56 protein-coding genes and 2 tRNA genes (2 of these 58 running past the window's edge) are annotated in these 56470 nt (G+C 67.2%); 29 read left to right on the top strand and 29 right to left on the bottom strand.

Annotation, left to right across the window (positions count from 1 at the left end):
- Together QM714_RS16285 and QM714_RS16280 are read left to right on the top strand one after the other, a co-directional pair.
- Positions 1 to 533, top strand: the 3' portion of a protein-coding gene (locus tag QM714_RS16285) for an IclR family transcriptional regulator (protein ID WP_415102388.1). It extends 262 nt beyond the left edge of the window; only the last 533 of its 795 coding nucleotides appear in the window; the start codon falls outside the window, past its left edge; it ends in the stop codon at positions 531 to 533.
- A 267-nt stretch (positions 534 to 800) separates the two neighbouring features.
- Positions 801 to 1538: an alpha/beta fold hydrolase gene (locus QM714_RS16280; RefSeq protein ID WP_415102387.1), complete on the top strand. Its 738-nt coding sequence runs from the start codon at positions 801 to 803 to the stop codon at positions 1536 to 1538.
- A gap of 319 nt (positions 1539 to 1857) precedes the next feature.
- On the opposite strand, the gene QM714_RS16275 is transcribed toward QM714_RS16280, so the two are convergent.
- Together QM714_RS16275 and QM714_RS16270 are read right to left on the bottom strand one after the other, a co-directional pair.
- Complete coding sequence (locus tag QM714_RS16275) at positions 1858 to 2316, bottom strand: class I adenylate-forming enzyme family protein (RefSeq protein ID WP_415102386.1); 459 nt, start codon at positions 2314 to 2316, stop codon at positions 1858 to 1860.
- A complete protein-coding gene (locus QM714_RS16270) occupies positions 2291 to 3397 on the bottom strand; it encodes a class I adenylate-forming enzyme family protein (RefSeq protein WP_415102385.1) in 1107 nt (368 codons plus the stop codon). Before QM714_RS16270 ends, QM714_RS16275 begins: the two co-directional genes overlap by 26 nt.
- An 81-nt stretch (positions 3398 to 3478) precedes the next feature.
- Between QM714_RS16270 and QM714_RS16265 the strand changes: the two genes are divergently transcribed.
- Together QM714_RS16265 and QM714_RS16260 are read left to right on the top strand one after the other, a co-directional pair.
- Complete coding sequence (locus QM714_RS16265) at positions 3479 to 4390, top strand: CoA-transferase (protein ID WP_415102384.1); 912 nt, start codon at positions 3479 to 3481, stop codon at positions 4388 to 4390.
- Complete coding sequence (locus tag QM714_RS16260; protein ID WP_415102383.1) at positions 4387 to 5139, top strand: hypothetical protein; 753 nt, start codon at positions 4387 to 4389, stop codon at positions 5137 to 5139. Before QM714_RS16265 ends, QM714_RS16260 begins: the two co-directional genes overlap by 4 nt.
- On the opposite strand, the gene QM714_RS16255 is transcribed toward QM714_RS16260, so the two are convergent.
- The 8 genes from QM714_RS16255 to QM714_RS16220 all read right to left on the bottom strand — a co-directional run bounded on the left by QM714_RS16255 (position 5136) and on the right by QM714_RS16220 (position 13840).
- Positions 5136 to 6914 (bottom strand): flavin-containing monooxygenase, encoded by a 1779-nt coding sequence (locus QM714_RS16255; protein WP_415102382.1) that lies wholly within the window; start codon positions 6912 to 6914, stop codon positions 5136 to 5138. The two genes, QM714_RS16260 and QM714_RS16255, sit on opposite strands and share 4 nt — an antisense overlap.
- A gap of 23 nt (positions 6915 to 6937) precedes the next feature.
- A complete protein-coding gene (locus tag QM714_RS16250; RefSeq protein ID WP_415102381.1) occupies positions 6938 to 8107 on the bottom strand; it encodes a thiolase family protein in 1170 nt (389 codons plus the stop codon).
- Positions 8108 to 8126: 19 nt separating this feature from the next.
- A complete protein-coding gene (locus QM714_RS16245) occupies positions 8127 to 8876 on the bottom strand; it encodes an SDR family NAD(P)-dependent oxidoreductase (RefSeq protein WP_415102380.1) in 750 nt (249 codons plus the stop codon).
- Entirely contained in the window at positions 8873 to 9355 is a 483-nt protein-coding gene (locus QM714_RS16240; RefSeq protein WP_415102379.1) for a Zn-ribbon domain-containing OB-fold protein, read from the bottom strand. The genes QM714_RS16245 and QM714_RS16240 overlap by 4 nt, the downstream gene beginning before the upstream one ends.
- Before the next feature lie 20 nt (positions 9356 to 9375).
- Positions 9376 to 10416: a thiolase C-terminal domain-containing protein gene (locus tag QM714_RS16235; RefSeq protein ID WP_415102378.1), complete on the bottom strand. Its 1041-nt coding sequence runs from the start codon at positions 10414 to 10416 to the stop codon at positions 9376 to 9378.
- A gap of 3 nt (positions 10417 to 10419) precedes the next feature.
- Positions 10420 to 11157, bottom strand: a complete 738-nt coding sequence (locus tag QM714_RS16230) for an acyl-CoA dehydrogenase family protein (protein WP_415102377.1) — start codon at positions 11155 to 11157, stop codon at positions 10420 to 10422.
- Between the two features lie 305 nt (positions 11158 to 11462).
- Complete coding sequence (locus QM714_RS16225) at positions 11463 to 12593, bottom strand: acyl-CoA dehydrogenase family protein (protein ID WP_415102376.1); 1131 nt, start codon at positions 12591 to 12593, stop codon at positions 11463 to 11465.
- Positions 12590 to 13840, bottom strand: a complete 1251-nt coding sequence (locus tag QM714_RS16220; RefSeq protein ID WP_415102375.1) for a cytochrome P450 — start codon at positions 13838 to 13840, stop codon at positions 12590 to 12592. Before QM714_RS16220 ends, QM714_RS16225 begins: the two co-directional genes overlap by 4 nt.
- Positions 13841 to 14047: 207 nt before the next feature.
- On the opposite strand from QM714_RS16220, the gene QM714_RS16215 reads away from it, so the two are divergent.
- The 4 genes from QM714_RS16215 (at position 14048) to QM714_RS16200 (ending at position 17001) form a co-directional block, all read left to right on the top strand.
- Positions 14048 to 14911, top strand: coding sequence for a cyclase family protein (locus QM714_RS16215; protein ID WP_415102374.1), 864 nt, complete (start codon positions 14048 to 14050; stop codon positions 14909 to 14911).
- Positions 14911 to 15486, top strand: coding sequence for a DUF2889 domain-containing protein (locus QM714_RS16210; RefSeq protein WP_415102373.1), 576 nt, complete (start codon positions 14911 to 14913; stop codon positions 15484 to 15486). Before QM714_RS16215 ends, QM714_RS16210 begins: the two co-directional genes overlap by 1 nt.
- Before the next feature lie 15 nt (positions 15487 to 15501).
- On the top strand, positions 15502 to 16170 hold the full coding sequence (locus QM714_RS16205) for a TetR/AcrR family transcriptional regulator (RefSeq protein WP_415102372.1): 669 nt from the start codon (positions 15502 to 15504) through the stop codon (positions 16168 to 16170).
- Positions 16171 to 16248: 78 nt separating this feature from the next.
- The gene (locus QM714_RS16200; RefSeq protein WP_415102371.1) at positions 16249 to 17001 is read left to right on the top strand and encodes an enoyl-CoA hydratase/isomerase family protein; all 753 of its coding nucleotides are present in this window, start codon (positions 16249 to 16251) and stop codon (positions 16999 to 17001) included.
- A gap of 34 nt (positions 17002 to 17035) precedes the next feature.
- Here QM714_RS16200 and QM714_RS16195 read toward each other — a convergent pair whose 3' ends face one another.
- Positions 17036 to 18013 (bottom strand): PDR/VanB family oxidoreductase, encoded by a 978-nt coding sequence (locus tag QM714_RS16195; RefSeq protein WP_415102370.1) that lies wholly within the window; start codon positions 18011 to 18013, stop codon positions 17036 to 17038.
- A 323-nt stretch (positions 18014 to 18336) separates the two neighbouring features.
- On the opposite strand from QM714_RS16195, the gene QM714_RS16190 reads away from it, so the two are divergent.
- The 3 genes from QM714_RS16190 (at position 18337) to QM714_RS16180 (ending at position 20458) form a co-directional block, all read left to right on the top strand.
- On the top strand, positions 18337 to 18786 hold the full coding sequence (locus tag QM714_RS16190; protein ID WP_415102369.1) for an SRPBCC family protein: 450 nt from the start codon (positions 18337 to 18339) through the stop codon (positions 18784 to 18786).
- A 71-nt stretch (positions 18787 to 18857) separates the two neighbouring features.
- On the top strand, positions 18858 to 19208 hold the full coding sequence (locus QM714_RS16185) for a YciI family protein (protein ID WP_415102368.1): 351 nt from the start codon (positions 18858 to 18860) through the stop codon (positions 19206 to 19208).
- A gap of 8 nt (positions 19209 to 19216) precedes the next feature.
- The gene (locus tag QM714_RS16180; RefSeq protein WP_415102367.1) at positions 19217 to 20458 is read left to right on the top strand and encodes an RNA polymerase sigma factor; all 1242 of its coding nucleotides are present in this window, start codon (positions 19217 to 19219) and stop codon (positions 20456 to 20458) included.
- Positions 20459 to 20599: 141 nt separating this feature from the next.
- Here QM714_RS16180 and QM714_RS16175 read toward each other — a convergent pair.
- The 8 genes from QM714_RS16175 to QM714_RS16140 all read right to left on the bottom strand — a co-directional run bounded on the left by QM714_RS16175 (position 20600) and on the right by QM714_RS16140 (position 26666).
- Positions 20600 to 20672: transfer RNA gene (locus QM714_RS16175), tRNA-Ala, on the bottom strand.
- 89 nt (positions 20673 to 20761) lie between these two features.
- Complete coding sequence (locus QM714_RS16170; protein ID WP_415102366.1) at positions 20762 to 21232, bottom strand: SRPBCC family protein; 471 nt, start codon at positions 21230 to 21232, stop codon at positions 20762 to 20764.
- 70 nt (positions 21233 to 21302) lie between these two features.
- Complete coding sequence (locus QM714_RS16165) at positions 21303 to 22172, bottom strand: hypothetical protein (protein ID WP_415102365.1); 870 nt, start codon at positions 22170 to 22172, stop codon at positions 21303 to 21305.
- Between the two features lie 84 nt (positions 22173 to 22256).
- Positions 22257 to 22862, bottom strand: a complete 606-nt coding sequence (locus tag QM714_RS16160) for a GNAT family N-acetyltransferase (protein ID WP_415102364.1) — start codon at positions 22860 to 22862, stop codon at positions 22257 to 22259.
- Positions 22862 to 23386: a MogA/MoaB family molybdenum cofactor biosynthesis protein gene (locus QM714_RS16155; protein ID WP_415102363.1), complete on the bottom strand. Its 525-nt coding sequence runs from the start codon at positions 23384 to 23386 to the stop codon at positions 22862 to 22864. Before QM714_RS16155 ends, QM714_RS16160 begins: the two co-directional genes overlap by 1 nt.
- Entirely contained in the window at positions 23343 to 23771 is a 429-nt protein-coding gene (gene moaC / locus QM714_RS16150) for a cyclic pyranopterin monophosphate synthase MoaC (RefSeq protein ID WP_415103050.1), read from the bottom strand. Before moaC ends, QM714_RS16155 begins: the two co-directional genes overlap by 44 nt.
- A 233-nt stretch (positions 23772 to 24004) precedes the next feature.
- Entirely contained in the window at positions 24005 to 25291 is a 1287-nt protein-coding gene (gene glp / locus QM714_RS16145) for a gephyrin-like molybdotransferase Glp (RefSeq protein ID WP_415102362.1), read from the bottom strand.
- Complete coding sequence (locus QM714_RS16140) at positions 25284 to 26666, bottom strand: UTP--glucose-1-phosphate uridylyltransferase (protein ID WP_415102361.1); 1383 nt, start codon at positions 26664 to 26666, stop codon at positions 25284 to 25286. Before QM714_RS16140 ends, glp begins: the two co-directional genes overlap by 8 nt.
- A gap of 23 nt (positions 26667 to 26689) precedes the next feature.
- Between QM714_RS16140 and QM714_RS16135 the strand changes: the two genes are divergently transcribed.
- The 4 genes from QM714_RS16135 to QM714_RS16120 all read left to right on the top strand — a co-directional run bounded on the left by QM714_RS16135 (position 26690) and on the right by QM714_RS16120 (position 28906).
- Positions 26690 to 27328, top strand: coding sequence for a 5-formyltetrahydrofolate cyclo-ligase (locus tag QM714_RS16135; RefSeq protein ID WP_415102360.1), 639 nt, complete (start codon positions 26690 to 26692; stop codon positions 27326 to 27328).
- A gap of 116 nt (positions 27329 to 27444) precedes the next feature.
- Positions 27445 to 27798, top strand: a complete 354-nt coding sequence (locus tag QM714_RS16130) for an FmdB family zinc ribbon protein (RefSeq protein WP_415102359.1) — start codon at positions 27445 to 27447, stop codon at positions 27796 to 27798.
- Between the two features lie 66 nt (positions 27799 to 27864).
- Complete coding sequence (locus tag QM714_RS16125) at positions 27865 to 28494, top strand: SAF domain-containing protein (protein WP_415102358.1); 630 nt, start codon at positions 27865 to 27867, stop codon at positions 28492 to 28494.
- Between the two features lie 61 nt (positions 28495 to 28555).
- Positions 28556 to 28906 (top strand): MscL family protein, encoded by a 351-nt coding sequence (locus tag QM714_RS16120; protein ID WP_415102357.1) that lies wholly within the window; start codon positions 28556 to 28558, stop codon positions 28904 to 28906.
- Positions 28907 to 29259: 353 nt separating this feature from the next.
- Here QM714_RS16120 and QM714_RS16115 read toward each other — a convergent pair whose 3' ends face one another.
- From QM714_RS16115 to QM714_RS16100, 4 genes are all read right to left on the bottom strand, one after another.
- Positions 29260 to 30528, bottom strand: a complete 1269-nt coding sequence (locus QM714_RS16115; RefSeq protein WP_415102356.1) for an LCP family protein — start codon at positions 30526 to 30528, stop codon at positions 29260 to 29262.
- 173 nt (positions 30529 to 30701) lie between these two features.
- Positions 30702 to 31871 (bottom strand): ABC transporter permease, encoded by a 1170-nt coding sequence (locus QM714_RS16110; RefSeq protein ID WP_415102355.1) that lies wholly within the window; start codon positions 31869 to 31871, stop codon positions 30702 to 30704.
- Positions 31868 to 33007: an ABC transporter permease gene (locus tag QM714_RS16105; RefSeq protein WP_415102354.1), complete on the bottom strand. Its 1140-nt coding sequence runs from the start codon at positions 33005 to 33007 to the stop codon at positions 31868 to 31870. Before QM714_RS16105 ends, QM714_RS16110 begins: the two co-directional genes overlap by 4 nt.
- Positions 33007 to 33939 (bottom strand): ABC transporter ATP-binding protein, encoded by a 933-nt coding sequence (locus tag QM714_RS16100; protein WP_415102353.1) that lies wholly within the window; start codon positions 33937 to 33939, stop codon positions 33007 to 33009. The genes QM714_RS16105 and QM714_RS16100 overlap by 1 nt, the downstream gene beginning before the upstream one ends.
- Before the next feature lie 173 nt (positions 33940 to 34112).
- On the opposite strand from QM714_RS16100, the gene QM714_RS16095 reads away from it, so the two are divergent.
- Positions 34113 to 35276, top strand: coding sequence for a glycoside hydrolase family 32 protein (locus tag QM714_RS16095; protein WP_415102352.1), 1164 nt, complete (start codon positions 34113 to 34115; stop codon positions 35274 to 35276).
- 81 nt (positions 35277 to 35357) lie between these two features.
- On the opposite strand, the gene QM714_RS16090 is transcribed toward QM714_RS16095, so the two are convergent.
- Positions 35358 to 36011: a response regulator gene (locus QM714_RS16090; protein WP_415102351.1), complete on the bottom strand. Its 654-nt coding sequence runs from the start codon at positions 36009 to 36011 to the stop codon at positions 35358 to 35360.
- The gene (locus tag QM714_RS16085; RefSeq protein WP_415102350.1) at positions 36008 to 37147 is read right to left on the bottom strand and encodes a sensor histidine kinase; all 1140 of its coding nucleotides are present in this window, start codon (positions 37145 to 37147) and stop codon (positions 36008 to 36010) included. Before QM714_RS16085 ends, QM714_RS16090 begins: the two co-directional genes overlap by 4 nt.
- 181 nt (positions 37148 to 37328) lie before the next feature.
- Between QM714_RS16085 and QM714_RS16080 the strand changes: the two genes are divergently transcribed.
- Positions 37329 to 38054, top strand: coding sequence for a hypothetical protein (locus tag QM714_RS16080; RefSeq protein WP_415102349.1), 726 nt, complete (start codon positions 37329 to 37331; stop codon positions 38052 to 38054).
- Positions 38051 to 38209 carry a hypothetical protein gene (locus QM714_RS16075; RefSeq protein WP_415102347.1) on the top strand — a complete coding sequence of 53 codons (159 nt, stop codon included), beginning with the start codon at positions 38051 to 38053 and terminating at the stop codon, positions 38207 to 38209. Before QM714_RS16080 ends, QM714_RS16075 begins: the two co-directional genes overlap by 4 nt.
- A gap of 258 nt (positions 38210 to 38467) precedes the next feature.
- Here the strand turns inward: QM714_RS16075 and QM714_RS16070 are convergent, their stop codons facing one another.
- The 3 genes from QM714_RS16070 to QM714_RS16060 form a co-directional block, all read right to left on the bottom strand.
- Positions 38468 to 39034: a hypothetical protein gene (locus tag QM714_RS16070; RefSeq protein ID WP_415102345.1), complete on the bottom strand. Its 567-nt coding sequence runs from the start codon at positions 39032 to 39034 to the stop codon at positions 38468 to 38470.
- 109 nt (positions 39035 to 39143) lie between these two features.
- Positions 39144 to 39216, bottom strand: a tRNA-Arg gene (locus QM714_RS16065).
- Positions 39217 to 39251: 35 nt separating this feature from the next.
- The gene (locus QM714_RS16060) at positions 39252 to 40424 is read right to left on the bottom strand and encodes a saccharopine dehydrogenase family protein (RefSeq protein WP_415102343.1); all 1173 of its coding nucleotides are present in this window, start codon (positions 40422 to 40424) and stop codon (positions 39252 to 39254) included.
- Between the two features lie 135 nt (positions 40425 to 40559).
- On the opposite strand from QM714_RS16060, the gene QM714_RS16055 reads away from it, so the two are divergent.
- From QM714_RS16055 to QM714_RS16045, 3 genes are read left to right on the top strand one after another with little or no spacing between them, the layout of a single operon-like run.
- Positions 40560 to 42473 carry a beta-propeller domain-containing protein gene (locus QM714_RS16055; RefSeq protein ID WP_415102341.1) on the top strand — a complete coding sequence of 638 codons (1914 nt, stop codon included), beginning with the start codon at positions 40560 to 40562 and terminating at the stop codon, positions 42471 to 42473.
- A gap of 32 nt (positions 42474 to 42505) precedes the next feature.
- Positions 42506 to 42775, top strand: coding sequence for a DUF2277 domain-containing protein (locus tag QM714_RS16050; RefSeq protein WP_415102339.1), 270 nt, complete (start codon positions 42506 to 42508; stop codon positions 42773 to 42775).
- The gene (locus QM714_RS16045) at positions 42765 to 43631 is read left to right on the top strand and encodes a Sir2 family NAD-dependent protein deacetylase (protein WP_415102337.1); all 867 of its coding nucleotides are present in this window, start codon (positions 42765 to 42767) and stop codon (positions 43629 to 43631) included. Before QM714_RS16050 ends, QM714_RS16045 begins: the two co-directional genes overlap by 11 nt.
- A gap of 30 nt (positions 43632 to 43661) precedes the next feature.
- Here QM714_RS16045 and QM714_RS16040 read toward each other — a convergent pair whose 3' ends face one another.
- Positions 43662 to 44348 (bottom strand): metal-dependent transcriptional regulator, encoded by a 687-nt coding sequence (locus QM714_RS16040; RefSeq protein ID WP_415102335.1) that lies wholly within the window; start codon positions 44346 to 44348, stop codon positions 43662 to 43664.
- A 185-nt stretch (positions 44349 to 44533) separates the two neighbouring features.
- Between QM714_RS16040 and QM714_RS16035 the strand changes: the two genes are divergently transcribed.
- From QM714_RS16035 to QM714_RS16000, 8 genes are all read left to right on the top strand, one after another.
- Complete coding sequence (locus tag QM714_RS16035; protein WP_415102333.1) at positions 44534 to 45253, top strand: hypothetical protein; 720 nt, start codon at positions 44534 to 44536, stop codon at positions 45251 to 45253.
- The gene (locus QM714_RS16030) at positions 45250 to 46902 is read left to right on the top strand and encodes a glycoside hydrolase family 13 protein (protein WP_415102331.1); all 1653 of its coding nucleotides are present in this window, start codon (positions 45250 to 45252) and stop codon (positions 46900 to 46902) included. The genes QM714_RS16035 and QM714_RS16030 overlap by 4 nt, the downstream gene beginning before the upstream one ends.
- 1014 nt (positions 46903 to 47916) lie before the next feature.
- Positions 47917 to 53892: an RHS repeat-associated core domain-containing protein gene (locus QM714_RS16025; protein WP_415102329.1), complete on the top strand. Its 5976-nt coding sequence runs from the start codon at positions 47917 to 47919 to the stop codon at positions 53890 to 53892.
- Positions 53846 to 54397 (top strand): hypothetical protein, encoded by a 552-nt coding sequence (locus QM714_RS16020; RefSeq protein ID WP_415102327.1) that lies wholly within the window; start codon positions 53846 to 53848, stop codon positions 54395 to 54397. The genes QM714_RS16025 and QM714_RS16020 overlap by 47 nt, the downstream gene beginning before the upstream one ends.
- Positions 54397 to 54900 carry an immunity 26/phosphotriesterase HocA family protein gene (locus tag QM714_RS16015; protein ID WP_415102324.1) on the top strand — a complete coding sequence of 168 codons (504 nt, stop codon included), beginning with the start codon at positions 54397 to 54399 and terminating at the stop codon, positions 54898 to 54900. Before QM714_RS16020 ends, QM714_RS16015 begins: the two co-directional genes overlap by 1 nt.
- Positions 54900 to 55604 (top strand): hypothetical protein, encoded by a 705-nt coding sequence (locus QM714_RS16010; protein ID WP_415102325.1) that lies wholly within the window; start codon positions 54900 to 54902, stop codon positions 55602 to 55604. Before QM714_RS16015 ends, QM714_RS16010 begins: the two co-directional genes overlap by 1 nt.
- Positions 55604 to 56107 (top strand): immunity 26/phosphotriesterase HocA family protein, encoded by a 504-nt coding sequence (locus QM714_RS16005; protein WP_415102324.1) that lies wholly within the window; start codon positions 55604 to 55606, stop codon positions 56105 to 56107. Before QM714_RS16010 ends, QM714_RS16005 begins: the two co-directional genes overlap by 1 nt.
- Positions 56107 to 56470 carry the 5' portion of a hypothetical protein gene (locus QM714_RS16000; protein WP_415102323.1) on the top strand. Its footprint extends 329 nt past the window's final position, so 364 of the gene's 693 nt are visible here — the first part of the coding sequence; the start codon lies at positions 56107 to 56109; its stop codon lies off the right edge, out of view. The genes QM714_RS16005 and QM714_RS16000 overlap by 1 nt, the downstream gene beginning before the upstream one ends.

Raw genomic sequence — 56470 nt, 5'->3', positions numbered from 1 at the left:
TCGAACTAGGCAACCAGGTGGCCGACTGCCGTCCGCGGAGTCTTCGTTCGTCGGCAGCCCCGTTCTTGAGCAACCTCTACGAAGAGTCACACGCGACCGTCCATCTTGCCGTGCTCGACGGACTGGACGTCCTCTATGTCGACAAGATCTGGGGTCACCGAAGCGTTCACGTGCCTAGCCAGATCGGAGGGCGGACCCCGGCGCTGTGCACGGCGCTCGGCAAGGCGATCCTGGCGGTCTCTAAAGAAGAAACTCAGATACACGTCCTCTCGCAGCCAATCCCGAGGCTAACTCCGCGAACAGTCCTCAATCGCAACCTACTGATCGACTCGTTGAAGACCACACGGCAAACGGGAATCGCCCAGGATTTCGAGGGTGTTAAGTTGGGCGTTCGCTGCATCGCCGCCCCGATCGTACAACGAGGGACGCCCATCGGCGCAATATCCATGAGTCTTGATGCCACTGCACGCATTCCCAAGCGCGCCGAGGATCTACTGGTTCAGGCGGTACGCAAGATCGGCGCTATCCAGTGAGGGACGGGCGCGGCGGACCTCCAGCGCCATTGAACCGGCCTCGGCGTTTCACTCCACGGCGCTATTCAGATGAGGCAGGGCATCGAGTTGCGCGGAGATTTGTGAGGGAGAGTTATGAGTCAAGGCGGACGTGACGTCAAGATGTCCGCGAAAGGTTGACACTTGCACTGTCCGAGAACTGACCTTACGATTCGAGCATAAGAGGTAACGGTTTAGGGAGCCCGCTATACCGGCGGAATTCCTTCTCTCAGGAAAGGGGAAAGGCCTGTGCCCACTGCAGTTCTTGTTCATGGAGGATTTCACGGCGGATGGTGTTGGAAGAAGGTGTCAGATTTGCTCGCCCGAGATGGCTGGCAGGTCTACGCTCCCAGCCTGACCGGCATGGGCGATCGCGCCCACCTCCTTTCTCGAGACATTACTTTCGATACATGGGCACAAGATATCGCCTCATTGATCGAGACGCACGACCTGCGCGACTTCGTGCTGTGCGGTCACAGCGCGGCCGGGTGCGTCATCACCAAGGTTGCGGACCAGTTGCACGACAGGATCCGGCACCTTGTATATCTCGATTCCCAGGTGCTCTTCGATGGCGAGACGTTCTTCGACTCGATCAGCGATTCCACGCTTGGGCCCCCAGTCTTCCGGGAATTGGCAGCAACAGGGGGAGACGGATGGTTCATCCCGGCTTCCGCCCTGAACGCAGAGGCCTTCGGCGTTACCGATCCCGGAGATCAGGCATGGGTCGATGCCCGATTGACCCCCAACCCGATTCTTCCCTGGGAGAAGGCCGTCAACCTCAGCGGGAACATCGAGGAGGTGCCGCGCACGTACATCCGCTGCGAGCAGTGGGCCTTCGAGAGCTTCGATCGATGCATAACCATGGCTGAGGCAGACCCCGCCTGGCATGCGGAACGCTGGGATTGTGCGCACGACGTGATGATCACCGACCCGGAGAAGGTGCACAACCTCTTGGTGCGGGCGAATAGCGGCTACGCCGGCGAGTAGAGCCCGACCCACATACCTGGTGCCACCGACCGAGCGTGTCGGCGATCAGGTCTGGACGAAGGAGGGCCTGAACGATAGTTGGACCTACTGAGTCCGGACACTCACTGAGTGTCCGGACTCAGTAACTCCACGCCGCTCTGAAAGCGCGGAGTTCGTCGCTCTGCCGGAGTCACCTCAACGAGATACGCCGGGCCCGTTACCGCGTCGAACAGATCAACGAACACACGGCCGAGATCGGAACCCGCCCGTACGCGCAACTTGGACTGAATACCCAGTACCCCGCCACGCCACAGAATCCGGGCCATCGGGCCCGCCGCGGTCATGACCCGGCGACACGCCGCTCTTGGCCGGTCCAGTACGGTTCCCGAATCACCTTTCTCTGGATCTTTCCCACAGGACTGCGCGGCAGGGGCGCGGTTCGGAATTCGACGCTGCTTGGCTTCTTGTAGGACCCGAGGTGCGTGCGGCACTCCTCGATCACAGCTTCTTCGTCAAGTGCTCCGAGGTCATCGACAACGACCAGAGCCATTGGCGTCTCCCCCCATTTCTCGTGGGGCACTCCAAAGACTGCGACTTCGCGTACTGGACCCATCTTGGCAATGGTTTGCTCGAGTTCGGCTGGCCAGATGTTAAAGCCGCCCGACACGATCAAATCGTCCACTCGATCAACAACGTACAGGAACCCGTTCTCATCCAAGCGCCCGATGTCTCCGGTAAGTACCCAGCCGTCTCGAAGCCGGTAGTCAGTGAGCTCAGGGTCGTTCCAGATGCCTGTCATCTGGCCCTCGCAGCGAATGGCGATCTCGCCTTCCTCGCCTACCGGGAGAAGCTTCGTTGTCCTCACTACGGATCTCAAGTTCGGCGAACGGCATGACCTGCCCGGCAGCGCGGATCGGGTCCGAACCCGGGGTCTCGCTGAACCAGGTACGGGGACCCATGAACGAGACCGGAACGGCCTCCGTCTGCCCGTACATCTGGTAAAGGGTGTCGCCAAAGACTTCGTGAGCCGCTCGCGCAGTGCGCTCGCTAATCGGCGCACCGGAGATCATCACCGTCTTGAGTCGTGGGAGGTTCAGCGGCTTGCCCTCAGCAATGCGAACCAAGTCAGCAACCATCGTCGGCACGGCGAAGAAGTAGCTGATCGGCTCGTTGTGCAGCTGGTCCATCAGGTGGTCGGCATCAAATCTTTCGTTGAGGACGTTGCAGCCACCGCCTAGCCAAATCGGCAAGAACAGGTACCCAGAGCCGTGAGAGATCGGGCCCACATGCAGGCATCGGTCGCCGGGGTCGACAGGCGGCAGTTGATAGAACCAGTCGCGCGTCGCACTCATCCATGCGCGGTGCGTGTATGCGATTCCCTTAGCTCGGCCCGTGGTACCAGCAGAGTGTCGAATGATGAAGGCGTCATCGAGAGCGATCTCAGGATCAGGGTCGCGGTTGGACTGCTCTGCGAGCCAGCTCTCATAGTCGTCGCCGCGGACAAGCAACTGGAGGCCGGGGACTTTGTCCGTCAGACCTTCGAGCTCGTGGGCGTGCTCCTGGGAGACGACTACCACCTTGCAACCCGTGTGGTTCACCATGTGCTCGTGCGCCTCGGGGGCGTTGCGCCGGTATAGGGGCACTCGTACCACGCCGGCCGCCGCGGATCCCACGTAGAAGTCCGCGGCCTCGAGGCCGTTGTCCTCCAGGACTGCTACTCGATCGCCCGGCTTCAGGTCCATCTCAAGGAGCGCGTTGGCGAGGCGAAGCCCACGGTCCCAGGACTCACCAAAGGTGAGTTCCCGACCCTGGCTCTTTACCGCGACCCGATCTTTGTGGAATGCGGCAGCTCGCCGCATCGCGCTTCGCACGTCCAACATGGAAGGACTCCATTCTCCAAAGGCTTACCCAGCGGGCTCCCTTCGGAGTGTGGCATCGCCATGGCGTGCCTCTGCCGAGCGGTGTTCCGGCCCGCGAAACCGATGCATGATGCGGCCGTCCCTGCGCTTGGCAGAATGCCCACCGGGGGCCGTCGAACGGCGAACCCCGCGGGGACTCCGGAAAGGGGGTTGGCTTCGTTGCTGACGACACTGCGGGCAGCGGTGGCCAGTGTCGAGATCGGCGAGAAGATCTACCTCGGCAACTTCGGGTCCCAGCTGTTCAGTGTGGGCCATGAGATGCTCCGCCAACGCTGTTCCGGGCTGCACTTGATCATGGGATCCGGCAGCATCCTTCTCGACCAGCTCATTGCAGGCGGCGTGACCGACGAGATCACGATCTCGCACTGCTGGAATCCGATTGGCCCCGCGCCGGCTCACCACTTCGTCAGCGCTGTCCAGCGCGGCATAAGGATCAACGAGCTGAGTCTCGGTGCCTTCGCGGCGGGGCTTACAGCCGGCGCGTGGGACGTACCCTTTCTTCCGACCTCGGACTTGACGCGAACCGACTACGTGGCCGGCGACCGCTCCTCAGGCCTCCTTGGCGAGGTCAAGTCGCCTTGGGGTAGCTGTTCGGTTGTTGCGGCGATCCGACCAGACTTGGCGTTCGTGCACGTTGATCGAGCGACTACCGAAGGGAACGCGGTGCTCGCACAGCCGGCGTCCGACGCGCTCGCCGCCGCACAGGCTGCCCGTCGATTGGTCCTCGTTGCCGAGGAGATCGTCGATCGACTCCCCGGCCCGGCCGATGTCCCTGGAGCAATCGTCGACGCGGTCGTACACCATCCGCGCGCGGTACATCCGGACGGTTGCCCCGGCCGCTACCCACGCGATGTCTCGGCCTACCAGGAATATGCGCATGTGTGCACTGACTCGATCGCAGCCGCCGCTTGGCGTCCAGCGACGACACCTCCCGCGGCAGGCGCGACCGCATGACCGCCGAGACTCACAACGACGACGAGCACATCGCTCTGCTCACCTACGCGTCTCGGCAAATCCCCGAGCGCTCGTGGGTGTTCACGGGTTTCAACTGGCCGATGCTCGCGGCTCGAGCCGCGAGACGCATGGGACGCCGCTTCACCGAACTCTACGAGGCTGGCGCCGCTGTTGACCAAGCTTCCGAGCAACTGCCATCCAGCACAACCGACTACGCGAGCTACGCCGACGCTCTCGCCTGGCATGGCACGACGTTGGATGTATTCGGGCTTATCCCTCGCGTTTCAGCCGTGCTCCTCGACGCCTCGCGTGTGGACGTACACGGACGCCTCAGCACTTTCGGAGACGGCTTCTCGCCCGGACCTCGTGGCCGCTCAGCGGGTGGCGGCGGATCCGCAGACGCTGCTGCCCGCGCGGGCAATCTGATCCTGGTCCACGCGAGTGCACGTCCCGATGCCATCACGCTCGACTCCACGCACCCCACAGCGGTGCCGAACCCGTCAGCGACGGTGCATATCGTCACTCGTTGGGGCACGCTATTGGTACAGCCCGAGACTCAGTTGCTCGAGGTCACCGATACCCAACGCGGGCGAGCGTTCGCATCTCACCTCGCAACCCTCGGAGTCTCCGTTGAGGGCGCCACGATGACAGTTCCTCCCACGCAAGTCGAACAGGAGGCAGCGCAAGCTGTGCTTTCTGAAGCCAGATCTCGCGGCTACCGAGGTGCCGGCCACCGAGGTGCCCCCTAGCGAAGCTGCGACGGGAGAACACCCTCAAGGTCCGCCTTGATCTGCAGGGCCAAGAAGCGCGACCAGAGCCGACACTCCATCAGCGCTCCACCCATTAGCCACAGGCCCGGTTGCGCCAGCGGTCGCCACGTGCCGTTCATGAAGCCCTCGTCGTCGTGGCCCCAAACCGGCCCCACCTTCGCTGCGACGTCTTCGCCGAGGATCCGCGCGATGCCGGCCTGCTGCGTCTCGTAGCCCGTGGCCAAGACGATGAGATCGGCTTCAATCACTGTCCCGTCGTTCAACAGCATGCCCGCCTGCGTGTAGGTCTCGATGTCATCGTTCTGGACCAGCCCAATCGCCCCGTCGGCGATGAGGTCTGAGCACCCTACGTTGATGTAGTAGCCTCCACCTTCGCGCAGGTACTTCATATGGAATCCAGTTTCGTCCTCGCCCATGTCGACCTTGAAGCCAACCGCGGCGAGTCGGTCGACTAGGTCCTTGTCGAGCTCCCGGGTCTTCTTGGTCAACCACTGGTAGGCGTCCTTGAGAACTGGGTACGGAATCGCAGCTGTGATCAGGTCGATATCCTCCGCTGGCCCTTCCGAGTAGACCGAGTAGACCATTGTTCCGCTTGGCACCAGACTCACCACGCAGGTCGAGCCGCGCTGCACGATATGCACCTCCGCGCCGTTCTCGCACAGGTCCTGCGCAACGTCGTGGCCACTGTTACCGGTGCCGACAACGATGGCCTTCTTGCCTGTGAATCGCGTTCCACTGGAGAAGTCGGTGGAGTGCATGACCTGGCCCTGAAACGTGTCCAGTCCGGGAAGGGCAGGCATGAGAGGCAGGCTGCTCACCGCACCTGTCGCGAGCACGAGGTGCGCAACGATCAGGCCGCGTTCTGAGCCGTCGGACCGGCGCAGCCTCACCGTCCAGCGCTGCGCGTCCTCGTCCCAGGAGGCACCCACCAGGCGCGTGCCTGTCCATACGTTGAGTTCCATCGCTTCGGCGTAGTACTCAAGCCAGCCGGCGAGTTTGTCTTTCGGCACGAAGGTCGGCCAGGTGTCGGGAAAGGGCATGTATGGCAGGCTGTTGGCCCAGACCTCGTTGTGCAGCGTGAGGGAATGGTATCGGTTACGCCAGTTGTCGCCGACACGCGCGTTGGCCTCGACGACAAGGGTGTCCACACCGATGGCTGTGAGGCGTGCGGCCAGCGCCAGCCCCGCTTGGCCGGCGCCGACGACGAGGACGTCGGGATCAGTGTCGACATGCGCGACAGCCTTGATTCGTTCGTCGAGCCAGTTGTCACCGGCGAAGTTGTAACTCCACTGCACGCCCGACGGTCGATTGTCTCCGACGGTCTCGGGGAAGTCGGCAAGTTCCTGGAGTGCAGTCAGTCCGATCCAAATCTTGGGTGCGGCCGAGCCGTGCAATGCTAGGCGTACGAATCCTGTAGCCGTGCCGGCAGATACGTCGAAGTCGAAGTAGCCCTCTACCACGTCACGAGCGGAGCGGCGCACCTGCCGAGGGGCCATCCGCGACGGGGAGCGTCGCACATTGCGGGGAGCGCCTTCGGGGAGACGCCTTGTGAATCCCTCCTGGATCGCGTCTCGTCCCGAGAAGGTCCGGTAGCTCCAGGTGAAGGCAAGGATGTCACGCCAATAGCCGTCGACTTCGAAGTGCTCGGCGATGGCCCGAGCGTCACCGCTTTCGAGGGCGTCACCGAAGCTCTCCAGCCAGGCGTCGAAGATGTCTGAGGCGAATGCGGCAGGAGACACAGGCGTGATGGTCATGTCGGGTCCTTTGAGTGATGCGCTCAGCGCGAAGTGACGACGGTGCACGTCGAGAACTGATTGGCGCCTCCCTGGCCCGAGGCGATGGCCAGAGACGCGCCCTGGACCTGGCGATCGCCAGCCGTCCCCCGCACTTGGAGAGCGCACTCGGCGAGTCGAACGAGCGCTGTCGCACCGACTGGATTAGCTGCCTGTGGGCCGCCGGACGGATTGATGACGGTGCTGGAGCCCCAAGCGCCGAAGCCCTCGGCGACTAGGTCAGGACCATCTTCTGCCTTGCAGAACTGCAACGGTGCATAGGCCATGGTCTCGGCCGAGGTGAAGGGAGCATGGATCTCTACGACATCGGAGTCGAGGCCGCTGCTGACGCCTGCCGCGGCATAGGCGTGCTGTGCCGCTCTTTGCAGCGGTAGCAGCTCGACGAGGTCAGCCCGTCCAGGATCGAAACGGTCACCGAGGTTGTAGGTGTCCGTGACCGACGAGCGTCCTGACACCCACGCCGCCGTGTGTCCGGATGGAACGGCAGACTCGCGAGCGATAACGACCGCGCACACGCCCTCCGAGATCGGGCAGGCATCGAGTTGGCGCATTGGCCAAGTCAACATCTTCGAGGCGAGCACGTCGTCGGGCGTGTGCGCGACGCGAATCTGCGCAAGCGGGTTGCGCACCGCGTGTGAGAAGTTCCGAGCACCCACCTGCGCCCACAGCTCCTGCGTGTACCCCCAACGCATCATCATGCGCGTGGCTCGCATGGCGCACATCGAGAGAGTCGAGATCCCAATGTCGCGCTCGTAGATCGGGTCGAAGATCGAGTTGAAGACGGCTGGCACCGACTTGGCTTGTGCCATGCGCTCGACGGCCACGACAACGGCCACGTCGGCATACCCGGCCCCGAGCAGGTCCATGGCGGTGTACGCGGCCGCTATTCCCGTTGTCCCGCCTGTGTTGACACGCATGCTCCACTTGCCGACGCCGCCCGCTTCGGCCAGGAAGCTCTTGTCAGGACAGTTTTCGCCGGCCAGCCCGTCGGGCGCGAAGCCGGTGACAACGACGTCGACCTGATCCCGAGTCACGCCGGCGTCGTTGAGCGCCTCCCGAACAGCGCGGCCCACTAGATCGGCCGTCGTCTCTCGGTGGAGACGTCGGTACGGCGTCTGTCCAACTCCGATGATCGCAATGTCTTCGCGCGGCATGTTGGTACTCCTCGACCGATCAAAAGACGAACAGGCCGAGGCCGCCGTCGACGGTGATGAACTGCCCGGTGACGTAGGACGCTGCCTCCGAGGCGAAATACTGCACGGCGGACGCCACCTCATCCGGCTGTCCCGACCGCTTCATCGCGGTCGCGGCCTCAACACGAGCCCGTACGTCGGCGCGGATCCGGCCGCAGGCAGGCGTCTGAATCATGCCCGGCAGCACTGCGTTCGCTGTGATGCCGTACTTGGCGTTCTCAAGTGCCGTCGCCCGCGTCAGGCCCAACAGCGCCGCTTTCGCAGCGGAGTAGGCCGCGTGCGCCACGTCACCCATGCTCGCAGCGACCGAGGACACATTGACGATACGACCCCATCGCGCCGCTTGCATATCCGGAAGGCAGAGTTTGGTGAGGTGAAAGGACGCGGTCGCGTGGACGGCGTGCTCAAGTTCCCACACCTCATCATCAAGGTCCGTGAGGTACGCCGCTTGATCGATCAGCCCGGCGTTGTTGACCAGAACGAGAGGCTGTCCGAGCGTGAGCTGGGCGTGCTCGACCGCAGCAGTGAGCGCCACGAAGTCGGTCACATCGGTCGGGATGCACTCCAGGTTGGCCGTTGGGTACTCCTTGGCCAATTCCTCAAGGCCGTCGGCATCGATGTCAAGCGCGGCCACCCCTAGCCCGGTCTCAAGGAATCGGGCGACGACGGCCCGCCCGAGACCACCGGCGGCCCCAGTCACGATCGCGGACGTGCGGTCGGGACGACTCATGCCTGGCCACCTTCTTCAACCTCGAAGTGGAAGTCGGTGATCCGACCCTCCGGCTGGTCCTTGAAGACCACCCGAACCCGCGGCTGTGCCAAGAGGGCAGCGCCTGCGGCATCCAGGTCCCCGAGGTCGACACCTCGGACGAAGTTGAGAACGGCGGTGCTAGCTCCATCAAGCGTGACATATCCAATCACAACCGGTGGGTCCGGCAGCTCGTCGAACTTCGTGGCGAGGATCGTGAAGCTCTCGAGAGTTCCTTCGGTCGCAACCTCGCGCCAGCCCTCGGCCGAGACGTAGCAGACGTCGCAGTGTCCACGCGCTGGCACGAGCACCCGCTCGCAACTCGGGCAAACGGTGGCCATGATCCGGCCGTTGCGCAGTTCGGCAAAGAATCGGCTCGCGGTCTCGCCAGCGAAGTACTCGTACTTGAAGTTCCAGTGACCCTCAATGGTCAGCGGCTCGACATCGGGCGATGCACTCATTGCTCGGCTCCTTGGTGGTATCAGCCGCGCCGGAGCGCGACAGCTGTCTGGGACTGAGAGGCCACGGCTGAAGATCCAGTCGCAATTGCGGAACCCGCCCCATCACGGATAGCGGCTGCCGCTCCGGCGATGCGGACCAAGCCCATCGCCGGTGCGCAATAGCCAGCGACGTACCCGCCATCGCGGTTGATCACCACCCGGTCGGATCCCTCACCGGCGAGGGCCGGCATCCCTTCGCCCTCCGCGACGGCCCCCACAGCCTCGAGAGCAAGTGCCTCGTCGACCAGCGTCAGACCGTCCAATTCGAAGACCTCGATCTTGCCGACGTCGGTTCCCGCTCGCTCCAGCGCTTGCTGCGACGCCGACCGCAAGGCAGGGAGCCCGAGCAGGTCACGGTCTCCTATGCCGTAGGGCTCCGTGGACATCCCAACGCCGGACACCCTGACGCGAGACAGCTCACACGAGATGACGACAGCGGCCGCAACATCAGCCCAGACAGGCAGCTCCCCATCACGTAGCGGGTGTGCGCTGTCCGCAACCCTGCCCATAGCGAAGCGACTGACGGACCGCCTGGCGGCAGCTGCGTTTCGCGAAGCCTCGTAGCGACGGTGTTTCGCAAGGGCCGCGGCCGCTCGTAGCGAGGAAACACCAACTTCCGTCATACCCAGGGGGCGGGTGAAGAACGGGTCAAACAGGATGTTCGAGATAGCCTCGGGCTCCCCCTCGCTGGCACGACCCCATGCCACGACGATCGCGCACTTCGAAGCGCCGCCCACCACGCGGGCCGCACCCACCACGAACGCTTGCGCGCCGTCGTCCCCCAGACGCACCTCGTCCTTCATGAAAGCTCCGGCCGAAGGGGCCGTGACCATACTGCTCAGACCCCGGCCGTCGGTGACGTCATGGGCCCCGAGGATCACGCTGTCGACGTCGTCGATGCTGACGCGGGCGTCGGCTAGGGCGTCCGTGACGGTCGCGAAGATGAAGTCATTGAGGTTCATTCGCGCGTCGCGCCACGAGCGACGAACAGCCGCTCCGTGTACATAGACCTGGTGCGCCATCATTCAAACCCCTGCTGTCGTAGCGTCCATCGTGGTCAACCACGCCCAGAGGCCGTCGGCATTCTGAGCCGCGGCACCGGCAAGCTCCGTTGCCCAATAGGTGACATCCCCGTACTCGTCGCGCCAGGACCACAGCGCTTGCGTCGTGCGATGGAGGTCGTGCTCGCGAGTCACCCCGATCGCACCATGGACCTGATGTGCCAGGCGTGCAGTCAGGTCTGCGGCCTCGCCGGCCCGGATCTTAGCTGCGGCGACCGCAGCGACCGCGACAGTGCTCGTAGCGGTCGCACTGGCAAGACGCTCAACGGCGCGGGCGGCGAGCCTAGTTGCGGCGGCGACTGCGACCTTCTCTCCGACAAGGGCGGCGAGCATGTCCTGCACCGACTGGAACCGTGCTATCGGTTGCCCGAACTGCACTCGCTGGGTGGCGTGGCGGGCAGACAGCTCAAGCGCCCTCTCGATCGCCCCGGCGATCTGCGCACTGCGCAATAGCGCGCCGCGAAGTCGGAGCGCGCGATCTACGTCTTGCCACCTGGAGTCGACCACTGCCATGGTCAACGGGGCAGTTGCCGTTAGCACGACGTCGGCGCGGCACTCCCCCGCCAAGTTCGTGCCTGGGGCGAGGGTCGCGTCAGATGCATTGACCAGCGCGAGCACAGTGCGCGCCGCTCCGCGCGGGACGACCGCGAGGATCTGTCCGGCCTCCGTGGCAAACGGCACTCTTGTCGCCGTCGCGGTCACCGTGGCGCCACCACAACCCCGGCCGTCGCTTACGACGGCCAACGGTGTCCCGTCGACAGGCGCAACGAGGTCGCCGAACTCGAGCAGCGGACCAGCCACCATCGCACCGTCACCAATAGCGGCGCAGATACCACCTGCTGCGATCGCGCTCGCAACGTCGACCGCATCCGCAATCGATCCACCCGATCCACCGGCCCGCTCAGCGAACCCAACACCTGCCCAGCCGCCTTCGACGAGAAGGGTCACGGCCTTCGCCGGGTTCGCGCCCCGGACTACTGCGTCCACTGCGGTACGAATCTCACTGTTCATCGGCCGACGACCGATCGGGCGATGATGCCCCGAAGGACTTCGCTTGTGCCCCCGCGAAGCGTAAAGACGGGCGCGTGCTGAATTGCCTCAGCCAAGAGGCGACCGCACAGATCAGTTGCGGTTGGGTCTGGTTCACGGCCGAGCAGGCTCCGGACCATCTCGAGGGAGTCGCCTTCGAAGCGGGTGCCCATGTCCTTGACGACAGCGGCTTCGACGGCCGGCGTGTGGCCTGCCTGGAGTTGGTCACCAACGTCGCGCGACATCTGTCGCAGGGTGATCAGTCGGGCGAGCAGAATTCCCGCGATCGGGTCGTCGGCGCGGGCGGCGCCGGAAATCGTCGCCTCGATGAGGGGATAGGTCGACAGGAATCGTTCAGGACCGCTGCGCTCGTGTGCCAACTCGTGGGTGACTTGTCGCCATCCGTCACCGACAGCGCCCAGGACGTCTCGGTCCGGCACAAAGACGTCGTCGAGCACGACCTCGTTGAAATGCTGTTCGCCGTCGAGCATCGCGATCGGGTTCACACTCACACCGTCGGCACGCAGGTCGATGATCAACTGGCTGAGGCCGTCGTGCCTGCTCGTCGTCCGAGCCTCAGTGCGCACCAGCGCCAAGAGAAAATCGGAGCGCTGCGCGTGGCTTGTCCAGACCTTGGTGCCGTTTACCCGCCATCCGTCCTCGACTCGGCGAGCCGTGGAGCGGACCGATGCAAGGTCGGAGCCGCTGTCGGGCTCGGACATTCCAATTGCGAAGAGCAAGTCACCCCGGGCCATCCTCGGCAGGAAGCGCTGTCGCTGCTCCACGCTGCCGTTCTTCAACAAAGCGGGACCGACTTGCCGGTCACCGATCCAGTGCGCAGCGACGGGAGCTCCAGCTGCCAGAAGCTCCTCGTTGACGGCGTACCGCTCCAGTTGGCTACGACCATGTCCGCCGTACTCTTCGGGCCATGTCATCGCCAACCAACTCCGTTCGGCAAGGCGATGGCTGAAGCCGACATCGAAGCCCGAAAGCCACGAGTCGCAACGTGGGGCGAATCCGCCCGAAGCAAGTTCGTCGGCCAAGAACGCGCGCACGTCGCGGCGCAACGCGGCCAGATCCGGCTTTGCCGGTGCGGCGATGGTCGTCACCGGGTGTGAAACCTCAGATGCAGTCCGGTCAAGCTGCGCGAGATCATCGTGGCGTTGTAGCGCAACTCCTCGTCAAGGATTTCGAAGCCGCTGTAGCGCTCGACGAGGTGCCGGAAGGCCTCTTGAGTCTCCAGCCGCGCCAGTGGCGCCCCTAGGCAGGTGTGAATGCCCTGCCCGAAAGCTGCGTGCTTGTTCGGCCACCGACTGATATCGAAGATGTCTGGATCCTCGAAACCGCGTGGATCCCGGTTCGCTGCATGCTGCACAAGAAGCACTCGGTCGCGCTCTTGAATCTGCTGGCCGCCCAACTCGAGCGGTTCAGCCGCCCACCTCGCCATGGCCCGGATCGGGCCGTCGAAACGGAGGGTCTCCTCGACGGCGGTGCGCGCGAGGTCGGGGTTCTCGTAAAGCCGCTGCCACTGGTCGGGGAACTGGTGGAAGGCCACCATTCCGTTGGCCATCAGGTTCATGGTCGTCTCGTGACCCGCGAACATCATCAGGATGGCGTTGGCGAGAACTTCGTCCTCAGAGAGGAAATCACCCCGGGCCTCCGCCTGGACCATGCCCGAAAGCAGATCATCTTGAGGGTTCTTTCGCCGTTCATGGACGATGGGACGGAGGAACTCGACGAGATTGTTCATCGCAGCCTCGCCCTTCTCCATTCGTTGAGCGTCGTCACCGCGCACGAAGATGACCGCGCCGAGATCCTCCGACCACGCACGGACCTCGTCACGTGCCTCTGGGGGTACCCCGAGGTACTCCGCGATGACGATCACGGGTACTTGGAACGAGAACTGCGTGAAGAAGTCGACGTTGTCCGGGTCGGGGAAGGACTCGGACAGGTGCCGCACAAGCTCCTGGACGCGCGGCCGCAGCGCCTCGACGCTTCGCGGAGTGAACGCCCGATTCACCAGTTCGCGAATGCGTGTGTGATAAGGCTGGTCCTTCCACACGAAGAACTTCGACAGGAAGCCGAGGAGCTGGTCGGAGCCTGCACCCTCCGCCGAGCGGCGCAATTCTTCCCCAAAGGGCCCCGCGAAGCGGTCGGATGAGAGCCGTTTGTGGTCGCGGTAGCCTGCGACCACCTCCGGGTAGCCCGTGACTACCCAGCCGTTCCACCTGCTGTTCCAGTAGACGGGGTGCACGTCACGCAACTTGCGGTAGTAGCTCGCCGGCCGGTCGATGGCCTCCTCGGAGAGCAAGTCGTCCAGCTCCGTCTTGCTGAACGCAGTGTCCGCCGTGGTCATTGCATCACCCCTGCTCGCTTGTTCCGACGCGTGCGCTCACCGAACATGTCCTCAGTAGTCAACACCTATGTTGATAAATGGTACAAGTGGGTACAAGTGAGTAGTCCCGGGGAGCGGAACACATTGGTCACGGGCGGCCGTCGCTTCGCGCGACAGTGCAGTATGGCTCCATCCAGCGCTGAACAGGAACGTCAGGAGAGATGTCCGATGAACGCTCGTTGGGGCGCCGAGGATGAGCGGGGTGCCGCAAACCTGCTCGATCAGGACGGTGTGCGTCGCGGGCTCGCCGCGGTCACCGACAACCGGTCATTCTCGCTCGCAGCCCCGATAGTGCCCAATCAGGGCTTTGGCGTCGTCGGACGCAACGCCCCACAACATTTCATGGTTCGCGACGGCGGGGACTACGCAGCCGGCCTCGCCGAGAGGCCCGGCTTCGGATTTGCCGACGACTGGATCGCAATGCCGGCTCACGGGGTCAGCCATCTCGACGCGCTCTCTCACGTCTGGCAGGACGGCGTGATGTACAACGGCTACCCCGCCTCAGCTGTGACCAGTCGCGGGGCGAGCCGACTAGGCATCGAAAAGGTGGGACCGATCGTGACCCGCGGCATCCTCCTCGATCTCGTGCCTGAGGGAAGAACCTACCTGGAGCCGGGTGAGAGTGTGCACGCGACGACCTTAGAGGCGGCTTTGGCGGCCACAGGAGTCACACCCGAGCCGGGCGACGCCCTTCTCGTGCGCACGGGCTGGCTTGGAGCGCAGCGCAGCGGCGCCGTGGACGGCACCGCTTGGCCCGGCCTCGACGCGGACTGTGCCGATCTCCTGGCTAGCCTTGACCTGGTCTTGGTCGGTGCCGACAACCCCGGGGTCGAGGCGTTGCCATCGAGCGATCCAGACTGCCAAGTCCCGCTGCATGTCGCATTGATACGCGGCCGAGGCATGTACTTTGCCGAACTACTCGACCTTGATGAGTTGGCTGCAGCAGGGCGCACCGCTTTCCTGCTAGTCCTTTCGCCGCTCCCTGTCGTGGGCGGCGTTGGCGGCCCTGTGACGCCCGTGGCAGTGGTCTGATGAGCGAGCGCAAGGTCACCCGCACCAAGACCACAGATGTCATTCCGCTAGACGACGGGCGGTTTCGGTTCGAGGCGCGACTCACGGATATGTCCTACGGGGGGAACCCTGGTAACGACTCGGATCCAAGCCCGATCCACGATCTGCAACTAACGGCGACCGTGGGCGGACCGGACTTGACGATCGAGGAGATCGAGGTCCGCCCACAGACCCTTCCGTACCGGACTTGTCCTTTCGTCTTGCCACTCGTCGGCGACCTCGTCGGCCGATCGCTTACTCGAGGGTGGCGCAAAGCAGTGCTCGAACTCTCAGGTGGCACCCGAGGCTGCACGCACATCAACACGCTATTGCTCGGGCTGTCGGAGATGCAGGCGATGGTGATCTTCCTTCGGATGAATGAGCACGTTGCGCACGCGCCTTCAACTCGCGAGGACGGCTCCTGGATAGCGGTCGGCTTGACGCTCGCACCCCGCCTGTCCGACGCCTGCTTCTCGCTCCGCGAGGACGGCCCTGTCGTCCAGCGCGGTCGCGCTGCCGTCGCGCGCTCGACGAACTGCGACGATGTGGCAGACTGAATCCCAGGGGCGCCAATGACCAGTCGGATCGGCGAACGTCGAAAACTTGCGCAAACTGAGCCGAGCAAGGAGTACCTGAGCAAGCGCGCTGCCATCGTTGATGCCGCAGCCGGTGTCTTCTCGCGGAGCGGCTACGAGCGTGCGAGCATGGTCGAGGTGGCCGCCAAGGCCGGCACCGACCGAGCGACGGTCTACTACTACTTCAAGGACAAGCACGAGATCTTCCACGCCGTGATCACTGATGCCGTCCAGGACTTGGTGATGACCGCTGAAGCCATTCGGGCTTCGGGGGACGACGCGTCCGTCCAGGTGCGACGACTCGTCAGTGAGATCATGCGGTCCTACGCCGAGCACTTCCCCTACCTGTACGTCTACGTGCAGGAAGACATGAGCCGATTCGACAACGACTCCCCGTCGGCGCGCGCACTGCGGCAGCTCGCTCGCCGTTTTAGCGTCGCAGTCGAACACATGATCTCCGAAGGGATCGAGAGCGGTGTATTCAAAGCCAACCTCGAGCCGCGTTTGACGGCGAACGCCATCTTGGGCGCTCTGAACTGGACGCATCGCTGGTTCCGCCCTGGTCGCGCCGAGTCAGTCGAGGAGATCACGGCTGTGTTCACCGAGATGTTCCTGGGCGGGATCACCGCTCCGGGCACTCCTCGACCCGATGACTTCGGGTTCTGACCTTCGAAACAGGAGAGTCCACGTCCGGGTGTCGGGCATCTACCGTCTGAAGACGTTCAAAGGACCCAGGAGGTACGTGTGCCTGTCCGGCTGGAATTGCTTGATCGCATCGGCGTTGTCACGATCGATGCGCCCGAAACGCGTAACGCTTTGGATCGCGAGTCGGCCCAGGAGTTGCTCGACTGCTTGAGCGAGATCGGCGAGGACACCTCGATCAGGGCAGCGGTGATCCGCGGTGGCGGCGGCACCTTCTGCTCAGGGGCCAACCGCGCGCTACTCGCCGAGGCAGCCAAGAACCCGTACGACGAGGAGGTCAGCATCGCGCTCGAGACGATCTACTCTTCTTTCGTTGCGCTCTGTGAACTGCCCGTCCCGACAATTGCGGCGCTGCGTGGTGCCGCCGTCGGCGCCGGGGCCAACCTGGCGCTTGCCGCGGACGTTCGGATCGCCTCGGACCAGGCTCGTATAGTCTCCGGGTTTCTGCGGATCGGGCTACACCCGGGTGGCGGTCACTTCACTCTCCTTGAGCGACTGGCCGGTCCACAGACAACAGCAGCCATGACTCTGCTCGGCCAAGAGGTGCGCGGCGAACGGCTCCGCGAGCTTGGGCTGGCTTGGGAGGTGCTTCCCGACGAAGAGGTCGAGGACCGGGCCATCGCGCTCGCCTCTCTTCTTTCAGACGCACGCCTGGCCCGCGATGCAGTTTCCACATTCCGGGCCCAGAGTTGGGCACGTCAAGTCCCGATGGCGACGGCGGTCCGAAGCGAACAGGCGGCCCAGTTCGCATCCCTCGCGAGGCGACCCGAGGCCCCACAGACAACCTCCGACTAGTCAGAGTCGTCGTGTTTCCGTCCCAGGCTGGCGTTCACAGATCGAGTACGAGCCGACCGCTTGAGCAGCGTGAAACGCAGACCATCATCGACTCGTTAGAGACTCGCGCGGCGTCGTCGAGCACGGAGTCGCGGTGGTCAGGAACGCCACCCAGAACGGCGGTCTCACAGGACCCGCACGTACCCTCCGTGCAGGACGTGAGCACGAATGCTCCGGCCTCCTCGACAACTTCCAGGATGGAACGGCCTGCCGGCACCACGACAGTGACCCCGGTCCGAGCAAGTTCGACCTCGAACTCGGTGTCGATCACGTCGCCGTCGAGCACCTTCGCGGCGAAGCGCTCCAGGTGCAACGTGCCGGCGGGCCAGACCGCGGACCGTTTGACGAGCGCATCCAAGAGGGCTTCCGGCCCACAGGCGTATATCAGCGCGCCGAGAGGGAGGTCCGCGAGGTACTCGTCGAGGTCCAACACGCCGCACCGGTCCTGAGGCCGGAGGAGGACGCGATCGCCATACCGGTCGACGAGTGCATTCGCCATGGCCATCGACTCCAGTCGACGGCCGCCGTAGAGCAACTCCCAATCGGCTCCCGCAGCCTCGGCCTCGGCGATCATCGGGAGAATCGGCGTGATTCCGATGCCACCCGCGACGAAACGATACGCAGGCGCCGATTCGAACGAGAAGTGGTTGCGCGGACCGCGCACCCCGAGACGCAGCCCGGCCGAAACACGATCCACCAGAGTGCGCGAACCGCCACGCCCTTCGGCCTCGCGCAGCACGGCGATCTCATAGGTTGACCGATCCGCAGGCGTGCCACAGAGGGAGTATTGACGCACAATACTGCCGGGAAGAACAAGGTCTACATGTGCGCCCGGTGTCCAAGGAGGTAGCGGTGCGCCCGATACGTCGGCCAGACGGAACAGGGCGACGCCGTCGGCGACGTCAACCCTCTCCCTGACGATGACATCCAGGACGTCAGTGCTGGCGTCGCGCGCGAAAGTGCTCTCCCCCATCGGTCCAACCACCCTCCGATCGACTCGTTGGTCAACACATATGTTGACAAGTGAACCACATGTGGACCGCGAGCACCCCTCGTGATTCCGTTACGCGGAATCCCCAGGCAGCGCTCGCTCGACACTGGCTAGCGTGCCGATGATCCCGCAGCGACCCGGCACCGCTCGAGCTTCGAGATCACGGGTTGGGGTGACGGCCAGCCGATCTACAGCATGTGACCTGTGCAGGTATTTCTCGTCGCCTTGTCCTTGCCGCGCTTGTTCGTTCGTCCTTCTTGTAGACGGCACCGATCAGGGTGTCGCGGACAGGAAGGGGGCCCGTCATGGGTCGCTTCACCACGATCACGAGGGACGGGACCGTTCGGGGCAACCCGGAGCAGATCGTCGCATTGCTTGCTTCGACCGCTGGCTACACCGAGATCAACCCCTACCGCACCGGCGATCCGGCACTCTCGATCGAACCCTTCGGCCCTGCCTCCGGCGTCGGCGCCGGGTTCGCGTTCAATGGCAGGGACGGGAAGGGCACGCAGACCGTCGCTGCCGTGCGCGCGGACGGGATCGACTTCGACATCGACATGGGTGCGATGGGCAAGTCGCGCCAGTCCATCGACCTCACCCCGGCGCAGGATGGCGCCACTCGGGTGACATGGAGCGCGAAGCTCGACGCCGGGCACAACCCGGTGCTGCGCATCTTCGGACTGGTCGCACACAAGATCCTCGGCCCGAGCCTGGAGTCCGGCATCGCGAACCTCGCCGGACGCGACTGGCGCTGACCGCTCGCCAGAAATGCCCGTGCCCATACGATGGGAGCACGGTTCCACACGAAACAAGCAAGGGAACTCTCATGAAATACACGTTCTTCCTCTACAGCGACGAAACCGCCTATGCCGAGAAGTCCGAGGCCGACATGCAGCAGGAACTCGCCGTGTTCGGCGCCTACATCGGCGCGCTCCAAGAGGCCGGAGTGTTCGTCGCGACCGACTGGCTGCAGCCGACCGCAACAGCGACCACAGTGTCGATGCGAAACGGCGAAGCCATCGTGCACGACGGACCGTTCTCGGAGACGAAGGAGCAGCTCGGCGGCTACTTCATCATCGAGGCCGCATCGCTTGACGTCGCCCTCGAATGGGCGAAGAAGTGCCCAGTGGCGCACTACGGCAGAGTCGAGGTTCGTGCCTCAGCCATGGGCGGCTGAACAGCCGCATGGCACGCGCCGACGAGCCGAACGCGACCAGCGATCTCCTCCTCGGGATCGTCACGGAGGATCGCGCTCGGCTCGTCGGCGCACTGACCCGCTGGTGCGGCGACCTCCAACTGGCCGAAGACGGCTTCAGCGACGCGATCGAAGCCGCACTGAACACCTGGCCGTCGGGCCCTCCGAGCAATCCGCGCGCATGGCTCATCACGGCCGCCCGCAATCGAATCCGCGACACGATCCGCTCCGCCGCGAACAGAACCTCTACCGCGCTCACCGACGAGATCGGCCTCTCGCTCGAAGCCGAGCTGCACCCGAGCAGAGACGATACCCTCGCCCTGCTGTTCGCCTGCGCACACCCGGCACTCGACCGCGGCGTGCATGCCCCGTTGATCCTGCAAGTCGCGCTCGGCGTGAACACCTCCGACATCGCGACCGCGTTCGCGCTGCCCGTCACCACCCTCGCCAAGCGACTCGTGCGGGCCAAGCAGAAGCTCCGCGCCAACCGCGTCTCGTTCGAGATTCCCGAGCAGATCGACGACAACCGCGTCCAGGCCGTGCTCGACGCGATCTACGCTGCCTACTCCATCGACTGGCTCCGCATCGCCCCAGCGGAATCGGTAGACCTCGTTGCCGAGGAGGCCATCCACGCCAGCCAACTGCTCTTGCGCGAATGCCCAGAGCACCGCGAGGTTCGCGGACTCGCCGCACTCCTGCTCTTCCTGCACTCCCGCGCCACAGCCCGGAACAACGGCGACACGCTCATTCCACTCGAAGAACAAGACCGCACCCGGTGGGATCAGCACCTCATCACACGAGCGAATCACATCCTGCACGACGGCCTGGACCACCCTCGCCAGGCAACGCCTCGGCCCTACGAACTGCAGGCAGCAATCCAGTCGGCCCATGCGACGAGCCCCACGGCAGACGAAACGCCCTGGCCGCTCATCGCCGGGCTCTACGACGCGCTCATCGCCGAGACACCAAGCATGGGTGCCCAGGTCGCGCGAGCGGTCGCCATTGCCCGAGCCACTGGCAACGAGGCGGGTCTGGCGGTACTTGACACCCTTCCGCAGCACTCTCCCGCGATCAGCACCTTCCAAGCGTTCCATGCGGCGCGGGGGGCGCTGCTGCGCGACACCGGAGAGACCGAGGCCGCCCGAGCAGCGCTGCAACGAGCTTACGACCTCTGCACCGACCTCCCCAGCCGGAACTACCTGCGCCGATCCATCGAACAGCTCCCAAGGTGACCTGCAGCACCCGCACCTTCCCAAGATGCAGCACGCATCACGAAGACGAAAAAGCGACGATCCGACTCGCCGAGCCGTTCGCCGCCCTCGCACCAACACCCGAATTTTCCGATGTCAGCGGTTCTAGTACGTCTGAAATTGTGGAGCTGAGGGGATTCGAACCCCTGACCTTCTCATTGCGAACGAGACGCGCTACCAACTGCGCCACAGCCCCGGGTGCGTCGTACGACGCGGGAGGAAACGTTAGCACCGGCGCGGGGCGTCGGCCGAATCGGTCGCCTCGCGCTGAGGTGGACGGGTGGGTCAGCCCAGCAGCAGCTTCTCGACCTCCTCGAGGGCCTGGCGGGCATAGCCGCGCCAGAGCCGGCCCACGGCCGGAAGGGCGTACGACGCAGCGCGCGAGGTGGGGTGGATCGTCCACGACCAGGTGATCCGGGTGCCGGTGCCGACCTCGGCGAAGGACCACTCGCCGTCGACCGAGGAAGCGAGCGGCTTGAAGGGACCGGTCAGGTCGGTGAGGCGGTAGGCGAACCGGTGTGGCCGCTCGACGGCGACCAGCTCCTCCGACATCGAGCTCCGGTCGGTGAGCTGGATGGACCTCGACTGCCCGACGGTGCCCCAGGGGTCGGGGCCGACGGTGGCGGCGATCGGCGGGAGAGCGGCGTAGCGGCGGCTGAAGATCGTCGGAAGCGGCGCCGGCAGGACCCGATCGAAGGCCTCCTCGATCGAGACCGGAACGGCACGAGACGCCGACACCCGCAACGGTTCGCTCATGGCGTCAGCCTAGGCCGACCGCCCGAATCCCAGCGAACAGCGCCCGGGCCAGAGACCTCCCGGCAGAGGCTCAGGCTCCGGCTGCGGCGCCGGGTGCCTCGCCATGGTCGGCCTCGCGCTCGGCGCGGGCAGCCTCGTCGGCCTTGCGGGCCAGGGCGGCGTCGGCCTCGGTGCGGCCGGAGGTCCACACACCGGAGGACTCCAGGTCGATCGTGCGCACACTCCGTTCGGCGACTGGCTTGGAGACGTAGGTCGGCAAGGTCACCGGGACCGGGTCCCACATCTGCGGGTCGCGCATCCCCTCAGCGAGCGCGGCGCGGTCGAAGGCCTCGGTCGTCGCCTCGGGGTCGTGCTTGACCGAAGGCTCGGCGGCCGACACCGGGGCGGATTCGACGGGCGCAGGAGCGGGGTTGAGCCGACGGGCCCAGGCACGTCGCTCACGCTTGACCATGACCCGCGAGAGCACCAGCCACGCGAGCACCAGGCCGCCCGGGATGCCGACCGATCGCCACCACAGGGTGCCGTAGAGCGCGAACCCGGCAACCACGGCGACCGCCACGAGCAACAGGAGCAGCACCCGGCGGCGCCGGCGAGCAGCCACCCTCGAGGCCTCGCGTCGGGCCCGGATCTCGGCAGGAGAAGGGCCGGGGACCGGGTCCGACGCGAGAACTGGAGCGTCTGCCGAGGGGTCGGCGGACGAGGCAGCGGCAGACGACGCACCGGCAGGAGAGGCACCGGCAGGAGAAGCACCGGTGACCACGAGTTGCGCCGAGCGCTTGTCGACCGGTTCACGCCGGGCGAGCACGCGCAGCCTGTGGGAGAAGCGGTCGACGGTGCGGCTGCTGTTGGCCGCGTGGTGATGCTCGATGGCCTTCGGGATCAGATAGAGCGCCCAGGCCACCGCGACTGCCACGAAGAGAAGACCCTCTGGATGTCCCACGAGTCAGAAGGTTAGGGGCGGTAGCGCACCGTGGGGCGGATGTCTATAGGTGTGTCGAAAAATCACTTGTGTGACTGGAGAGGTTCACCGGTCGGTCCACGCGGTCGGGCCGGACAGCCGACTCACCATGCCGCCCTCACACTCCTCGACCGTGACGGCGAAGATCCGGTGGTCACGCCAGTCGCCGTCGATGTGCAGGAACCGTGGGGCGTAGCCGACCTCGTGCAGCCCGAGCTTCTCGACCACGCGCAGCGAGTTGGAGTTCTCCGGTCGGATCGCGATCTCGATGCGGTGCAGGCCAGCGGCAGTGAAGCAGTGGTCGATCACCATGGCCACCGCCAACGGCATCACCCCGCGGCCGGCGAAGCGCTGGTCGATCCAGTAGCCGATCGTCGCGAACTGCGCCGACCCCCGGACGATGTTGCCCACCGTGACCTGGCCGGCGAACTGGCCGTCGATCTCGATCACGAACGGGAAGGCCGTGCCCATCCGAGCGTTGCTCCGCAGTCGTTTGACCACGCTGCGGAAGGAGGCCGGCCGGCGCTCCACCCCGGGTGGTGCGGTGGCGTCCCACGGCCGCAGCCAGTCAGCGTTGCGCTCCCGCACGCGGCGCCAGTCCCGGGCATCAGAGTGAGCGATCGGCCGCAGGGTCACGCTGCCATGCACCAGAGTGACCGGCCACGCCGCCATCAGTGGTCACTCCCCGCGATCTGCTCGACCGCATGCACCAGCCAGGGCGTGAGCACGGCCAGGGCGTCGCGGACGCCTCCTTGCGAGCCGGGCAGGTTGACTACGAGCGCTTGGCCGGCGACGCCGGCGAGCCCGCGCGAGAGTACGGCGGACGGCACGCCTTGCGCGACGCCGTACGCCCGGATCGCCTCCGCGATTCCCGGGATCTCCCGGTCCAGCAACGGCCGGGTGGCCTCGGGGGTGCGGTCGGTGGGGGTGAGTCCGGTGCCGCCCGTGGTGAGTACGACGCGGGCCCCGGCCGCCACCGCCTCCGCGATCGCCACGCCGACCGGCTCGCCGTCGGGGACCACCGTGGGCTCGTCGACGGTGAACCCGAGGCGGGCCAGCATCGTCTGGATCAGCGGGCCGGTGGTGTCGTCGTACACCCCGGCGGCAGCGCGGTTGGAGGCCACCACGACGGCAGCCGGCAGCCCAGCGGCGTCAGCCACGGGTCCAGTCTCCCGATCTGCCGCCGCTCTTGGCATCGACCCGGACCTCGGTGATCACCGCAGCCTTGTCGACCGCCTTGACCATGTCGATCAGGGTCAACGCGGCCACCGAGACCGCTGTGAGTGCTTCCATCTCGACACCGGTCCGGTCGGTGGTCGTCACGGTCGCCTCGATCTCGACGGCATCGTCGAGCACCGTCAGGTCGACGGCCACCGACGACAGAGCCAACGGGTGACACAGCGGAATCAGGGTCGGCGTCGCCTTGGCCGCCATGATCCCTGCGATCCGCGCGACGGCGAGAGCGTCACCCTTCGGCACCCCCTCGCCGCGGAGCAGCTCGATGACACGCGGCGCCACCAGCACGCGACCGCTGGCGGTCGCCGTCCGCGCGGTGACGGTCTTGCCGGACACGTCGACCATCCGGGCCGCGCCCGTCTCGTCCACGTGTGTCAACCGGTCGCCGTCACTCGCCACCGGCACAGCCTCTCATGTCGTCTGCCGCGGTCTTCTTGCATCTCCCGCGGTCCTATGGTGGCAAAGTGCCTCGTATACCGGGTGCTCAGCCACTACAGCACCGCGGGAGTTGGGTCAGGGCCACCACAGCACCGCGGCAGACGGGCCGGGGCGACCACAGCACCGCGGGAGCCTGAGGGCTAGAACTCCTCGTCCAGGCGGAGCACCTGGACCTGCTCGCCCGCGGCGATCGAGGTGACCTCCTCGGGCACCACGATCAGAGCGTTCGCCTTCGCCAGGTCACCAAGCAGGTGCGAGCCCGGGCCACCGATCGGGGTGACGCTGCGGACGTCGTGGACGGCCCGCAGGAACTGTCGCCGGCCCTCCGGCGAGCCGATCCCGCGGGTCAGCTGGGCGGTCTGGGTGGGTCGACGATAGGGCTGCTTGCCCATCAAGGCCCGCAGCGCCGGCAGCACGAAGTTCTGAAACGAGATGTACGACGACACCGGGTTGCCGGGCAACGTGAAGATAGGGGTCTCGTCCTCACCGACGACGCCGAAGCCCTGGGGTTTGCCGGGCTGCATCCCGACCGTGCCGAACCAGACCGTGCCGAGAGGCGACAGCGCCTCCTTGACGACGTCGTAGTCACCCTGCGACACCCCACCCGAGGTGACGACGAGGTCGGCGCGCACCAGCTGGTCGGAGAGCGCATCGAGGAAGGCTCGTGGCTCGTCGGAGACGCAGCCGACCCGGTAGGCGATGGCGCCGGCGGCCCGCGCCGCGGCCGCCAACAGGTAGGAGTTGCTGTCATAGATGGAGTCGTGGCCTAGTGCGGTGCCCGGATCACGCAGCTCCGCCCCGGTGGACATGACCACTACCCGCGGCCGTGGTCGGGTCGGCACCGTGGCGTGTCCGACGGCCGCCAGCAGGCCGAGGTGCCGGGGGCCGAGCACGGTCCCCTCCTCGACCAGCAGCTCGCCCTCGGCTACGTCCTCTCCGGCGCGGCGGATGTGCTGCCCGAGTGCGGGTGCCCGTCGCACCCGCACTCGGGCGACGCCGCGGTCGGTCCATTCGTAGGGCACCACTGCATCACACCCGGATGGCACGGGGGCGCCCGTCATGATTCGCACCGCGGTCCCGGCCGCCATCGTGACCAGGCCGGCCTTGCCCGCGCCGATCTCGCCGACCACCGGCAGCTCGACCGGCTCGTCCTCACTCACGTCGTCCAGGTCCGCGGCGACCACGGCGTAGCCATCCATGGCGGAGTTGTCGAAGCGCGGCAGCTCGATCGGGGCGATCACGTCCTCCGCGCAGGCCAACCCCAGCGTCTCCATCAGCGGCTGGGGGAAGGCATCCAGCGGCCGGACGGTCTCCAAGATCCGGTCCACCAGCCAGTCCACGCTGACCAGGCCGTCGCCGAGCCCGGGGCCGATGCCCGCGATCGGACCCTCGTGGTTGGTGTTCTCGCTGGCTGGAAGGTCACTCATCCGAGAGGACCGTCCCGGGCGCCACGCGCTGGGCGGTCTTCCCGGGTTTCAGGTCGACGTCGCCCACGACCTTGACTCCGGCGCCGAAGGTCCAGTCGCCGCCCACGCGGAACGACGCGGCGTTGCGCAGTGACGGCGCCCCCTCCGGGAAGCGCTTGTCGAACTCGCCGATCAGCTTGAAGTAGTGGCCGTCGAGGTCGACGTACGGCAGCTCCGCGGACGCCTGGTCCATCACGAAGTCCTTGCCGAGGTCGTAGACGTCCGAGCGCAGCAGGAGCAGGTCGTTGGTGGTCTTGACCGGGACGAAGCGATCCCGGCCGACCTCGATGGTCACCGCGCCCTCGAAGACCTCGATCGCCGCCCCCATCGCGGTCTCGATCTGGATCACCTCCGGGGTGCTCGGATCGGAGGGGTCGACCGTCTTCACGTTGCGGATCAGGGGCAGCCCGAGCACACCGCGGCGGGCCGCCATCGTCTCCTGCATCGCCGCGATGTCGAACCACAGGTTGTTGGTGCTGCAGTAGCGGTGCCGCGACAGGTCGGCCAGCGCCTCTTGATCCCGCTTCGGAGTCTGCGCCGTCTCCCGCAACACGATGCGGCCATCCGAACGGCGTCGCGCGAAGTGGCCGCCCTTCTTGTCCGAGACAGTCCGCCGCACTGCCTCGATCGCGAACGGCGCGCCCGAGGTCGCGAACCAACCCGCCACGCGCGCGTCGGGCACCGCACCGAGGTTGTCGGAGTTGGAGACGAACACGTGGCGGTAGCCCGCGTCGGCGAGCTTGGCCAGCAGGCCGGAACCCACCAGCGCGGTGTAGATGTCGCCGTGCCCCGGCGGGCACCACTCAAGGTCGGGCTCCTTGGGCCACAGCACCGGCGAGAGGTCCTTGACCAGGAGTTTGGGCTCCTTGTTCTGCAAGAACTCCAGCGGCAGACCGTCGGCCTTCAGGTTCTCGTAGCGCGCCAGCGCCGCCATGGTGTCATCCGAGGTGCGGAACGAGTTCATGAAGATCAACGGCAAGGTGGCGTCGTGGGCCTGGCGCAGGTAGAGCACCTGGCGGGCGATGATGTCGAGGAAGGACAGTCCGCTCCGCACGCACAGCAGCGACTTCGCGCGATCCATCCCCATCGAGGTGCCCAGCCCGCCGTTGAGCTTGATGACGGCGGTGGCGCGGATCGCGGCAGCGGCGTCGTCGGGCGACACCTCGGCCTCCGCGAGGGAACCCATCTCCAGAGGCTCGATGGAGGACTCCGGCATCATCCCGGTCTCGCCATGCTCAAGCAGCCGGTAGTAGTGCGCGAACACCTCGATCGCCGCCGCATCCACACCCGCCTCGACCATCTTGTCGCGAGCACGGTTCAGACCTGCACTAGCCATACCCATGATCGTAGGCTGGTCCGGTGCCCGCCTCGCAATCCATCCCCCCTGCGGACGACTCGCCCGGACGGTCGGCCGCCGAGTCGGCCCGGGCCGCCAAGCTCGCGCTGCGCGACCAGTTGGCCACTGCGCGGCGCCACATCCCCCTCGCCGAGGTCGCCGAAGCCGGACTGGCCTTCGCCGACCGACTTCTCCAGAGTCCTCACCTGCGCGGGGCCGCCACCGTCGCGGCGTACGTCTCTGTGAGCCACGAGCCCGGCACCGGTGTCCTGCTCGACCGACTTCGCGACGCTGGCAAGCGGGTGCTCCTGCCAATCACCCTGCGTGACCTCGACCTGGACTGGGCGGCGTACGACGGCCCTGGCTCACTCGCCCCGGCCAGCTTCGGCCTGCTCGAGCCCACCACGCCCCGGCTCGGCGTCGAGGCGATCGGCACTCCCGATGTGGTGCTGGTGCCGGCCACAGCGGTGTCGTGGGCGGGCTTCCGGTTGGGCCAGGGCGGCGGCTGCTACGACCGGGCGCTCGCCCGGGTGCCGGTCGAGACGTTCACCTGCGCGATGGTGTACGACGACGAGCTCGGCGTCGACGTACCCGTCGAGCCGCACGACCGCCCCGTCGTTGCCGCCGTGACACCGACCCGGCTGGAGTTGCTCGGACGCTGAGACGCGGCTCGCGGTCTCGCTCTGGGATGTTCGGTTCGGGGCTCCACGGCCAGGCGTAGACTCTGCGCGCCGCGGCGCGGGTCCTGCCCCGCCGCAAGGACCAGAAGGAGGGCCGCGTGCCGACCTACCAGTACGCCTGCACCGAGTGCGGCCACACTTTCGAGCAGGTGCAGAGCTTCCACGAAGACGCACTCACCCATTGCCCCGAGTGCAACGGTCGGCTGCGCAAGGTCTTCAACGCCGTCGGCGTGGTGTTCAAGGGCTCTGGCTTCTACCGCACCGACAGCCGCGCGGGCGCGGGGTCGAAGGATGGCGACGGAGCAAAGGAGTCTGCTGGCTCCACGAAGCCCGCGGACTCCGCGAGCTCGTCCGGATCGTCGGGATCCTCGTCAGGATCTGGTTCGTCGGGCTCCGGTTCTTCCGGCTCCGGGTCGAGTCCGTCCGGTTCATCCACAACCGCAGCCAGCTGATCGGCCGTCACCCTCCCTGTGGAGGGCGCACCACACTCGGCCGCTCGTCGGCCTAGCGTCAGGTGGATGCATCAGATCCACCCGACCCGAGGCTCCGCGCTGCGCCGCGCCGTGCGCACCACGCGGCGCACCATCCTGGCCCGCCGGCGGCTGCTCGCCACCATGTTGGTCGCCGTAGCGACCCTCGGAGTGCTGCGCACCGTGGCGCCACCGCCACCACAGACCCGCTTGGTCAGTGTCGCGGCGCACGACCTGGCCGCTGGCACCGTGCTGAGCAGCAGTGATCTGCGCACGGTCGACCTCCCAGCCGGCCTCCTCGTCGGTCATCTGGTCGGCGACCCGGTCGGCCGGACGCTGGCCTCGCCCCTGCGCCAAGGGGAGCCAGTCACCGACGTCAGGGTGACCGGAGTCGGCCTTGCCACCGGATACCCGGGCCAGGTGGTCCTCCCCGTCCGCTTCCCCGATGCCGCCGCCGTCGCTCTGCTGCGGCCCGGCATGCAGATCGACGTTCTCGCGGGTGGTGCCGACCAACTGGTGGCCAGCAACGCGACCGTGGTCACCCTGCCACCGGAGCCCGCCGCAGCCGGCCAGCCCACAGCCGGTCGACTCGTCGTGCTCGCCGCCGCCCCGGCAGACGCCGCCGCGCTCGCTCGCGCGCAGGTGGACGGATTCTTGACGTTCCTGATGACGGGATAGTGTGTGAGGTTGTCGCGTCGTCGAGGCGGCCCATCGGGGCTGCGCAAGGAGACTGTCTGACATGTCTGGCTTCAAGAACTTCATCCTGCGCGGAAATCTGGTCGACCTCGCGGTCGCCGTGATCGTCGGCACCTCGTTCGCCGCAGTGGTGACCACGTTCACCAACTGGCTGACCGCCCAGATGCCTTCCAGCCTGGACAAGATCTTCAGCAACAAGGTGAACACCTTCGGCGCGTTCCTCAACGCCGTGGTCGCGTTCGTGATCTTGGCCGCCGTCGTCTACTTCTTCGTGGTGCTGCCCTACACCAAGGCCAAGGAGAAGTACTTCCCCGACGAGCCTGCAGGCCCCGCCGAGGACGTCGCCCTGCTCACCGAGATCCGCGACCTGCTCAAGGCCCAGCAGTCCTCCTAGGCCTCGCCCGTCGGATCTCGTGGCCCACGCGCTGAGTTAGCGGCCCACCCGCCGCGTTAGACGGCGTCACTCCATACCGTCCAACTCAGGATGCGATCAGCCGTGGTGCGGTGGCACCTGGCGGCGGAGCCAGGCGTCCGAGGCGGACTCGTCGGCGTCGGGCGCATCCGGGCCGGTTGAGTCCGTAGAGCGTTCGTCGCGAGTCGTGTCGGGAAGGACGTCCCCGAACACCTCTGCGAGACGCTTTCGGCGTCGCCACTCGGACTCAACGGAGCCGGGCTCGTCGAGTTGCCCATCCGCGTTGGCCGGAGTGGCTGACTGCGGGGCGGTGGCCCGGGGGGCGGGCTCGTCGGTCACGAGGTGCACAGACCGACGCTGGCCAGCTCCTCGTTGGCGGCCGAGTCGCTCGGCGACGACGACGGCGACTGGCTCTGGTTCGGTCGTCCGGTGCCCGACGAGCCCGGAGACGAACTCTGCGTGGAGCCCGGGGGCTTGCCGGCGTTGATCGCGGTGGAGGTCAGCTGCTTGGTCAGCGGCTGGTCGTTGCGGAGCTTCTTCCACACCTGCTGGGCTTCGGGCGCGAAGACGACTCGGTTGGGGTCGTTGGGGTCGGCCATCCACGGGATGGTGATGAACTGGATGTCGCTGGGGTTGATATGCCGGAACTCATAGCCCAGGGCGGCGATCTTGCCGAGGTTGCTCAGCCCCTCATCGACCTGCAGTGACTTGGTGGCGGCGTTGAGAAAGCGGAGGACCCGGTCCGGCCGGGTCAGCGTGCCAGCCGAGATGACTTGGTTCGCCATGGAGGCAATGAAGGCTTGTTGACGCCTGGTCCGGCCGATGTCGGAGCCATTGCCGACGCCGTGCCGCACGCGGACATAGGAGAGTGCCTGATCACCGGTCACCTTGTAGGTGCCCTTGTCGAAGTGGATGTGCGCGACAGGGTCGTCGATCTCCTCGGGCACGCAGACCTCGACCCCGCCGATGGCGTCGACCATGCCCTTGAAGCCGGCGAACTTCACCACGACGTAGTGGTCGATGCGAATGTCGGTCAGGCTCTCCAACTGGTGGATCGTGCATAGCGGACCGCCGAGAGCGTAGGCGGCGTTCCACTGCTGGTAGGTCGCCGCCGGGATCTTGCCGTCGTCGCAGGCGGGACGGTCCACCATGGTGTCGCGAGGGATGCTGATGCCGTAGGCACGCTTCCGGTCGGCGGAGAGGTGCAGCAAGATGGTGGTGTCCGAACCGCCGCCGCCGGCCTCGTTGTCGATGTGGTTGCCCTTGCCTGATCGCGTGTCGTCACCCATCACCAAGATGTTGAGCGGACCCTGCGGACCGGTGATAACCTTTTTCGGTCGGTCCGGGATGCTGTTGATGTCCGGGCCGACGGTCAGGTTGCCGCTCAGGTGTCGGAACGAGTAGACGACGAAGAGCGCCACCGCCATCGACATCACCACGATGGTGACGGTGAGCACCCGCGCCACGGTGTGCCGCTTCTTGGGCTTGCCACGCCGCTTGGGCGCGCCGCCACCATTTTCAGTCAGGCCGTTCTCGGCCGGACCGTTCTTGTTCGGGGGTGTGGAGTCGACGGCCGGGTCGTCGACCCTGGGCTCGTCAGACATCTGTTGCACTACCTCGGGTTCGCATGCAGGAGCAACCTGCGGACACGGCGAGGGTGCCATGTCTTGTCAAATGATGGAGGAAGCGCGCCCATTAGCAAAACCCAGACGTCGACCGCAAGCCGATTCTTAGTGTTCTCTCATCGCCGGTCCATCGAACGATTCGTCGGCACCCCTCAGCGCAGCGTCCGGGCCATCGCCCAGGACGCCAGGCCGAGCAGGGCAGCACCGACAGCGGTGAGCACGAGGATCGCGGGCCAGACCTGACCGAGCCCCTCGCCCTCCACGAGGATCCGCCACAAGGCGTCGTTCATCCAGGCGTGCGGGGTCGTGACGAAGGCGACCGTGCGCAGCGTGTCGGGGAAGAACTCCAGCGGCTGCATCGACCCGCCGAGGGCGCCCAGCACCAGCGACAGCAGCAGTCCGATGGCGCCAACCTGCTGCTCGCTGCGCCCGAGTGTGCCCAGCAGCATCGCCGCACCGGTCCCGACCACCGACATGGCGACGCACAGCAGCGCCACCGCGCCCGGCGCCACCCAGTTCACCCCGAAGAGCAGGATGCTGCCGAAGAACACGATGGCCGCCTGCACCATCGCCACGGCAAAGCGCCCCAGCGCCTCACCGCCGACGATGGTGGAGACCCGGACCGGTGCCGCGCGCATCCGACGGGTCACGCCGAGCTGGCGTGTGGTCAGCAGTGCGGTCGCTCCAGTGAGGGACGTCAAGAAGATGAACAGGCTCAACTGTCCTGCCGCGAGCACGGCACGGATGCCTGCGACCGTGTCACCAGAGTCGCCGACCTGATCGACCGACACCTTGATCGGTGGTGCGCCCTGGGCCGCGCTCTCGACGGCGGCGGCGGCCTTCTGATCGCTCACGTCGGCGTCCCGCGCGACCACATGAGTCACGGTCTCCCTGACCCCGGCCTCTTCGACCACCGAGGTGAACACGGTCCGGAGCTGGGTGCCGTTGCCGGTGCCCGGGTCATACCAGCGGTACGTCGTACTATCTGGCACCGACTCGACCACCCAGCCGACGTCGAGGGTGTGCCGGGCGACATCGTCGCGCAGGGTCTGGGCGTCGGCGACCTTCACCACGGTCACGTTGGCGTTCGCCGACATCCGCGCGGTGATCGCCCGGCTCGCCGCCGTCGGGTGCTGGTCGACCACACCTACCCGGTAGTCGCCGGCGTCCCCCCGGATCGCGATCCCGAGGGAGAAGACGATCAGCAGGGGCAGCACGACGACGAAGAACAGGTTGGCCCGCTCCGCGAAGAGCCGCTTGAGGTTGGACCGCGCAATGGAGAGTACGACGTCAGGTGGGCTCGGCTTTCGGGCGGAACTCATGGCCGCACCGTCCGACCGGCGAGCAGGAGCCCCGGCACTCCGACGATCACGGTGAAGGCGAGCAGCGCCGCCACCGGAGGCAGCGCGTGCGTCCAACTCTGCCCACCGGAGAGTCGGACCAGGCCCTCGTTGAACCAGTAGTGGGGCGTGGCCCGGGTAGCGATCCCGGCCAGTCCACCAGCGCGGGCGAGGGAGAAGAAGGAGCCGCCGAGGATCCCGAGCACCAGCGCGACCCCGGACTGGATCGCGCCGGCCTGCTCGGCGGTGCGAGACAGACCGACCACGCAGGAGACCGTCGCGACCGCGGCCGAGACCCCGGAGACGACGAGCAGTGCCACCCCGAATGGGCTTCCGAAGTGGGCACCCAGCAGTGTGCTCGCGAAGATCAGCAGCGCCGTCATCGACGCCAGGCCCAGCACGAAGCTGACCAGCACCTTGCTGATGACGACCTGCCACCGGGGCACCGGTGCCACCAAGATGCGCGGCAGGGTGCCGAGGCGACGCTCTTCCAGCAGGCCCAGCACACCGAACTGGACGGTGAAGAACAAGAAGAAGGTGGCCATCCCCGCGCCGACCTGTGTCTTGGCGTTGATCCCGTCAGCACCGGTGGCGTCGACCACCTGGGCGGGAGCCGGATGTGCGATGACCGCGGTCGCCACCTGAGTCGGGTCGGCGGACGTGCCCAGCGACTCCTCGGCGGCGATGGCCTGCCGGACGCCGTCGACGGTGATCGCGGTCGAGCGGGTGACCGCTTCGACGATCGCGCCCGCGATCGGCGATCCGGCGTCGGCGAGGATCGTCACCGCGTCACCGGAGCGCGTCACCGAGATCCCCGCGTCCACCGCGTCGTCGTCGATCGCGGCACGCAACGCCGCCTCGTCGTCGTACTCCTTGGTGCGCAGAGTGCCGTCTCGCTCCAGAGCAGCCAGCGGACCATCGGATAGCGCCGAGGCCAACGGCGAGTCACCGAGCACGACCCCGACCGGCACCTTCTCGATGTCCGGTCCCTGGGCGAGCATCGACAGCACCGTCATCAGCGCGGCAGGTGCGAGCAGCGCCAACACGATCGCCGAGCGGTCGCGCAGTCGAGCGCGGAAGTCGCGGGCGAAGAGGGTGAACAGAAGCATGCGAGCCATCAGTCCCGGAGGGCGGTGCCGGTGATGTGCAGGAACACCGAGTCCAGCGTCGGCTCCTCCACGCGGACATCGGTGACCACCGCGCCGCTCTCGGTGATCGTCTGGACGATCAACGGCAGCTGGGCCGAGGCATCCTCGACCATGCACACCACCGTCCGGTCGTCGGTGGCGGTGACATCGACGAGGCCAGCCCGTCCGCTCAACGTGCCCCGGACACCCGCCGCGTCAGAGGCGACCGCCACCGTGATCTGAGCACGCTCCTCGACCAGCGCCACCAGCTCGCGCCGGGTGCCGCAGGCCAGCATCCGACCGTGGTCGACGATGCCGACTCGGCGACACAGCCGTTCGGCCTCCTCCATGTAGTGGGTGGTGTAGAGCACGCTCATCCCCTGCTCGCCGAGGGCCGCCACCGCCTCCAGGATCGCGTTGCGGCTCTGCGGGTCGATGCCCACAGTCGGCTCGTCGAGGATCAGCAGCCGAGGTCGGTGCAGCAGACCCGCGGCGATGTTGAGCCGACGCTGCATGCCGCCCGAATACTCCTTGACCCGGTCCCCCGCCCGCTCGGTGAGACCGACCAACTCGAGCGTCTCGGCGATCCGCTCCCGCGCGGGGGCACCCGACAGCCCGTAGAGCCGGCCGAAGAAGGCGAGGTTGTCGCGGCCGTTGAGGTCGGGGTAGAGCGCGATCTCCTGCGGCACGTAGCCGATCAGCTCCCGCCCCTCCACCGAGTCGGGACTGATCTCGACGCCAGCCACCCGGATCGAGCCGGCGTCGGGCGCCAGCAGGCCACAGATCATCGAGATGGTGGTGGTCTTGCCGGCACCGTTCGGACCGAGCAGGCCGAAGGTCTCACCGACGGCTACGTCGAAGGAGAGGTCGACGACGGCCTGCTGGTCGCCGTACGACTTGGCCAGCCCGGCCACGGCGAGCATGGGCTCCCCCGTTGACACAGACCTCGGATCGGGCTTGGACTCAGCCACTATCGCCTCCCGGAGCGTCGAGCTGGGCTTCTCCATGACCATACCCACACGGCCGGGCGGTCATGCGGCGTCCAACGTCGACCGGGTGGTCGGCCGCCGTGCCTCCGTGGCCATACTGTGTCGCCATGGAGGAGACCGCTGCCGCCGCGACCGACCGTCGGCCACGCCTGCATTTCACCCCGCGGCAGGGCTGGATCAACGATCCGTACGGCGTCGTGTGGCGCGGCGATCGCTACCACTACTTCTTCCAGCGGGTGCCGGACTCCACGGAGTGGCAGCTCGGCCAACACTGGGGACACGCGACCAGCCCGGACCTGGTGCACTGGACCGAGCTGCCCACGGTGCTCGCGCCCGACGAGGACGACGACGGGATCTGGTCGGGCTCCGTCGTGATCGGCGAGGACGGCGACGCCGTCGCCTTCTACACCTCCGTGACTACCAGTGATCCGGGGCTCGCGCGGGTCAGGATCGCCAGGCCGACCGACGAGAGCTGGGAGACCTGGCAGAAGGGCACCGTGGTCGCCGCGCCTCCCGAGGGGATGGACCTGGTCGAGGTGCGCGACCCCTTCGTCTTCCGCCACGGCGACCGGTGGCAGATGATCGTCGGCGGCGGCACCACCACCGGGACCGCACTCGCGTTGTCGTGGACGTCACCAGATCTGACGGCGTGGAGCTTCGACGGCATCCTGGCAGCCCGACCGGCGACCGAGGACGACCCGGTGTGGACCGGCACCGCCTGGGAGTGTCCGCAGCTGCTCCGGGTCGGTGACCGGTGGGTGTTGGTCGTCTCGGTCTGGGCCGACGGACTGACCCGCTATGTCGCCGGCGTCGTCGGGGACCTGACCGACGGCCGATTCGAGTCGACGGGTCCGTGGCAACGGTTCACCTACGGCCCGTCCCACTACGCCGCCTCTGCCTTCGTCGACGCCGACGGCCGACCCTGCCTGCTGCACTGGCTGCGCGACGTTGCGGACGTGCCGGCGGGCTGGGCCGGCGCCCACTCCGTGCCCCACGTGGTCGCGCTGGACGGCGAACGACTGGTGCTCGAGCCCCACCCGGCCGTCGCCGCTGCCGTCCGCACCCTCGACCTCCCCGCCGACGGCGCCGTCGTCACGACCGAGGCGGGCGACGCCACCCTCGAGGTGGGGGGCGGCGTCCTCACCGTGAGCCGGGGTGGGGCCGCGTTCTCCATGCCGTGTGACGGAGGTCCGGTCCACATCCTCCTCGACGGCCCCACCCTCGAGATCTTCGGCCCTGACGGTGTCGCAGGCCTCGCCATCGAACCCTGATCGTCGTTCGGGCCGGTCGCTCGAGTTGATACGGTCCAGATTGGGTGTTTTCACCACGAAGATCACCCAATCGGGACCGAGTTAACTCCGAGGGGGGCGGTGGAGGCCGACGTCGCGGGCGATGACGACGGCTTGGACACGGTCGCGGGCACCGAGCTTGGCGAAGACGTGTCGGACGTGGGTCTTGACGGTGGCCATGCTGATGACGAGGTCGTCGGCGATCTCGGCGTTGGAGAGCCCGGCACCGATGAGGGCGAGGATCTCCCGCTCCCGGTCACTGAGGTCGGTCAGACCGGGTGGTGCTGCGGGCGCGGTGGGAGGGCGACTGGAGAAGTGGTCCATCAGACGCGCGAGGATGGCTGGTGCGATCACCGGTTGCCCGGTTGCGGCGCGGTGAACCGCGTCCAGCAGCGCATCGGACGTCACGTCCTTGAGCAGGAAGCCCAGCGCGCCGGCACGGATCGCGTCGACGACGTGCTGGTCGGTGTCGAACGTGGTCAGGACGACGACGGGAGGCCCGGACGTTTCGGTGATCCGACGGGTTGCTTCGACGCCGTCGATACCCGGCATGCGCAGGTCCATCAGGACCACGTCAGGCTGCAGCCGCTTCGCAGCCGCCACGGCATCGGCGCCGTCGGCGGCCTCCCCGACGACCTCGACGCCCCCGAGCTCGAGGATCGTCCGCAGCCCGTGGCGCACCAGGTCCTGATCGTCGACGACGAGAACCCGGGTCATGTCCGCTCCTGGTGGGTGGAGCCACCGGCTGGCGCGGGGCGCCGAGCGGGGATCTTGACCTGCACCTCGAACTGGCCGTTCGCGACGGTGGTGTTCGAGGTTCCGCCGAGGAGTTCGGCGCGATGACGGATCCCGGTCAGGCCTCGGCCGGGCGTCGGTGTGAGCGTGAGGGCGTCGGTGGGGTTGGTCGACCGGAGCTCGACGGCGTCGGGCGACCAGTCGACGGTGAGCGTCACCGGCTGTCCGGGTGCGTGTTTGCCGGCGTTCGTCAGGCACTCGCGCAGGATCCGGTTGACGGCGAGCGTGACGGGCTCCTGGTCGGTGGGTGGAGTGCCGGTCACTGCGAGCGTGTTGTCGATGCCGGCGGCGCGCGCACGATCCGCGAGCTCCGACGGGCTCTCGGGGCCCGGGTGGCCCTGGCCAGCCCAGGGTGCGAGCACGTCGAGAACCGCACGGATCTGGGTCATCGTGTGATGGGCGGTGGCACGGATCGCTTCGACCGATGTGGTGGCCTGCGGCCCCGAGACGCGCAAGGCTGCCGCGGCGGCCTCCGCTTGGATCGCGATCAGGGTCACGTCGTGCCCGACGACGTCGTGGAGCTCCTGGGCGATGCGGGAGCGTTCGAGGTCGATCGCGTCCTGCTCGGCCCTGGCCCGCTCCGCGCGCAGTTGGTCGGCCAGCTCGGCCAGCGCCTGCTTCTGGCGCCGTTCGTGGCGAACCGCCAGCCCGGCCAGGACGGGTGCGACGACCGCGAGCACGCCGCCGATCGCGGCCACGGGTGCCTCCGGACCGAGGAGCGTGCCGACCACCGAGAGCGCCGACGCCCAGGCCGTGACCGCGACGACTGCTCGCAGGGGGCGCCCGTGCATCCCTAGGGCGAGGAACTGCAAGATCACGACCACCAGGCCCAGGACGGGGAACCCGTCGAGGGGGATCAGCCACGAGGCGGAGGCCACCAGGGACGACTGGATCGGGAACGTACGTCGCCAGGCCAGGGGCAGCGTCGACAAGACGGCGAACAACTCTCCGCGTCCGACGGCCGCGATCGGGAACACCTCCACCTGGATCAGCCCGACCACCAAGAACGCCACCGCCAAAGCGGCGTCGAGGCGGGTGGTGCGCAACCGGTGGATCACGAGGTGAGGTTAGTGCGCACGTCGGCCGCAGAGCATCACCCTGCGGGCTGAGTGACCGCACGGCGCGGGATGAGTCCGAACCCGCCCTCGGCTCGATGTGCGAGAGCCCGGTCGACTCCTAGGTTCCTGCTCTGTCGGCTCACTCGAGCCGCCCAGTCAGCCCGGAAGGAGCTCACCCATCATGTCCACCACTACCTCGCCCATAGCCACACCCAAGACACCGGTGGCGGCAGTGACCCCGCCCGATCCCGTCAGCGCCGACGCACAACTGACCCGGATCAGCGCGAGGTTCGGCCTGGCATTCACGATCTGTCAGCTGGCCGTGATGATCGGCATGTCGATCTTCGTGCTGCCCAAGGGCGGCACTCTCGGAGACACCCCGACCCACTGGGGTCACGACGTGCTCGACGCCGAGACCTGGTATCGCGCCGGCAACTACGCGTTCGTCCTGGCCGGAACCCTACTGATCGGCTTCCTCGGCGCCGTCCACGTCAAGCTCCGCAGGGCCGACCCCTCGGGCGCGTTGGCCGCAATCGGCGTCGGCTCGGGCGTGCTCCTGGCCCTGATCTGGCCCTATGCAGCGGTCCTCCACGACGTGGCGCTCGACGTCGCCATGAAGGGGACCGATGTCCGCATGCTCGCCGGCTGGGACTCCATCGCGCCGTACTCGCTGGCCTTCTCCGTCCTCCCGCGGCTCTTCTTCATCGCCGTCGTCGTGGCCGCGCTCCGGCTCACCGGCGAGGCGGTCTGGCTGCAACGCATCGGGATCGCGCTGTTGCCGGTCGGCCTGATCGCCACGGCGACGCTGATGTTCGGTGGCCTCTTCCCGATCCTCGCGTTGAGCACCCTCGGCTACGAGCTCTGGGTCGGGGCGGTGGCCTGGCACTGGCTGAGGACGAGCCGGTGACATCGTGGCCGTGCGCTGATGCCGCCTTGGGTGGGCAGGGTCGGGCTTCCGGTCGCACCTTTCCGCTCGCTCGCCCGTTCACCGACACCTTCGGGAAGGAGCACGTCAATCGAGGCATCGCCCCGCTCCCAGCGATGCTGGCGACCTTCCGCTGAGATACCCGCTGAACGGAAGCCGAGGTCTTCGAGTGTCTCGGTGAAGGTAGCCAAGATCGTCGGATCGGCCCGGACGTTGATCACGGTGTCGGCGTCGTTGGTCGGACGTACCGGAACTGGCCGCGTTCAGCGCAGTGGAGATGAACGAGCTGGCCCCCGATCAGTGTCCACCCCTCGGACAGGCGGTCGTAGAGGTCCAGCACCCCAAGCCATGACGCGGTCTGCTCGGGCGGCATGGTGGGAAGGACAATCATCTCTTCACCTTCCATGTTCCTCCGACACTTCTCGCAGGAGTTCAGCCGCCCGCAGTTCCTCGCGAGCTCCACGCTGGTCGGCGAGGTCGGCGGCGAGTCGCAACTTGGAGTCCGGGTAAGCCCTCTGACCTTCTGAGAGAACGTGGATCACCACGTTGCCGTCGTCGGCGGCGGGCATGAGCAGGAACGCGCGTTCCAACCCCGGCAGGTCGGCAGCCGCGACGTACCCATCGACATCGCTGGATGCGATGCCGCTGGCGGCAGGGCTCATCAACGATTCCCAGCGTTCGTCTTCTCGGAGTGCTGGTAGGTCGGCGGAAGCGGCCTTGTAGAGCCTTCGCTCGGCCCGGTTGCGGAACATCTGTCTAAGCGCGACTGCAATGCGGCTAACGGCATCCTCGTTCAGCTCGTACGGGTCGAGCATCGCCGACCACTGGTAGTTGGTCGCATAGGGTTCCAGCGGCCGCACCGTCCACGAAGAAGCCGGCGCACCACGCTCACGGAGGCGTTGACCGTCCAAGAGCCGAACGCCGTCGAGTTCGCCGTGCCGCAGCACGGCATGCACCTCCATGCGATCCGATCGGTGCACCAACTCAAGTTCAGCCCACCGATCGTGCGCCGTCCGTGCTAGTTGGCGCACATCCTCAGGAGTCATGTTCACAAGCCTAGAAATCGTTGGGTGCCCCCGGTAGGAGTCGAACCTACGACCTTTCGCTTAGGAGGCGGCTGCTCTATCCACTGAGCTACGGGGGCCTCCTGACCGGAAGGACCGGCCGTCGGTCATCTTGTCACGCCGGTTCGACGACCTCGAAGTTCATGCCGGCCCGCTGCAGCCTGGCCAGCAGGCTGTCGCCCATCGCCACGGCGGTGGTCAGCTGACCGGCGGCCTCGGGGTTGTCGTCGAGCGCGAGGCAGAGGGCGGACTCGGCCAGCATCTTCGCTGTTTCGCTGTAGCCGGGGTCGCCGCCCGAGACGCGCGTGTGCACCATCTGGTCGCCGTCCTCGCCCACGAAGTCGACGGTGAACCAGGACTTGTCCCGCCGCTCCTGGTCCGGCCCGTCGCCGCTGTGGATCCGTCCCATCAGCAGGTCGCGCGTCAGCTCGATCCGCGCCGCGACGCCGAGCAGTCCGACCGCGGTGGCGCCGCCAGCGGCATACCGGAGGGTCTTGGTGCCGGCATAGTGGGAGTAGCGGAAGTCGGGGCCGTACGACGTCAGGGCCGCACCGCTGCGGACCACGATGATCGGATCGATGGTGGGCAGCGGAAGGAGCCAGTAGCCCAGCCGCGGGTCGCGATGGGGCTTCCCCGCAACGGCCCGGGAGCTGCGCCCCGCCGGCCGGCCCTCGACCCGGCGGCGGGTTGCGGACGCCTCCTTCATCTGTCGCGCGCGGGACAACGCCGTCATCGCGGAGTGGAAGGTGCCGCCGGAGAACGATCCGTTGGAGCGGACCACGCCGCGCAGCCTCAGCGGCTTGTCCGGGTCGAGCTGCTGGACGGTGAAGTAGGCGCCGAGATCGTGCGGCACGGAGTCGAAGCCACAGGCATGCACCAGCCGGGCGCCCGTCTCGACGGCCGTGGTGTGGTGGTTCAGCCACATCCGGTCGACGAACTCGGGCTCGCCGGTCAGGTCGACGTAGTCGGTGCCGGCCTGCGCACACGCGGCGACGACCGGCTCGCCGTACGTCAGGTAGGGACCCACGGTCGAGATGACGACCCGTGCCCGCGCCGCCAGCGCCGCCAGGGAGTCCGGGTCGGACGCGTCGGCCGTCACCAGCGCGGGCGCGGCCGTCTGCTCCGCCGTCACCTGGTCACGGACCGCGGCGAGCTTCTCCTCGTTGCGCCCGGCGATCGCCCAGGTGAGCCCCTCGGGTGCGTGCTCGGCGAGATAGTGCGCCGTCAAGCCACCGGTGAACCCGGTCGCCCCGAACAGCACGATGTCGAACTCTCGGTCTGCAGCCATGGACCCATCGTGACACCCCAGCCCGACGGCCGATCCACCGCGCCCGAACCGTCGACCGCCAGGGAACCGCACCGATCGACGGCGCGTCTGATCGAGGAACAAGCAGTCCGTTGCCGACCAGCTCAGGGGGAGATCATGGCCGGAAATGCTCGCACCGGGAGCGTCCGCACCAGCGTCGCGGCCGCCACCGCAGCAGTCCTGCTCACTCCGCTGCTGGCGGGCTGCCTGAGCGATGCGGAGTCAGCCGGAGGGTCGCGCTCGGACGCGACCGATCTGCGGCTCGCGAACGCCGCCCTGCGCTCCCCCGCGACCTGCGACGAGCTGTTGGATTGGTATGTCCGCCACGGCGTCAAGCAGGTCACTGCCTGGGGCTGGAACGGCGTCTGGCCCACCGAGCTGACCTATCGAGACCAGTTCGCCCCTCTGCCGACGCAAGCCGCACCCGCCACGAACCGAGCCCAGGCGAGCGAGACCGGCACCAACGTGCAGGAGGCCGGTGTCGACGAACCCGACATCGTCAAGACCGACGGGCACATCCTGGTCCGGGTCGACGGCCGCGCGCTGACGACGTACGACGTCACGGGCGACCGGCCCGTGCTGCTGGACCGGATCCGGCTCTCCCGCATCGACAATGCCGAGCTGCTTCTCTCCGGAGACCGGGTCCTGGTCATCGGCAGTGCCGCCGCCCACACCGCCGCGAAGCCCCAACCGATGCGGTTGATCCCGACTGTCGACACTGCCGCGCTGATCGTCCTCGACATCGCCGACCCTGCCTCGATCAAGATCACAGACTCGTTCACGGTCGACGCCAGTCTGGTGACGGCGCGGCAGACCGACGATGTTGTGCGCCTGGTGCTGAGCGCCCAGCTGCCCGATCTGGATTTCGTGAGTCCCGGCAAGGGTCACGGCGCCCGCTGGGCACTGCGCCACAACAGGCAGGTCGTCCGCAACAGCAGCATCGCCGACTGGCTGCCGACGCTCACGTCGTCCTCGGGTGACAGCGCCGACAAGCGCCCCCTGCTCGACTGCTCCCAGATCGCGATCCCCAAGGTCGAGGCGGGTCTCGGGACCATGGTGATCTCCGGCTTCGACCTCGACGAGCCGAGCACGTGGACCAGCACCGGCGTGACGACCTCCTCGCAGACCACCTATATGTCTACCGACCGCCTCTATCTGGCCACCGACGGCTGGGAGTCCTTCGGACCGGGACCGTGCTGCGGCCTGACCGACGTCAGGATCGCCCCGAGGCCGCAACGCACCCGCCTCTACGCCTTCGCGCTCAACGGCGCCGACGCCACCTATGTCGCCTCCGGCATGGTCACCGGGACCGTGACCGACCGCTGGGCGATGGACGAGGCCGACGGGGTGCTCCGACTGGCAGTCGGCCCTTCCGCCGGGATGGGGAATGCGAATGCCGTGGTGACCCTCGCCGAGCGCGGAAGCCGGCTTGTTGAGATCGGCCGCCTCGACGGCCTCGGGCGAGGTGAGCAGATCCAGTCCGTCCGCTGGTTCGACGACCTGGCCATTGTGGTGACCTTCCGCCAGGTCGACCCGCTCTTCGCCATCGACCTCAGCGACCCCGCCGATCCCGCTCTGCTGAGCGCCTTGAAGATCCCGGGTTTCTCCGACTACCTCCACCCACTCGGTCAGCACCGCCTGCTCGGCATCGGCATGGCAGCGGATCGACGTGGCGCTACGCACGGCGCCCAGGCGGCCCTCTTCGACGTCGACGACCTGACCGATGTCCGTCAGCTCGACGCCACCAGCTTCGGTGGCCGGACCGAGGCGCAGGCCGGCAACGATCCGCGGCAGTTCACCTGGCTGCCCGACCAGCGCACTGCCCTGACCGTCCTCTCCCACAACTGGGGCCGGCGAGCCGCCGTCGCGGTCATCCACGTCGAGGACGGTCAGCTACAGACCTGGACTCGGGACATCAGCGCCCGTTGGCGGGTGGACCAGGTCCGCCTGGTCCCCCTCCCCGGCGGCCGGGTCATCCTCTCCGACAGTGACGGCGTCACCTTCTTCGACCTCGCACCGGGAGAAGGCTGACCCCTGTCGCAGGTCGACGTACCCTCGACCACATGTGTCGCAACATCCGCACGCTCCACAACTTCGAGCCTCCGGCGACCCAGGACGAGGTCGGCGCCGCCGCCTTGCAGTACGTCCGCAAGGTGAGTGGGTCGACCCACCCGTCCCAGGCCAACCAGGCGGCCTTCGACGCCGCGGTGGCGAAGGTCGCCAAGGCGACCCAAGAGCTCCTCGATGCGTTGGTGACGACCGCGCCGGCCAAGGATCGTGAGGTCGAGGCGGCCAAGGCTCAAGCGCGAGCCCAGGCGCGCTATGCCCGCTGACCGACCGACGGTCGGGGTGCTCTCGCGACGAGACGAGCGGGATGAGTACGCCGCAGCGCTGGGTCTGCTGACCGGGCGCCCGCTGGTCGTGCTCACCGGCGCCGGCCTTTCGACCGACTCCGGGATACCCGACTATCGCGGCCCCGGCCGCCAGGTCCGGACCCCGATGACCTATCAGGAGTTCTGCTCCGGACCGGTCGCCCAGCAGCGCTACTGGGCGCGGGCATTCGTGGGCTGGGCGACCATGGGTGGTGCCGAGCCGAACGACGGCCATCGCGCCCTGGCCAGCATCGCGCCCCGTCTGCTCATCACCCAGAACGTCGACGGCCTCCACGAGCGCGCGGGCAGTGCGCCGATGGTGGCGCTGCACGGCCGGATCGCCGACGTGGTCTGCCTCGGCTGTCGCCGCGTCACCGCCCGCGAGGGTCTGCAGGCCAGACTGGCGGCGCTCAACCCCGGCTTCCTCGATCAGGCCGGCAGGGTGCAGATTCGACCCGACGGCGACGTCGAGCTGGACCGCACCGAGGAGTTCGTCGTAGCGGCGTGCGACGCATGCGGCGGCGCGCTCAAACCTGACGTGGTGTTCTTCGGGGAGAACGTCCCGGCGGAGCGGGTGGCGACCTGCTACGGCGCGGTCGACCACCTCGCCGAGGTCGACGGTGCGCTGCTGGTGGTGGGCTCCTCACTCACCGTGATGAGCGGTCTGCGGTTCGTCCGGCGAACGGCCAAAGCTGGTGTGCCGATCGTGATCGCCAACCGCGGTCCTACCCGGGGAGACGACCTGGCCACAGCCCGGCTCGAGACCGGGTGCAGCGAGTTCCTCACCGCCCTCGAGCGGGCAGCAGCGCGCGCCTGACGGAGGAGCCTGCCGGCCCGTCCGGTCAGCTCAGCTGGAGACCCGACCGAAAATGTGCTCGGCGGCGTCGAAGTCGATCTCGGCGGACTCGCCACCCGAGCCGATCAAGATCCCGTCCTCGGTCGCCTGCACCGAGACGGCGCGGTCGGGGAGCGCGCCGACCCGCTGCAGCGTCGCCATCAGGCGCTCGTCCTTCTGCAACTCCTCGGCGATCCGGCGGACCAGGACCAGCGACCGCTCCGCACCAGCGAGCTTCGCCACCGGCTCCACGCCATCGAGGAACTCCTCGCTCGGGGCGTTGCCCAACTCGTCGAGCCCGGGGATCGGGTTGCCGTAGGGAGACTCGGTCGGATTGTCCAGCAGCTCCAGCAGCCGCTTCTCCACGGCCTCGGACATCACGTGCTCCCACCGGCACGCCTCTGCGTGGACCTGCTCCCACTCGAGTCCGATCACGTCGACCAGGAGCCGCTCGGCGAGCCGGTGCTTGCGCATCACCCGCACCGCGAGCTGGTGACCCTCGTCGGTGAGCTCGAGGTGACGGTCACCCTGCACCTCCACCAGCCCGTCGCGCTCCATCCTGGCCACCGTCTGCGAGACGGTCGGCCCGGACTGGTGCAGACGCTCGGCGATGCGTGCTCGCAAGGGCACGATGCCCTCCTCCTCCAATTCGTAAATCGTGCGGAGATACATCTCGGTGGTGTCGATGAGGTCGCTCACCCGGCCATTGTTGCCTATCTGCGCGGCGCGGGCACGGTGCGGTTTGCCCCTCGGTGCCCGCATCGAGGCGCAAACGACGGCCGCAGCTCCCGACCCGGCCACCGACGGACCCACTCGACCCGCACGGTTGTCCAACGTGGCGAGCCCACGACGAGTGTGAGCGGTGGATGGGAGAGGATGCGGCGGTGACCACGCTGACCATCCCGTCCCGCTTCCGCGGTCCGGCATCCTCGGGCAACGGCGGCTGGACCGCCGGCGCACTGGCTGCGCTACTCGACCCGGTGGGGCCGGTCGAGGTGACGCTGCGGGTCCCACCTCCGCTCGACGTGCCGATGCCGGTGTCCGAGGTCGACGGCGTCCTAGTCGCGACCCACGACGGGGTCACGGTCGCCGAGGCACGCAGCACCTCGATCGAGCCGACAGCACCCGAGCCGGTCGATGCGGTCACCGCGACCGCCGCCGAGGCGTCGTACGCCGGGCTGCGCAACCATCCCTTCCCGACCTGCTTCTCGTGCGGCACCGGGCGAGAGCCGGGCGACGGTCTGCGGATCTTCCCGGGTCCGATCCAGACCGGCCAGCAGGTGGTCGCCGCGACCTGGGTCCCGGATCCGAGCGTCGCGGAGGGCGCGGACGGGCGGGCGACGTTGGCGGTCACCTGGGCAGCACTCGACTGCGCCGGTGCGTGGTCCGGCTATCTCGACAGCCGGCCCGTAGTGCTCGGCCGGATGGCGGCGGTGGTGCACGAGCGACCCAGCATCGGCGAGCGGCAGGTCGTGGTCGGCAAGACCGTCGAGGTTGCCGGTCGGAAGACCCTGACCGCTACCGCGCTCTACGGCGCCGACGGCCGCCTGCGGGCCGCCGCGACGCATGTGTGGATCACCATCGACCCGGAGGCGTTCCGATGACCGGATCGGAGCGGGCTGCTCCGGCGCAGGCAGGCGCGGTCTGGTGGCGCGATGCGGTCTTCTATCAGATCTACGTGCGCAGCTTCGCCGACGCCGACGGCGATGGGCTCGGCGATCTGCGTGGGATCGTCTCGCGGCTTCCACACGTGCGCGAGCTGGGGGCCGATGCCGTCTGGCTCACCCCGTTCTACGTCTCACCGCAGCACGACGCGGGGTACGACGTCGCGGACCCCTGCTCGGTCGACCCGCGGTTCGGCACCCTCGCCGACTTCGACGCGCTGGTCGACGCGGCCCACGGGCTGGGCCTGCGCGTCGTGGTCGACATCGTGCCCAACCACACCTCGTGGGCTCACGACTGGTTCCGCGCCGCATTGGACGCCGCGCCCGGGAGCCCTGAGCGCGCGCGATACATCTTCCGCGAGGGCCGCGGTCCCGCAGGTGACGAGCCGCCCAACAACTGGCAGTCCGTCTTCGGCGGTCCCGCCTGGACCCGGGCTACCGAGCCCGACGGCACCCCTGGCGAGTGGTACCTGCACCTGTTCGACCAGTCCCAGCCCGACCTCAACTGGCGCAACCCCGAGGTCGGTGACATGTTCGAGTCGGTGCTCCGCTTCTGGCTCGACCGGGGCGTGGACGGCTTCCGCATCGACGTCGCACACTCCCTGTTCAAGGAAGAGTCGCTCCGCGACCAGGTCCGCACTCATGAGGTCGTCGCCGGGCAGACCCTCGACGAGGACGGCGGCATGGTCACCCCGCACGAGGACGACGAGCCGATGTGGGATCAGCCCGAGGTGCACGACGTCTACCGACGCTGGCACCGCGTGCTCGCGGAGTATCCCGGCGATCGGATGACGGTTGCCGAGGCCTGGACCAAGACACCGGAGTCGATGGCCCGCTTCGTCCGCCCCGACGAGTTGAGCCAGTCCTTCAACTTCGCCTGGCTGGCGGCCCCGTGGTCGGCGAGGGCATTCGCCCGCGTCATCGAGTCGACCGTCGCGGCGCTTGAGCCGGTCGGCGCGAGCGCAACCTGGGTGCTGGAGAACCACGATGTGATCCGGGTCGTGACGAGGTACGGCGGTGGTGAGGTCGGGCTCGCCCGGGCGAGGGCCGCCGCGCTGGCGATGCTGGCCCTGCCGGGGTCGGCGTACCTCTATCAGGGGCAGGAGCTCGGCCTCGGCCAGGTCGACGTACCTCCCGCTGCGCGGCAGGACCCCCTGTGGTTCCGCACCGGCGAGGTGGGCCGAGACGGTTGTCGGGTGCCTGTGCCGTGGAGCGGCGACGAGCCGCCGTTCGGCTTCGGCTCGGGCGAGGGACAGCCGTGGCTGCCCCAGCCCGACGAGTGGGTCGACCTGACCGTCGAGGCTCAGTCAGGGGACCCAGACTCCACGTTGAGCCTCTTTCGTCGAGCCCTTGAGCTGCGTCGCACGGTGGCGCTGTCCTCCGGCGACGAGGTGGTGGTCCATCCCGTCGTCGACGAAGTGCTCTGCTTCGACCGAGGCAAACTCCGAGTCGTCGTCAACTGCAGCCAGGCGCCTGTCCCGCTCCCTCCCGGCGAAATCCTGCTCGCCAGCGGGCCTCTCACCGCCGACCAGCTCCGCCCGACACGTCGGTCTGGGTGCGCTGAACCGGTGGCTCAACCTGACGGCTAGCCGGTTCTGGCGCTTGTCGACAGTGAGTCCAGGTCGGGCCCGATCGGTCGCTCGGGCGGTGCGCTCGCGGCTTGTGGGGCTTGTGGGTCTGTTGTGGCGTGTCTGTTGAGGTGTGTGTCCTGATTGTTATCTGCGGTTGGTTGCCTGCTCCCGAGTCGTGGGCATACGTTCCGGTCACGCTTTGGCGCTGGGCGATGAGTTGCTGCTGTGTTGCTCGGCTTGGTTGATGAGGTGCAGATGAAGTCTCGGGTCGCCTTTGTGGGCGTGGTTTGTCTTGCGGTGCTCGGTCAGGGCGTGTCGGGTGTGGCGGCGATCGGCGTGGTTGCCGCGCCTGTCGTGATCGCCGCCGACGACGGGGTGGCGCCGGTGCCGCTTGGGTCGGTTGATGAGGGGCGCGATCCTGCTGACGCGATCGATGCTCTGTCGGGTCCGGCGTCGGTTCCGGGGGAGGCGTCGGGTGTGGTCGAGCCTGATGCGGGGTGGACCCGGGTGACGGGGATGCCGGTCTCGATCCGGACCGATCCCGATGCCCCCGACCCCGACCCTGGGCCCGGGGACCCTGAGCCCGGGGACCCTGGCGCGTCGGATTCTGATGCTGCTGGGGAGGGTGGTTCGAGCGCGCCGCCGGTCTCGGCGGCTGGTGCTGGGGTGGTGGTCCCGGCGGTTGCGGTGATGGCTGACCCGACCGGGTCGCCGAGTGATGTGGATCCGTCGGGGAGCGGTTCGCAGACCGCGGAGCCTGGTGAGTCGGGGGATGGCTCGGAGGAGACGGCGGTCGAGGTGAGCTTGTCGACGGGCGATGAGCTGGCGGACGCGGCGGTGGTGTTGCAGCTGGACCCGGCTGACTCGGTGCCCGTCGACTCGCCCTCGCCCTCACCCTCGCCGTCAGAGTCGAGCTCACCCGGACCTTCTGTTGGGCCGTCTGCTGGGCCGTCGACGGACTCGCCGTCTGCCGGACCCGAGTCGTCTGGTCCGGGGTCGTCTGGGCCCGAGTCTGGGGTGGGGTCGTCTGGGGTGGTCGATGATGTGGAGGTTCGGCTGTCTTATGGGGGGTTTGCGAGCCTGTTCGGCGGGGCGTGGGCGGACCGGCTGGTGGTGACGGCCTACCCGGCGTGTTATCTGCGGACTCCGGAGTTGTCGGAGTGTTCGGTGGGGGTGCCGGTGCCGGCGGTGAACGCCTTCGACGCTGACACGTTGGAGTTCTCCACTGTCGATGCGCAGGCGGCGATCGAGGCGGCTGCGGCGACGGATCCGCTGGTGGCTGAGGGCTTCGGTGTGGCCGGGGACGTCCCGGTCGGGCCGACCTTGCCGGATCCTTCCGCGTCTCCGGATCCTTCCTCGCCGTCGGGTTCTTCTTCGCCGTCGGGGTCGGCGTCGTCGATGGCGTGGGACTCCGAGACTGCGGCGACAGCGGGGACGGCGGCGCGGGGCTTGGTGTCGGTGGCGGGGTTGATGGCGGCTGCGCCGTCAGGCACGGGTGGGTCGGTGTATGTGACCTCGGGTGGTGCGGGGAACTATGGTGCGACGCCGTTGAATCCGTCGGCTGGGTGGCAGGTCTCGGCGGGGTCGGGGGAGTTCACCTATTCCTATGACTTCGCGTTGCCGCCGGCTCTGGGTGGGGAGGCGCCGGGGTTGGGGTTGTCGTATTCGTCGGGTTCGGTGGACGGGATGACGTTGGCGGAGAACTCCCAGGCGACGCCCGCGGGTCTGGGTTGGGATCTGTCGACGTCGTACATCACTCGGGACTATGGCTCGTGTGCGAAGGATGGCAACCCGGCCAAGGGTGATCTGTGCTGGATCACCAAGCAGAACAAGCTGGTCGACCGGTTGAGGTTGGTGATGGGCGGGAAGTCGTCGGTGCTGGTGTTTTGGAAGCAGATGCACGACCAGCAGTCGGACCGTGACGTCGACGTGTATCGGATGCGGCAGGACCCGGGGTGGCGGATCGTCCGGTTCTCCCACCTCGATGGTGCGGCGCCGATGGACTATCCGTTCACCAACCCGGACAACAACGAGGAGGGTTTCCGGGTCGAGACACCGGACGGTTCGACGTACTGGTTCGGGAAGCGGGCGGGGGCGTCGAACTCGGTGTGGACGGTGCCGGTCTTCGGCAACGACGCCGACGAGCCGTGCCATGCCTCGTCGGCTGCGGCCTCGTGGTGTCAGCAGGCGTGGCGGTGGAACCTGGACCTGGTCACCGATGGGTTCGGCAACCGGGTGGAGTACGACTACGCCAAGCAGACCAACTACTACTCGCGGTGGGCGAGCTATGCCAACAAGCAGGTCTATGACCGGGGCGGCTATCTGTCGAGGATCTCCTACGGGTTCACCCAGTCCCCGGACCATGAGGGCGACCAGATCGCCCGGCAGATCGTGGACATCTCCACGCGGGACCGGTGTGTGCAGAAGCTGGAGAACCCGGAGGCGAGCTGTGATGGTCCACGGGCCACGCCGGGCAAGTGGCCTGATGTGCCCTCGGACCTGATCTGTGATGCCAACGACCAGTGCGACAACGCCTCGCCGTCGTTCTTCTCGACCAAGCGGTACTACCAGGTCAAGACCAAGACGGTCCAGGGCAGGTCGTCGCCGAACACGCGGCTGGTGGACACCTACACGCTGGCGCACACGATGCCCGACCCCGACGGCTCGGGTGGGAGCAATCCTGATGAGCCGGATCTGTGGTTGAACCAGATCCTGCACACCGGCAACGCCGGGGGTGCGGATACCTCGGTGCCGGCGGTCAACTTCAACGCGGTCGCCTTGCGGAACCGGGTGGCGCTGTTGGGTGGCAGCAACCGGACGATGTTCAAGTTCCGTGTTGACGAGGTCCGCAACGAGACCGGTGGGAAGGTCCAGGTCGTCTACGGTCATGGCGGCACGGCCTGCGACACCGGCTACGTCGATGGCCGGGATCGGTGGGACTCCTCGCGGGAGTGCTTCCCGCAGAAGTACGCCCCGCCGTCGGGCAGCGCGCATTGGGAGTGGTTCCACAAGTATGTCGTGACCCGGGTCGCGTTGTCCGATGTCGCGTTGGGCTACCAGCTGGGCATGGGTGCGGGGCCGTTGAACAGCCCGGCCCGGATGCGGGTATACGACTACGAGTACCGCGGCGACCCGGCCTGGCGGTACCTGCGCTCGCCGAACACCGATGATGCCGAGGAGTCGTGGAACGACTGGCGCGGCTACGCCGAGACCATCATCCACACCCGCAAGGTCAACGACTCCCAGCAGATCGTGTCCGGAGACCTGTCCCAGCGGCGGGTGCTGGTGTTTCGGGGGATGGCGCAGTCGAAGAAGAACAACAACAACGACTACGGCGACGTCAAGCTGGACACCGTCGAGTACGACTCGAACGCCAACGAGCCCGTCGACCACGGCTACTTCCAGGGCATGGTCGCCGAGGAGGGTGTGCGCGACCAGGATGGCTCGTGGCGGACCCGGACCTACCACGACTACTCCCCGATCAAGACCGTGGACTCCGGCGACACTGTGGACGCCCGGATCGTCGGTGAGACCGAGACCCGCTACCACGTCCGGAACGGCTCGGACATGCTGACCCGGACGGTGAGCACCGACTACAACGACTTCGACGATGTGGTCCGCAACGTGCTGATCGGCACGGTCGCGAAGGTGACCGACCACTCTTATGGCACCACCCAGACCACTGGCGAGGAGACCCGCTGCACCACCACCAGCTGGGAGGCCGGCATCAACGACGGCTGGGTCCAGGCAGCCAAGGAGACCACCAGCTATGACGGAGGCTGCAGCGGCGCCTTGGCAGCCAGACAGCAGTGGTTCTACGGTGACGAGGACCCGACCGACCCGCTGGCGCCGGGCACTGATCTGGAGCGTCCGGCCCCAACCGCGATCCGCACCCAGCTCATCGCCTTGAACACCGTGCCCGGTGCGCCGGAATGGTCGACGGTGAAGACGAAGTACGACACCTATGGCCGGACCACGAAGACCACCGACCCGCTGGGCCACGTGGTGGACACCACCTACAACAACGGCTCCAACAGCGGTTCGAACACCCAGCACGACCTGCTCACGATGGTCACCACCAGCGAGCCGCTGACCCATGGCCAGACCGCGGTCAACCTCACCGAGCTGGGTCCCTACCGGGGGCTGCCCAACCAGGTCACCGACGCCAACGGGCAGGTCGCCAAGGTGTCCTATGACGGGCTGGGCCGGTTGACCGAGGTCCGCAAGCCCGGCAACCACACCGGCGATCCGAGCATCGCCTACGCCTACCAGGTCTCAGCCACCGCACCGTCCTCGGTGGTCACCACCGCCCGGCGCACCGACACCGTCAACGACACCACCCGGGTCTTCTACGACGGCTGGGGCCGAGAGCTGGAGACCCACACCGACTCGGTCAACGACCCAGGAGAGCGGCTCGTCGCGGCCACCGGCTACGACGCCCAGGGCCTGGTCGCCTACAGCTACCACAGCGTGCGGACCACCACGCCAGGCGTGCTGTTGAACCGGTCGATCGGCGACGTGGCCGACAACGCGCGCGGCCTGGACATCACCGAGAACACCTACGACGCCCTGGGCCGGACCGTGACCAGCAAGGTCTACGGACTCGACAGCGCCGGCAACATGGTCACCAGCTACGACTACGCCGGCAACCAGACCACCGTCATCGCCCCGACCACGACCACCGGCGCCACCAGGACCTGGTCCGACGGCTGGGGCAACACGCTGCGCCTCGAGCTGGCCAAGGACCACGACGGCAACGGCAACGCGATCGGACAACGGGCCGACTACACCTACGACGCCGCCAACCGGCTGACCAAGATCACCAGCGACCTCACCGAGGCCACCGGCGACAGCCCGGTGTCGTGGACCTACGGCTACGACATGGCTGGCCGGCGGACCACCTCGACCGACCCCGACACCGGCACCACCACCTACACCTACGACCCGGCCGGCAACACCACCAGCGTGGAGACCTCAGAAGACCCCAAGGTCGCCACCAGCTACGACAAGCTCGGCCGGCCCACCAAGCGGTACCTCGGCGACGAAGGCGCCACCACCGTCGCGGACGAGGACCTGCTGGCCACCTGGGACTACGACGCCGCCACCGGGGTGACCAACCCGCTGGGCCGCCAGGTCGCCAGCACCTCCTACACCTCGGCGGGCCAGTTCACCACCAAGCCCACCGGCTACGACAACCGTGGCCGAGCCACCGGCTCGACGACCAGCTTCCCCGCCTCCTGGGTCGGCGGATCCTCCGGCACGACCAGCTACACCGTCGACCTGGACTACAACAACCTCGACCAGGTCACCAGCACCTCCTACCCCGCGGCGTTCGACCTGCCCGCCGCGACGGTTGCGACCAGCTACACCGCCAGCGGCGACGCCTACAACAAGTCGACCTACACCACCACCGCCAACCCGGCCGCGGTCACCACGCTCGGGTCTGCCGGCTACAGCGACCGCAACCAGCCGACCAGCCTGACCAGCAACGGCGTGCCCAACACCGTGGGCAGCACCACGCTGAAGCGGACTTATGCCTGGGAGACCAGGACCGGGCGGCTAGCCGGCCTGACTGCGAAGAACACCACCGACCCCAACAGTCCGGTCACCATCGCCGACTACGCCTACACCTACTACCGGTCGGGGAACCCGACCACCATCACCAACACCGTGCCCGCCGCCGGCGGCGGCACCGCCTCGGGACAGTGGTGCTACACCTACGACTGGGCCGGACGGCTCGCCACCGCAGCAACCGGCCTGAAGACCCCCAACACATCGTGTCTGGCACCCAACAACCAGACCGAAAGCGACGCGATCCTCGCAGCCACCGGCGCGCAGGCGTACCGCCTCGAGTACGGCTACGACGTGGACAAGCTGACCAGCGTGACCGCCGGGCAGCCGAACACCCCGGGCACCGACACCGCCACCTACACCTACCACACCGGCGGCCACCAGGCCGAGCAGATCACCACCCCCGCCGGGATCGCCGACGCGATCGGGGTGCCCACCGACGGGAACCTCGCCTACGACGACCAGGGCCGCATCACCACCTGGACCCCCGACACCGGGCCCGAGCTGTCCTACGGCTACGACGACCAGGGCAACCTCGCCCAGACCAGCACCATCACCGGCGACTGGAACACGACCGCCGACGACGGCGACACCCGCACCACCAACGCCTACGACACCGACGGGATCCGGGTGCTACGTCGCCACACCGTCCGCAGCCTCGACGCCGAAGGAGATCCGGTCGACCAGACCACCTCCACGGTCTACCTCGGCGACCTCGAGATCACCCACACCCCCGCCACCGACACCGATCCGGAGTCAGTGACCGCGACCCGGCACTACACCACCCCCGGCGGCACCCCGCTAGCCGACCAGAGTGTCATCAAGACCGGTGCCAGCGCCGCGGTCGAGACCTGGACCTGGTTGTTCACCGACCCCCAACACTCCATGCGGGCCACGATGACCAACACCACCGCCGCGGCCATCGAGACGTTCGACTACACCCCCTACGGCGACCCCGTCGGCGGGAACGACCAGTCCACCCTCCCCGGCGAACGGGGCTACCTCGACCACACCCACGACCCCGGCGGCGACATCCGCCTCGACCACCGCACCTACGACCCCACCCTCAACATCCTCACCACCCCCGACCCCATCCTGATCGCAGGCAACCCCCAATCCCTCAACCCCTACGCCTACTCCCTCAACAACCCCATCGCCGGCACCGACCCCTCCGGACTCTGCCCGCAGACAGCCCAAGCCATCTGCCCACCCGCCGTGCCCGGCGGCCCCAGCGGCCAGCCATCAGGAGGTGGAGGCACGCCCGTCTACACCGGGGGAGGCGGGACCTTCCCGGGAACAGAGGACGGTAGCCTCCGGAACAACAGTCACCGTCGTCAGCGACGACTCCTCCGAGCCCGAAGTAGAGCACGGACCCTTCGCCCAGACTCGCGTGCCACCAGGCTTCGACTACGAGCACTTCGCCAGCAGTTCAGATGAGTTGAAGGACGGTTTCCTTCACCCCTTCGGCAACTGCGTGTTCGACATCCAGATCAACGGATGCACCGGAGCAGCCCTCAACGTCACCGGGCTGGCAGGCCTGGCAGGCCTCATCCGCCACGGCGCACTCAAAGCCCTCGAACGACAGGCTGCGAAGGAGTCCGGCACTACCCTGGCCGCAAACGCACTACCCACCCTGCCCAAGGCACTATCCGGCGGTGCGGCTGATACGTACGTGTACCTCGGCGCGAACAATGGCAAGAACGTGTACGTCGGGATCACGAACAACCTCGCGAGGCGGCAGGGCGAGCATGGTGCTCGGTTCGCGCTCGACCCGATCACGTCAGCACCGGTGACGCGAGGTCAGGCGCGGGCTATTGAGCAAGCTCTGATCGTGCGGAATCCGGGCTTCCAGAACGTCCGGAACAGCATCTCGCCCAACCACGCCTACTACGACGACGCCGTGTCTTGGGGCGAGTCCTGGCTCAAGCAGAACGGGTTCTGATGGCTGACGTCACGACGAACATCCATGTCCTGAGGCCCTCACGGAAGGCAGTGAAAGCGGGCGATGTCTTTGCCGTTGGGCTGCCCGAGGCGAGTTACATCTTCGGCCGGGTCGTTTCGACCGAGGCGCAATGGACGCTTGCGATCGGCGCTGACCCCGCGATCCTGATCTACCTCTTTCGCGACAGGTCGGCGACAAAGGTGATGCCCGATGAGGCTGTTCTCCGTCCCGACCGGCTGCTCGTTTCGCCGATCATGACCAATCGCATGGCATGGACTCGCGGTTACTTCGAGACGCTGGGGAACATCCCGCTTGGCGCCAACGACGTTCTGCCCCGGCACTGTTTCCTCAGCGGATCACGAGGCAGGTACTACGACGACTTGGGCAACGAGCTCGCCGGTCCGATCGAGCCGGTTGGCGACTACGCCCTTCACAGTTTCCGTACGATCGACGACCAGATAAGCGATGCGCTTGGCATTCCCCGGGTTCCTGAGGACACCTGATGGTCAAGTGGGTTGTCGGGGTTGTGGTCGCGATCGTCGCGGCGCTGTTTGCCGTGCCAGCGCCGGCTGGGGCCGACCTCTCGACGGCGACCGTTACTACGTACATCTACGACGCCCCGGTCTACGACAAACTTGAGAACTGCACCGCGGCCGAGCGAGGCCCGCCGGGTGCGGGTGAGATCAACGCCACCCATGACGTCGCCGACCTCCGGTCGCGCGGCACTTCAGCGCGTGCGGATCGGCCCGCTACTCCGGCGACCACCACCTACGACTACCCCACGACGCTTGTGCAGGTTGCGTCGGCTACAACGACGACGGGTTCGCAGCTTGCGGCTACTAACGGGGACCCTTCGTCGCGTCGATGGTCTCGTGTTGCCGCAAACGCACTACCCACCCTGCCCAAGGCACTATCCGGCGGTGCGGCTGATACGTACGTGTACCTCGGCGCGAACAATGGCAAGAACGTGTACGTCGGGATCACGAACAACCTCGCGAGGCGGCAGGGCGAGCATGGTGCTCGGTTCGCGCTCGACCCGATCACGTCAGCACCGGTGACGCGAGGTCAGGCGCGGGCTATTGAGCAAGCTCTGATCGTGCGGAATCCGGGCTTCCAGAACGTCCGGAACAGCATCTCGCCCAACCACGCCTACTACGACGACGCCGTGTCTTGGGGCGAGTCCTGGCTCAAGCAGAACGGGTTCTGATGGCTGACGTCACGACGAACATCCATGTCCTGAGGCCCTCACGGAAGGCAGTGAAAGCGGGCGATGTCTTTGCCGTTGGGCTGCCCGAGGCGAGTTACATCTTCGGCCGGGTCGTTTCGACCGAGGCGCAATGGACGCTTGCGATCGGCGCTGACCCCGCGATCCTGATCTACCTCTTTCGCGACAGGTCGGCGACAAAGGTGATGCCCGATGAGGCTGTTCTCCGTCCCGACCGGCTGCTCGTTTCGCCGATCATGACCAATCGCATGGCATGGACTCGCGGTTACTTCGAGACGCTGGGGAACATCCCGCTTGGCGCCAACGACGTTCTGCCCCGGCACTGTTTCCTCAGCGGATCACGAGGCAGGTACTACGACGACTTGGGCAACGAGCTCGCCGGTCCGATCGAGCCGGTTGGCGACTACGCCCTTCACAGTTTCCGTACGATCGACGACCAGATAAGCGATGCGCTTGGCATTCCCCGGGTTCCTGAGGACACCTGATGGTCAAGTGGGTTGTCGGGGTTGTGGTCGCGATCGTCGCGGCGCTGTTTGCCGTGCCAGCGCCGGCTGGGGCCGACCTCTCGACGGCGACCGTTACTACGTACATCTACGACGCCCCGGTCTACGACAAACTTGAGAACTGCACCGCGGCCGAGCGAGGCCCGCCGGGTGCGGGTGAGATCAACGCCACCCATGACGTCGCCGACCTCCGGTCGCGCGGCACTTCAGCGCGTGCGGATCGGCCCGCTACTCCGGCGACCACCACCTACGACTACCCCACGACGCTTGTGCAGGTTGCGTCGGCTACAACGACGACGGGTTCGCAGCTTGCGGCTACTAACGGGGACCCTTCGTCGCGTCGAT

The sequence above is a fragment of the Nocardioides sp. genome, assembly GCF_047602075.1.
Lineage (GTDB): Bacteria > Actinomycetota > Actinomycetes > Propionibacteriales > Nocardioidaceae > Nocardioides.
This window is presented reverse-complemented; position numbering and strand designations above follow the sequence as displayed.

Excerpts from the sequence above, each read along its gene's own strand:
- QM714_RS16205 (WP_415102372.1), top strand. The coding sequence starts at position 15,502 with ATGACCAGTCGGATCGGCGAACGTCGAAAACTTGCGCAAACTGAGCCG.
- QM714_RS16045 (WP_415102337.1), top strand. The coding sequence starts at position 42,765 with ATGCCCGCTGACCGACCGACGGTCGGGGTGCTCTCGCGACGAGACGAG.
- moaC (WP_415103050.1), bottom strand. The coding sequence starts at position 23,771 with ATGGTCGACGTGTCCGGCAAGACCGTCACCGCGCGGACGGCGACCGCC.
- QM714_RS16270 (WP_415102385.1), bottom strand. The coding sequence starts at position 3,397 with ATGTTGGACGTGCGAAGCGCGATGCGGCGAGCTGCCGCATTCCACAAA.
- QM714_RS16060 (WP_415102343.1), bottom strand. The coding sequence starts at position 40,424 with ATGGCTGCAGACCGAGAGTTCGACATCGTGCTGTTCGGGGCGACCGGG.
- QM714_RS16235 (WP_415102378.1), bottom strand. The coding sequence starts at position 10,416 with ATGGCGCACCAGGTCTATGTACACGGAGCGGCTGTTCGTCGCTCGTGG.
- QM714_RS16155 (WP_415102363.1), bottom strand. The coding sequence starts at position 23,386 with ATGCCAAGAGCGGCGGCAGATCGGGAGACTGGACCCGTGGCTGACGCC.
- QM714_RS16125 (WP_415102358.1), top strand. The coding sequence starts at position 27,865 with ATGCATCAGATCCACCCGACCCGAGGCTCCGCGCTGCGCCGCGCCGTG.
- QM714_RS16160 (WP_415102364.1), bottom strand. The coding sequence starts at position 22,862 with ATGGCGGCGTGGCCGGTCACTCTGGTGCATGGCAGCGTGACCCTGCGG.
- QM714_RS16170 (WP_415102366.1), bottom strand. The coding sequence starts at position 21,232 with ATGAGCGAACCGTTGCGGGTGTCGGCGTCTCGTGCCGTTCCGGTCTCG.
- QM714_RS16215 (WP_415102374.1), top strand. The coding sequence starts at position 14,048 with ATGAACGCTCGTTGGGGCGCCGAGGATGAGCGGGGTGCCGCAAACCTG.
- QM714_RS16195 (WP_415102370.1), bottom strand. The coding sequence starts at position 18,013 with ATGGGGGAGAGCACTTTCGCGCGCGACGCCAGCACTGACGTCCTGGAT.
- QM714_RS16140 (WP_415102361.1), bottom strand. The coding sequence starts at position 26,666 with ATGGCTAGTGCAGGTCTGAACCGTGCTCGCGACAAGATGGTCGAGGCG.
- QM714_RS16110 (WP_415102355.1), bottom strand. The coding sequence starts at position 31,871 with ATGAGTTCCGCCCGAAAGCCGAGCCCACCTGACGTCGTACTCTCCATT.
- QM714_RS16100 (WP_415102353.1), bottom strand. The coding sequence starts at position 33,939 with ATGCTCGCCGTGGCCGGGCTGGCCAAGTCGTACGGCGACCAGCAGGCC.
- QM714_RS16115 (WP_415102356.1), bottom strand. The coding sequence starts at position 30,528 with ATGTCTGACGAGCCCAGGGTCGACGACCCGGCCGTCGACTCCACACCC.
- QM714_RS16005 (WP_415102324.1), top strand. The coding sequence starts at position 55,604 with ATGGCTGACGTCACGACGAACATCCATGTCCTGAGGCCCTCACGGAAG.
- QM714_RS16255 (WP_415102382.1), bottom strand. The coding sequence starts at position 6,914 with ATGACCATCACGCCTGTGTCTCCTGCCGCATTCGCCTCAGACATCTTC.
- QM714_RS16095 (WP_415102352.1), top strand. The coding sequence starts at position 34,113 with ATGGAGGAGACCGCTGCCGCCGCGACCGACCGTCGGCCACGCCTGCAT.
- glp (WP_415102362.1), bottom strand. The coding sequence starts at position 25,291 with ATGAGTGACCTTCCAGCCAGCGAGAACACCAACCACGAGGGTCCGATC.
- QM714_RS16275 (WP_415102386.1), bottom strand. The coding sequence starts at position 2,316 with ATGACAGGCATCTGGAACGACCCTGAGCTCACTGACTACCGGCTTCGA.
- QM714_RS16090 (WP_415102351.1), bottom strand. The coding sequence starts at position 36,011 with ATGACCCGGGTTCTCGTCGTCGACGATCAGGACCTGGTGCGCCACGGG.
- QM714_RS16030 (WP_415102331.1), top strand. The coding sequence starts at position 45,250 with ATGACCGGATCGGAGCGGGCTGCTCCGGCGCAGGCAGGCGCGGTCTGG.
- QM714_RS16210 (WP_415102373.1), top strand. The coding sequence starts at position 14,911 with ATGAGCGAGCGCAAGGTCACCCGCACCAAGACCACAGATGTCATTCCG.
- QM714_RS16010 (WP_415102325.1), top strand. The coding sequence starts at position 54,900 with ATGGTCAAGTGGGTTGTCGGGGTTGTGGTCGCGATCGTCGCGGCGCTG.
- QM714_RS16245 (WP_415102380.1), bottom strand. The coding sequence starts at position 8,876 with ATGAGTCGTCCCGACCGCACGTCCGCGATCGTGACTGGGGCCGCCGGT.
- QM714_RS16105 (WP_415102354.1), bottom strand. The coding sequence starts at position 33,007 with ATGGCTCGCATGCTTCTGTTCACCCTCTTCGCCCGCGACTTCCGCGCT.
- QM714_RS16185 (WP_415102368.1), top strand. The coding sequence starts at position 18,858 with ATGAAATACACGTTCTTCCTCTACAGCGACGAAACCGCCTATGCCGAG.
- QM714_RS16190 (WP_415102369.1), top strand. The coding sequence starts at position 18,337 with ATGGGTCGCTTCACCACGATCACGAGGGACGGGACCGTTCGGGGCAAC.
- QM714_RS16080 (WP_415102349.1), top strand. The coding sequence starts at position 37,329 with ATGTCCACCACTACCTCGCCCATAGCCACACCCAAGACACCGGTGGCG.
- QM714_RS16015 (WP_415102324.1), top strand. The coding sequence starts at position 54,397 with ATGGCTGACGTCACGACGAACATCCATGTCCTGAGGCCCTCACGGAAG.
- QM714_RS16240 (WP_415102379.1), bottom strand. The coding sequence starts at position 9,355 with ATGAGTGCATCGCCCGATGTCGAGCCGCTGACCATTGAGGGTCACTGG.
- QM714_RS16055 (WP_415102341.1), top strand. The coding sequence starts at position 40,560 with ATGGCCGGAAATGCTCGCACCGGGAGCGTCCGCACCAGCGTCGCGGCC.
- QM714_RS16120 (WP_415102357.1), top strand. The coding sequence starts at position 28,556 with ATGTCTGGCTTCAAGAACTTCATCCTGCGCGGAAATCTGGTCGACCTC.
- QM714_RS16180 (WP_415102367.1), top strand. The coding sequence starts at position 19,217 with ATGGCACGCGCCGACGAGCCGAACGCGACCAGCGATCTCCTCCTCGGG.
- QM714_RS16070 (WP_415102345.1), bottom strand. The coding sequence starts at position 39,034 with ATGGAGGTGCATGCCGTGCTGCGGCACGGCGAACTCGACGGCGTTCGG.
- QM714_RS16250 (WP_415102381.1), bottom strand. The coding sequence starts at position 8,107 with ATGCCGCGCGAAGACATTGCGATCATCGGAGTTGGACAGACGCCGTAC.
- QM714_RS16050 (WP_415102339.1), top strand. The coding sequence starts at position 42,506 with ATGTGTCGCAACATCCGCACGCTCCACAACTTCGAGCCTCCGGCGACC.
- QM714_RS16220 (WP_415102375.1), bottom strand. The coding sequence starts at position 13,840 with ATGACCACGGCGGACACTGCGTTCAGCAAGACGGAGCTGGACGACTTG.
- QM714_RS16260 (WP_415102383.1), top strand. The coding sequence starts at position 4,387 with ATGACCGCCGAGACTCACAACGACGACGAGCACATCGCTCTGCTCACC.